Source organism: Candidatus Bathyarchaeota archaeon (genome assembly GCA_025059045.1).
Taxonomy (GTDB): Archaea; Thermoproteota; Bathyarchaeia; order Bathyarchaeales; family DTEX01; genus JANXEA01.
Genome location: JANXEA010000009.1, coordinates 1 through 53,857, shown reverse-complemented (window position 1 = coordinate 53,857; position 53,857 = coordinate 1). Strand labels below are relative to the sequence as shown.

The 53,857-nt window shown below is 44.0% G+C and carries 49 protein-coding genes, 1 tRNA gene, 1 other RNA gene and 2 pseudogenes; 34 read left to right on the top strand and 19 right to left on the bottom strand.

Translation table 11 applies throughout. The features are described 5' to 3' along the window. The 3 genes from NZ952_03350 to ftsZ (NZ952_03340) form a co-directional block, all read right to left on the bottom strand. On the bottom strand, window positions 1-539 hold a 539-nt coding region (locus tag NZ952_03350), incomplete at its 3' end, for a magnesium transporter (GenBank protein ID MCS7120220.1). A 323-nt stretch (window positions 540-862) separates the two neighbouring features. Then, complete coding sequence (locus NZ952_03345; protein MCS7120219.1) at window positions 863-1,120, bottom strand: hypothetical protein; 258 nt, start codon at window positions 1,118-1,120, stop codon at window positions 863-865. 49 nt (window positions 1,121-1,169) lie between these two features. Then, window positions 1,170-2,297: a cell division protein FtsZ gene (ftsZ, locus tag NZ952_03340; protein ID MCS7120218.1), complete on the bottom strand. Its 1,128-nt coding sequence runs from the start codon at window positions 2,295-2,297 to the stop codon at window positions 1,170-1,172. A gap of 263 nt (window positions 2,298-2,560) precedes the next feature. On the opposite strand from ftsZ (NZ952_03340), the gene NZ952_03335 reads away from it, so the two are divergent. The 3 genes from NZ952_03335 to NZ952_03325 all read left to right on the top strand — a co-directional run bounded on the left by NZ952_03335 (window position 2,561) and on the right by NZ952_03325 (window position 4,249). Then, window positions 2,561-2,758 (top strand): hypothetical protein, encoded by a 198-nt coding sequence (locus NZ952_03335; protein ID MCS7120217.1) that lies wholly within the window; start codon window positions 2,561-2,563, stop codon window positions 2,756-2,758. 322 nt (window positions 2,759-3,080) lie between these two features. Next, window positions 3,081-3,392 carry a chorismate mutase gene (locus NZ952_03330; GenBank protein ID MCS7120216.1) on the top strand — a complete coding sequence of 104 codons (312 nt, stop codon included), beginning with the start codon at window positions 3,081-3,083 and terminating at the stop codon, window positions 3,390-3,392. Next, a complete protein-coding gene (locus NZ952_03325) occupies window positions 3,389-4,249 on the top strand; it encodes a prephenate dehydrogenase/arogenate dehydrogenase family protein (GenBank protein MCS7120215.1) in 861 nt (286 codons plus the stop codon). The genes NZ952_03330 and NZ952_03325 overlap by 4 nt, the downstream gene beginning before the upstream one ends. A gap of 4 nt (window positions 4,250-4,253) precedes the next feature. Here the strand turns inward: NZ952_03325 and NZ952_03320 are convergent, their stop codons facing one another. Then, window positions 4,254-4,646 carry an Lrp/AsnC family transcriptional regulator gene (locus tag NZ952_03320; protein ID MCS7120214.1) on the bottom strand — a complete coding sequence of 131 codons (393 nt, stop codon included), beginning with the start codon at window positions 4,644-4,646 and terminating at the stop codon, window positions 4,254-4,256. 145 nt (window positions 4,647-4,791) lie between these two features. Between NZ952_03320 and NZ952_03315 the strand changes: the two genes are divergently transcribed. After that, window positions 4,792-5,439: a hypothetical protein gene (locus NZ952_03315; protein ID MCS7120213.1), complete on the top strand. Its 648-nt coding sequence runs from the start codon at window positions 4,792-4,794 to the stop codon at window positions 5,437-5,439. Between the two features lie 102 nt (window positions 5,440-5,541). Here the strand turns inward: NZ952_03315 and NZ952_03310 are convergent, their stop codons facing one another. Then, window positions 5,542-6,729 (bottom strand): alpha-L-fucosidase, encoded by a 1,188-nt coding sequence (locus tag NZ952_03310; protein ID MCS7120212.1) that lies wholly within the window; start codon window positions 6,727-6,729, stop codon window positions 5,542-5,544. A 168-nt stretch (window positions 6,730-6,897) separates the two neighbouring features. On the opposite strand from NZ952_03310, the gene dapA reads away from it, so the two are divergent. Genes dapA through lysA form a run of 5 tightly spaced genes read left to right on the top strand, consistent with a single transcriptional unit; the run spans window position 6,898 to window position 12,320 of the window. Beyond that, complete coding sequence (gene dapA / locus NZ952_03305) at window positions 6,898-7,938, top strand: 4-hydroxy-tetrahydrodipicolinate synthase (protein ID MCS7120211.1); 1,041 nt, start codon at window positions 6,898-6,900, stop codon at window positions 7,936-7,938. Then, window positions 7,931-8,725, top strand: a complete 795-nt coding sequence (dapB, locus tag NZ952_03300) for a 4-hydroxy-tetrahydrodipicolinate reductase (GenBank protein ID MCS7120210.1) — start codon at window positions 7,931-7,933, stop codon at window positions 8,723-8,725. Before dapA ends, dapB begins: the two co-directional genes overlap by 8 nt. Before the next feature lie 36 nt (window positions 8,726-8,761). Then, window positions 8,762-9,946 carry an aspartate kinase gene (locus NZ952_03295; GenBank protein ID MCS7120209.1) on the top strand — a complete coding sequence of 395 codons (1,185 nt, stop codon included), beginning with the start codon at window positions 8,762-8,764 and terminating at the stop codon, window positions 9,944-9,946. Further along, window positions 9,930-10,988 (top strand): aspartate-semialdehyde dehydrogenase, encoded by a 1,059-nt coding sequence (asd, locus tag NZ952_03290; GenBank protein MCS7120208.1) that lies wholly within the window; start codon window positions 9,930-9,932, stop codon window positions 10,986-10,988. Before NZ952_03295 ends, asd begins: the two co-directional genes overlap by 17 nt. Before the next feature lie 42 nt (window positions 10,989-11,030). Continuing rightward, the gene (gene lysA, locus NZ952_03285; GenBank protein MCS7120207.1) at window positions 11,031-12,320 is read left to right on the top strand and encodes a diaminopimelate decarboxylase; all 1,290 of its coding nucleotides are present in this window, start codon (window positions 11,031-11,033) and stop codon (window positions 12,318-12,320) included. Between the two features lie 42 nt (window positions 12,321-12,362). Here lysA and NZ952_03280 read toward each other — a convergent pair whose 3' ends face one another. Beyond that, complete coding sequence (locus NZ952_03280; GenBank protein ID MCS7120206.1) at window positions 12,363-13,067, bottom strand: fibrillarin-like rRNA/tRNA 2'-O-methyltransferase; 705 nt, start codon at window positions 13,065-13,067, stop codon at window positions 12,363-12,365. 4 nt (window positions 13,068-13,071) lie between these two features. Further along, on the bottom strand, window positions 13,072-14,307 hold the full coding sequence (locus NZ952_03275) for a C/D box methylation guide ribonucleoprotein complex aNOP56 subunit (GenBank protein MCS7120205.1): 1,236 nt from the start codon (window positions 14,305-14,307) through the stop codon (window positions 13,072-13,074). Between the two features lie 142 nt (window positions 14,308-14,449). On the opposite strand from NZ952_03275, the gene NZ952_03270 reads away from it, so the two are divergent. Beyond that, complete coding sequence (locus NZ952_03270) at window positions 14,450-15,367, top strand: dihydroorotate dehydrogenase (protein ID MCS7120204.1); 918 nt, start codon at window positions 14,450-14,452, stop codon at window positions 15,365-15,367. Next, entirely contained in the window at window positions 15,345-16,166 is an 822-nt protein-coding gene (locus NZ952_03265) for a dihydroorotate dehydrogenase electron transfer subunit (GenBank protein MCS7120203.1), read from the top strand. Before NZ952_03270 ends, NZ952_03265 begins: the two co-directional genes overlap by 23 nt. A 66-nt stretch (window positions 16,167-16,232) precedes the next feature. On the opposite strand, the gene NZ952_03260 is transcribed toward NZ952_03265, so the two are convergent. Both NZ952_03260 and NZ952_03255 read right to left on the bottom strand, forming a co-directional pair. Beyond that, complete coding sequence (locus NZ952_03260) at window positions 16,233-19,580, bottom strand: class I tRNA ligase family protein (protein MCS7120202.1); 3,348 nt, start codon at window positions 19,578-19,580, stop codon at window positions 16,233-16,235. Window positions 19,581-19,582: 2 nt separating this feature from the next. Beyond that, the gene (locus NZ952_03255) at window positions 19,583-19,726 is read right to left on the bottom strand and encodes a hypothetical protein (GenBank protein MCS7120201.1); all 144 of its coding nucleotides are present in this window, start codon (window positions 19,724-19,726) and stop codon (window positions 19,583-19,585) included. A gap of 115 nt (window positions 19,727-19,841) precedes the next feature. On the opposite strand from NZ952_03255, the gene NZ952_03250 reads away from it, so the two are divergent. Both NZ952_03250 and fhcD read left to right on the top strand, forming a co-directional pair. Continuing rightward, window positions 19,842-20,246 carry a putative metallopeptidase gene (locus NZ952_03250; protein MCS7120200.1) on the top strand — a complete coding sequence of 135 codons (405 nt, stop codon included), beginning with the start codon at window positions 19,842-19,844 and terminating at the stop codon, window positions 20,244-20,246. Window positions 20,247-20,358: 112 nt separating this feature from the next. Next, window positions 20,359-21,264 carry a formylmethanofuran--tetrahydromethanopterin N-formyltransferase gene (gene fhcD / locus NZ952_03245; GenBank protein ID MCS7120199.1) on the top strand — a complete coding sequence of 302 codons (906 nt, stop codon included), beginning with the start codon at window positions 20,359-20,361 and terminating at the stop codon, window positions 21,262-21,264. 11 nt (window positions 21,265-21,275) lie between these two features. On the opposite strand, the gene NZ952_03240 is transcribed toward fhcD, so the two are convergent. After that, window positions 21,276-21,983 (bottom strand): nucleotidyltransferase domain-containing protein, encoded by a 708-nt coding sequence (locus tag NZ952_03240; GenBank protein ID MCS7120198.1) that lies wholly within the window; start codon window positions 21,981-21,983, stop codon window positions 21,276-21,278. 310 nt (window positions 21,984-22,293) lie between these two features. Here NZ952_03240 and NZ952_03235 point away from each other — a divergent pair, with 310 nt between their 5' ends. Next, window positions 22,294-23,109, top strand: a complete 816-nt coding sequence (locus NZ952_03235) for a TIGR00269 family protein (protein MCS7120197.1) — start codon at window positions 22,294-22,296, stop codon at window positions 23,107-23,109. Between the two features lie 41 nt (window positions 23,110-23,150). On the opposite strand, the gene ffs is transcribed toward NZ952_03235, so the two are convergent. Both ffs and NZ952_03225 read right to left on the bottom strand, forming a co-directional pair. Next, window positions 23,151-23,479, bottom strand: an RNA gene (ffs, locus tag NZ952_03230) — signal recognition particle sRNA. Window positions 23,480-23,571: 92 nt separating this feature from the next. Next, a complete protein-coding gene (locus tag NZ952_03225; GenBank protein ID MCS7120196.1) occupies window positions 23,572-24,849 on the bottom strand; it encodes an alkaline phosphatase family protein in 1,278 nt (425 codons plus the stop codon). A 132-nt stretch (window positions 24,850-24,981) separates the two neighbouring features. Between NZ952_03225 and NZ952_03220 the strand changes: the two genes are divergently transcribed. The 7 genes and pseudogenes from NZ952_03220 (at window position 24,982) to NZ952_03190 (ending at window position 32,763) form a co-directional block, all read left to right on the top strand. After that, entirely contained in the window at window positions 24,982-26,016 is a 1,035-nt protein-coding gene (locus NZ952_03220; GenBank protein ID MCS7120195.1) for an Ldh family oxidoreductase, read from the top strand. Window positions 26,017-26,209: 193 nt separating this feature from the next. After that, window positions 26,210-26,950 carry a hypothetical protein gene (locus NZ952_03215; GenBank protein MCS7120194.1) on the top strand — a complete coding sequence of 247 codons (741 nt, stop codon included), beginning with the start codon at window positions 26,210-26,212 and terminating at the stop codon, window positions 26,948-26,950. Continuing rightward, entirely contained in the window at window positions 26,935-27,432 is a 498-nt protein-coding gene (locus NZ952_03210) for a hypothetical protein (GenBank protein ID MCS7120193.1), read from the top strand. Before NZ952_03215 ends, NZ952_03210 begins: the two co-directional genes overlap by 16 nt. A 10-nt stretch (window positions 27,433-27,442) precedes the next feature. Continuing rightward, window positions 27,443-28,879, top strand: coding sequence for a molybdopterin-dependent oxidoreductase (locus NZ952_03205; GenBank protein MCS7120192.1), 1,437 nt, complete (start codon window positions 27,443-27,445; stop codon window positions 28,877-28,879). A 66-nt stretch (window positions 28,880-28,945) separates the two neighbouring features. Next, on the top strand, window positions 28,946-30,019 hold the full coding sequence (locus NZ952_03200; protein MCS7120191.1) for a nucleotidyltransferase domain-containing protein: 1,074 nt from the start codon (window positions 28,946-28,948) through the stop codon (window positions 30,017-30,019). A gap of 45 nt (window positions 30,020-30,064) precedes the next feature. Further along, window positions 30,065-32,059, top strand: a pseudogene (metG, locus tag NZ952_03195) (methionine--tRNA ligase). Between the two features lie 32 nt (window positions 32,060-32,091). Further along, the gene (locus NZ952_03190) at window positions 32,092-32,763 is read left to right on the top strand and encodes a CehA/McbA family metallohydrolase (GenBank protein ID MCS7120190.1); all 672 of its coding nucleotides are present in this window, start codon (window positions 32,092-32,094) and stop codon (window positions 32,761-32,763) included. A gap of 6 nt (window positions 32,764-32,769) precedes the next feature. Here the strand turns inward: NZ952_03190 and ftsZ (NZ952_03185) are convergent, their stop codons facing one another. Together ftsZ (NZ952_03185) and NZ952_03180 are read right to left on the bottom strand one after the other, a co-directional pair. Further along, a complete protein-coding gene (gene ftsZ / locus NZ952_03185) occupies window positions 32,770-33,870 on the bottom strand; it encodes a cell division protein FtsZ (protein MCS7120189.1) in 1,101 nt (366 codons plus the stop codon). Next, complete coding sequence (locus NZ952_03180; GenBank protein MCS7120188.1) at window positions 33,854-34,018, bottom strand: ribbon-helix-helix domain-containing protein; 165 nt, start codon at window positions 34,016-34,018, stop codon at window positions 33,854-33,856. The genes ftsZ (NZ952_03185) and NZ952_03180 overlap by 17 nt, the downstream gene beginning before the upstream one ends. Before the next feature lie 260 nt (window positions 34,019-34,278). On the opposite strand from NZ952_03180, the gene NZ952_03175 reads away from it, so the two are divergent. From NZ952_03175 to NZ952_03160, 4 genes are read left to right on the top strand one after another with little or no spacing between them, the layout of a single operon-like run. Then, window positions 34,279-35,613: a tRNA (N(6)-L-threonylcarbamoyladenosine(37)-C(2))-methylthiotransferase gene (locus tag NZ952_03175; protein MCS7120187.1), complete on the top strand. Its 1,335-nt coding sequence runs from the start codon at window positions 34,279-34,281 to the stop codon at window positions 35,611-35,613. Between the two features lie 32 nt (window positions 35,614-35,645). Next, entirely contained in the window at window positions 35,646-36,092 is a 447-nt protein-coding gene (locus NZ952_03170) for a hypothetical protein (GenBank protein ID MCS7120186.1), read from the top strand. Window positions 36,093-36,120: 28 nt separating this feature from the next. Next, the gene (locus NZ952_03165) at window positions 36,121-36,996 is read left to right on the top strand and encodes a RimK family alpha-L-glutamate ligase (protein MCS7120185.1); all 876 of its coding nucleotides are present in this window, start codon (window positions 36,121-36,123) and stop codon (window positions 36,994-36,996) included. A 28-nt stretch (window positions 36,997-37,024) separates the two neighbouring features. Next, the gene (locus NZ952_03160) at window positions 37,025-37,651 is read left to right on the top strand and encodes a molybdenum cofactor guanylyltransferase (GenBank protein MCS7120184.1); all 627 of its coding nucleotides are present in this window, start codon (window positions 37,025-37,027) and stop codon (window positions 37,649-37,651) included. 7 nt (window positions 37,652-37,658) lie between these two features. On the opposite strand, the gene cofE is transcribed toward NZ952_03160, so the two are convergent. From cofE to NZ952_03145, 3 genes are all read right to left on the bottom strand, one after another. Next, on the bottom strand, window positions 37,659-38,417 hold the full coding sequence (cofE, locus tag NZ952_03155) for a coenzyme F420-0:L-glutamate ligase (GenBank protein MCS7120183.1): 759 nt from the start codon (window positions 38,415-38,417) through the stop codon (window positions 37,659-37,661). Between the two features lie 97 nt (window positions 38,418-38,514). Further along, complete coding sequence (locus NZ952_03150; protein ID MCS7120182.1) at window positions 38,515-40,599, bottom strand: hypothetical protein; 2,085 nt, start codon at window positions 40,597-40,599, stop codon at window positions 38,515-38,517. Window positions 40,600-40,734: 135 nt separating this feature from the next. Then, window positions 40,735-40,813: transfer RNA gene (locus tag NZ952_03145), tRNA-Met, on the bottom strand. 149 nt (window positions 40,814-40,962) lie between these two features. Here NZ952_03145 and NZ952_03140 point away from each other — a divergent pair. The 9 genes and pseudogenes from NZ952_03140 (at window position 40,963) to rpiA (ending at window position 50,500) form a co-directional block, all read left to right on the top strand. Next, the gene (locus NZ952_03140) at window positions 40,963-42,117 is read left to right on the top strand and encodes an alcohol dehydrogenase catalytic domain-containing protein (GenBank protein ID MCS7120181.1); all 1,155 of its coding nucleotides are present in this window, start codon (window positions 40,963-40,965) and stop codon (window positions 42,115-42,117) included. A 37-nt stretch (window positions 42,118-42,154) separates the two neighbouring features. Further along, the gene (locus NZ952_03135) at window positions 42,155-43,501 is read left to right on the top strand and encodes an alcohol dehydrogenase catalytic domain-containing protein (protein ID MCS7120180.1); all 1,347 of its coding nucleotides are present in this window, start codon (window positions 42,155-42,157) and stop codon (window positions 43,499-43,501) included. Window positions 43,502-43,522: 21 nt separating this feature from the next. Beyond that, window positions 43,523-45,046 (top strand): xylulokinase, encoded by a 1,524-nt coding sequence (gene xylB / locus NZ952_03130; protein ID MCS7120179.1) that lies wholly within the window; start codon window positions 43,523-43,525, stop codon window positions 45,044-45,046. Between the two features lie 19 nt (window positions 45,047-45,065). Further along, window positions 45,066-45,344, top strand: a complete 279-nt coding sequence (locus tag NZ952_03125; GenBank protein MCS7120178.1) for a hypothetical protein — start codon at window positions 45,066-45,068, stop codon at window positions 45,342-45,344. A gap of 145 nt (window positions 45,345-45,489) precedes the next feature. After that, the gene (locus NZ952_03120; GenBank protein ID MCS7120177.1) at window positions 45,490-46,152 is read left to right on the top strand and encodes a DUF4867 family protein; all 663 of its coding nucleotides are present in this window, start codon (window positions 45,490-45,492) and stop codon (window positions 46,150-46,152) included. 196 nt (window positions 46,153-46,348) lie between these two features. Beyond that, on the top strand, window positions 46,349-48,172 hold the full coding sequence (gene glmS / locus NZ952_03115; protein ID MCS7120176.1) for a glutamine--fructose-6-phosphate transaminase (isomerizing): 1,824 nt from the start codon (window positions 46,349-46,351) through the stop codon (window positions 48,170-48,172). A 132-nt stretch (window positions 48,173-48,304) separates the two neighbouring features. Continuing rightward, a pseudogene (locus NZ952_03110) lies at window positions 48,305-49,015 on the top strand (protein-L-isoaspartate(D-aspartate) O-methyltransferase). Next, window positions 48,990-49,802, top strand: coding sequence for a hypothetical protein (locus NZ952_03105; protein MCS7120175.1), 813 nt, complete (start codon window positions 48,990-48,992; stop codon window positions 49,800-49,802). Before NZ952_03110 ends, NZ952_03105 begins: the two are co-directional and overlap by 26 nt. Before the next feature lie 2 nt (window positions 49,803-49,804). Next, on the top strand, window positions 49,805-50,500 hold the full coding sequence (rpiA, locus tag NZ952_03100; GenBank protein MCS7120174.1) for a ribose-5-phosphate isomerase RpiA: 696 nt from the start codon (window positions 49,805-49,807) through the stop codon (window positions 50,498-50,500). Between the two features lie 54 nt (window positions 50,501-50,554). On the opposite strand, the gene NZ952_03095 is transcribed toward rpiA, so the two are convergent. Together NZ952_03095 and NZ952_03090 are read right to left on the bottom strand one after the other, a co-directional pair. Beyond that, window positions 50,555-51,976 (bottom strand): alpha-L-fucosidase, encoded by a 1,422-nt coding sequence (locus tag NZ952_03095; GenBank protein MCS7120173.1) that lies wholly within the window; start codon window positions 51,974-51,976, stop codon window positions 50,555-50,557. 126 nt (window positions 51,977-52,102) lie between these two features. Continuing rightward, window positions 52,103-53,857 (bottom strand): alpha-glucuronidase (locus NZ952_03090; GenBank protein MCS7120172.1); only part of this gene is annotated, 1,755 nt, incomplete at its 5' end.

Sequence of the window (53,857 nt, the reverse complement as noted above, 5' to 3'; positions counted from 1 at the left end):
AGATAACACAAGGTGATTAGGCAATCAGCTACAGTAGACTCGATGGGATAGAGAACTACATCAGGATCTAGACCATACCTGAAAGAAAGAAATGAAACAGAAACAGTTAGTGGTGAAACGATTGCTAGGGCAAGGGTCATGGTAGCCAAAACTACGCCCAGAATTGGAAAAACATCATAAATACCTGCGCCGCTCAAAATTTCTGCGAACACTATAGATAAGAGGCTCATCGCTATACTTGCTTCTACTGTTAAGACGGTCATGGCCTTGAGGAGAAAATAGAAGCTTTTAGTGTTTTTTCTCAATCTAGGATAAATTGTTCCCAGATGAAGAGCCGTGCCTAAGCGTCCAGATAGTATGCCGCCGATAACACCTCGGGCGCTAAGAATCTGTGGGTAAATAATCATCCCCCAAGGAACCATTGTCAATATCCAAAAATTGTATGCAACCATTATCCCGGCTAGAAGACCAAATATGTTGAAAAGGTAAGCTGCCAACGATTGCTTGAAAACACTGATGGTCTTGTATATTCCTAGCATGCAACTCACACCGACAAATCCGACTTTATTGGGGGAAGATTTGAAGAAAAACCTAGTTCGCATCGATCAGTATGGAGTTTTGGCACTAATCTCAATAGTATAAACGGTAGTGCAGATCCCCGTAACCAGGTAATAGACATTTTGGACATCGCTTCGTATGCATATGCGCCAACTTTGATTCAAATGTCAATAAAAGAGCTAGAAAGACCGATTTAAAATTAACTATAAAAATTCCTACATCTTAAACAAGAACATCCAATATTACACTCTCTAATAGTGATTAGTTTAATAAAAAATTTTTTGTAAAATATAGAGGGAAATAATTAGGCTTCTCTAGCCTTCACTACTCCAACGCTAAAGGTGAAGCCGCAACTTTCACATTCAATTGTGTAGGGGCCGCTTGCCTTCAAACTTCTAGATCGACACCTTGGGCAGCTAAGCCTAGAGATTAATTCATCTGACTTCTCTCCAGAAGCATAAAATATCGTCGGTGACCTGAAAGCCTTGAAAGTCGCTACTATCAAGATTACGAGAGCTATAACGGCGAACACCAAAATCGCGGAGATTATTATATCTGTCATTTTTTCACCTCAAAAATCTGGGCTGCGGCTAAAAGCCGCAGCTCCAAATCTAACCAAACATTCTTCCAAATAGGCCTTTCTTCTTTTCCGCTTCCGCTGGAGGCTGCTTAGCCACTTCTACTTCCAGTTTTTCTCCTGCCGGCTTAAGTCCACCGAAGGGGGCAAGTCCCTCGACTAGGAACGGACTTTCGACACCTGCCAGAACCACTGTTGCTCTCATTGATCCCTGCATCTTGCTGTTCACACGTGCGCCCCAAGAAACCCTTGCAGTTGGCGAGATTCTGTTCACAACAATCTCTCCTGCTCTCGTAACATCTTCTAATGTCATATCGTCGCCGCCCTCGATGTGTACCAATGCTCCTTCACATTTCTTTATGTCACCGATGTCGAGTAGCTGTGTATTAAGCGCCTTCTCGATTGAGTCTTCAACCTTTGTGTCTCCCATTCCCTCTCCAACCCCCATTGCGCAGACTCCGCTTCCAGTCATGATCGCTTTGAGATCCGCAAAGTCCAAGTTAACTAAGCTTGGAATCGCGATTGTTTCGGAGATATTCTTTATGAACGTCGCTATAAGCTCGTTAGCAACTCCAAAGGCCTCAGATAATGGAAGGTTACCAGCGACCTTTCTCAGTCTATTGTTGTCTATCACAATCACTGCGTCACAAGCCTCTACGAGCCTTGAGAGACCTTCCTTTGCTTTAATAAGTCTTGCACGTTCTACTTGGAATGGAATTGTGACAACAGCCAGCGTCAGTGCACCCATGTCCTTAGCAATCTTGGCTACAACTGGTGAAGCGCCTGTTCCTGTTCCTCCTCCAAGACCAGCTGTAATGAATACTAAGCCTGACCCTGCGATGAGCCTCTCAATCTCCTCAGCGCTTTCCTCAGCTGCCTTCGAACCCATCTCAGGGAACCCTCCGCATCCAAGCCCGCCTGTAACATTGTAGCCCAGAAGAACTCTTTTGTCAGCCTTTGTTATGCTTAAGTGCTTTGCATCGCTATTCAATGCATAGATCTTAGCCCCAGCGACTTCCTTCTCCTTCATCCATGAAACAATGTTGCAACCTGCCCCACCAACGCCCAGCACAGAAATTGCTGGAATAGCTTCTCTGGCAATATCCTCAATAGTCTTTTCTGAAACGGCTCTTTTTACAATCTCTTCAACACTTTTCTCCATATGCATACCCTTTTCCCAATTTTTGTTATATCGCCATATACTGTGACATCATGTGTATTTAAGGTTTTCTAAAGGTAAACACCTGGTTTATCGTAAGGTGAACTCTATATTAAAAGATAGTGCTAAAAGGTATATTAAATTGATTTATTCACTAATAACTTTAGTGAACCAAAAAGTTATTAGAAAGGTTCCTTTTCAACAACCCTTATATAGACAAAAGATAAAAATAAATTAGTAGAATTAGCTCCGATGAGGTAATACCGTTGGGAGAAAAAGAAAGCGAGACAAAGGATTATGAGGAGATCGTGGTTAAGCTAGGCATCTCAAATGAGTATCTAAGAAAACTTGAGCAGCTTATTGAAGTGAAAAGGATATTTTCGAGTAGAGCTGAAGCATTCAGAAGGGCGCTTGAATTATTATTTGAGAAATATGAGGGTGCATTAAAGGAAAGCTCGGAATGACAGAAGCATAAAAATGAAATAGGTATGTTAAATCCTGTCTCGCACTTATGTAAAAAAATTACTACCTTCCGGCAGTTACGGTCCATCAAATAATAAAAATATTTGTCTTCTCTTATTTTATTAGATAATTATTTAGAGTCCTCTGACCAATAAAGAGTGAAGATATTAAGACTTACAATATCATATTTGATCTTACTTATGCATCAGATCCTCTTGTTAAGGGGCTATTAAAATAATTTACGTTGAAAGATATGCAATAAACGCTGCCTTAATTCTAAATTTTATAAATTTTGAGAACCTATTATTTGTAGGTAAATGTTTAATGGAAGAATCAGGTTTGCGTCAAGAAGGAACATTGGATGAGTTAAGGGGAAGAATGAAGGAGATTACTTGCGAGATCTTTAAGTTGTGTGGAGAGAGACTGAGGGTTGCGAAAAAGATAGGCGAAATAAAAGCTAAGGAGAAGATTCCTCTAGAAGATTCGAGGATAGAAGAGGATCTTAGAAAAGAAGTTCTAAAAAGATGCCGTGAATATTGTTTAGAAGAAGAGTTTTGTGAGAGGCTTTTTAATCTACTCATTGCTGAGTCAAAAAAGGTCCAAAAGGAGGTAATGAGAAAGGGGGGTCAGAGTTGAAAATAGCCGTGATTGGCGGAGCTGGGAGAATGGGAAAACTGCTCAGCAAGTACTTCATAGACCGTGGATTTGAAGTCCTCATATCCGACATTAGACAGGCCGAGGCCGAGTTGTTTGCTGATTCTATTGGGGCGATGTTTGCTGAAAATAACGTAGCGGCTGTTGAGTCAGCTGAGACTATAGTTCTTTCGACACCGATTAATGTTATGCCTTACGTGCTGGATGAAATTTCTCAAAGGATAAAACCTTCAACTACACTGGTGGAGATATCTTCAGTCAAATCTGGAATTATGCCGAAGTTGCGAAGAATTGCGGGAAAGGGGGTCTGCGTGATATCTCTTCATCCATTATTCGGGCCTGGCGCCCAAAGCTTCAAAGGTGGAAGAGCGGCGCTAATACCCGTAGAGGAATCATCGCGTGAATTGGTAAGGGCCAAGAATCTTTTTCCAGATTTGGAATTAATAATTGTTGATTCCGAGGAACATGACAAAGTGATGGCGTTAACCCTCTCCCTAACTCACTTTGTGAACATCATTTTTGCATCTACCATTATAGAGGAGGATATAAACCTCCTGAAAAGACTTGGAGGAACCACATTCACTCTTCAACTGGTGATAAGCGAGGGCGTGATGAGCGAGGATCCAGCGTTTTATGCCCATTTACAGGCAGATAACCCATATACAATTAGGTTTCTTGAGAAATTCTTTGATAGGGCTAGAATGATGAAGGACTTAATTGATAAGAAAGATCTGGACAGCTTTAAGAGAATATGCATTGACATACGTGAGAATCTAGCAAAGGATGAAAAGTTCTCAAGCGCATATGAGCGGATGTACAAAGCCCTAAATGCGCTTTGAGTTTCTAATCCTTCAATTTTATAAGGGTGTTGGTATTTAGGACTGCGGGAATCCTCCTTATATCATCTATCTTTCTATTAAGATCTTCCATCGTATCTGCCTGTATGAATACCGCTATATCATGGCTTCCAGAAACCTCAAAAACCTTATCGGCAATTTTCCTTAATTTTGCCACGACATCCTTGGTCCTAGTAGGCTCTGTCCTAATTAGTACTATCCCCTCAAACCCAAGTGGGGTCTCGATTGTAAATCTTCTGATAACTCTCTCCTGCAACATTTTCTTTATTCTTCTCCTAACAGCTCCTTCACTAAGACCAACAATCTTTGCGATTGTAACATATTTTATTCTGGCATCCTTCTTGAGAATCTTTAAAATCTCATAATCAATAGAATCCACAAGTTATGATAACCATTTTTCGCAATAAAAATCTTTGCGAAAATCGTACCGGTCAAAATGAAATTAGATTAAGATTCGTGAATCGAAAGGAGAAACTTATAACTTTGAATCAAAATATAGTTTTTCAAGCGAATAGGGAAAAAAAATGTTCGACAGTGAAGTCTCAGATGCCAAAGATAAACCAAAAGAAAGTTTCTCATTTAATAGAAAGAGTATTCTTTTTATCTTATTGTTCTTCTTAGCATTTATGTTCTATGTAGTTTCGACGCAATTGACCTTATTTAGGGCTGAGAGTTTGAATGAAGGACCATTTGATGGTTACTGGCGTTCTCCATACCTTATAAAGTATTATTCGATTGATCCGGTGAGCGGAGAGAGATGGACTGAGTATGAAGCTTACTTCTGCCTAATAATAGAGCATGTTGGCAGCGAAGTTTATGTTGAGCAAGGGTGGGTTGAGATTAAAAGCTTTCGGTTGGCCCCAAATTGCACCTTAGGTCCGAATTATCCGCCCCAACTGCCGCTCCCCCACCCCCGTGTTGCTGGCGCTTATTATGGTCCAACTCCTTTTTATGGTACATATTTGACTGCCGAATTTCCTGGAGGCACCTATAATGTTACCGTAAATGGGACTGTTCTTATCTTCGAAGATACAGCTGGAACCTCGCGTTATAAGGCTATATTTAACCTCACTAAAGATGACCCTCAGTTCGGATTTAAGGATGTAATTCGAGTTACTTATCCTAACAAAGAAAAAGAACTGCCCAATGTTATTGTGCTTGTTAAACAATAGAGATAATAAGTTCAACTATGGCTCATCATTTTTTATATCGTGAACTCTATTTTCTCATCTTTAATGAATTTGCATTTTTTGAATCCTTTGTCTGGCAGATTTTCATGGAATGTAACGAAAGTGGGGTAGAGCTTCTGGTTTGCCATCAAATTCAATAGATATCACACTATCCAATGGGTCTGGTGCTTTTTTGGGCAGGTTCCTAAATGTAACTCGGTCTTCCATCTGCTCGAACTTGACTTTTTCTCCGTTTGCTAGTAGTTTCGCTGATAAGACTTTATTCTTCACGCAGGAAATTGTTATTTTACTTCCTGGCCAACGAAAAACATGGAGATAGGCAATATTGCCCTTCGCCGTCATTAAACCGACTGTGTTTGAGAATTGGCAGCATCTTTCTGTTCCATAAACTGACTCGCCATTTGCCCTCATCCATTTACCAATCTTCTTTAATCTTGTAATGGATTCTGTAGGAATCGTTCCATCGGCCTTTGGACCGACGTTGAGAAGATAATTTCCTCCATCCTTGGCACACTGAACAAGGTTCATAATGAGCCTTCTCACACTTTTATAATTCCGATCCGCCGCCGAATATCCCCAGTTATCATTCATCGTCATGCATGTTTCCCACATACGGTCTGGTTCAGGCGGAGGAGATATCCTCTGCTCGGGTGTGCTAAAGTCTCCAGGAATTTTCGATCGGTCATTTATTAGGATATCTGGCTGTAGTCTCCTCACCATCTCGTTTAACTCGGCTGAACGCCAGTCTTCAGCACTCCATGGCCAGGCTCCATCATACCATAATATGTCAATCTTTCCATAGTTAGTGCAGAGCTCTTTAACTTGTGTATGAACATATTCGAGAAATTTTGACCAGCCCTCAGGATCTTTTTGAGGCCCTTCGAAGTATGCTTTAAATCGCCAATCGAGGAGAGAATAATAGAAACCTATTCTCATCCCGTTTTTTCTGCATGCCTCGACATATTCCGCCACTAGGTCGCGTTTGGCTGCTGTTTTCGGTGCGGTGAAGTCTGAGACTTTGCTGTCGAACAAAGAAAAGCCATCGTGATGTCTCGCGGTCAGAACCATGTATCTCATTCCTGCCTCTTGTGCAAGGTTGACCCACTCTTCTGGTCGATATCTTCTTGGATTGAACTTTGATGCTAGTCGCCTATACTCGGAAAACGGTATTCTCTCATGGTAGCGAACCCATTCACCCCGAGCCAATAGTGAGTAAAGGCCCCAATGAATAAACATCCCGAAACGTGCCTGATTAAACCACTCCGTCCGCAAGCCGTATCCCCGCAATTTAGGGTTTTGAAATACATCTGTTTTTGTTTTAGATCGATAAAAGGATTATTGTATATTTAATCAATGTCTAGGAAGTTACGATTATCGTAAAATAAGAACGAAAAAAATAAATATGTATTGGCAAACCTTTCACCTAAGAGGTGCAAATGGTTGGAGAGCAGATTCAAAGGGTGTTATACGGCGATAATAACGCCTATGACGAAGAATGGCAGAGTTGATTATGATGGGCTGAAGAGACTTGTAGAATTCCAGATAGAGCAGGGTGTCAGTGGGATACTTGCCGTAGGAACGACTGGCGAGAGTCCCACATTAACATGGAAAGAACATTTAAAAGTCATAGAAATGGTCTATGATCTCTGCGGAGAAAAATGTCTTGCTATCGGTGGCACAGGAAGCAATAATACACAGGAGTCAATTGAGGGGACAAGGATAGTTTCTGAATATGGCGTGAAATGCATACTTCTTGTCGACCCATATTATAATGGTCCAAGTTCCTTAGAGATAAGAAGGGAATACATAGAACCAATAGCAACCGAGTTCCCTGATGTTCAAATCATTCCATACGTGATTCCCGGAAGAACTGGGACTCAACTTCTTCCTCAGGACTTAGCGATTCTTCACAAACAATTCGACAATATAAACGCGGTGAAGGAGGCTACTGGAAATCTTGACAATATGAGACTTACACGAAAGCTATGTGGAGAAGATTTTGATATTCTCTCCGGGGACGATGACAAAACATTCGAGATGATGAAGGATCAATCAATTCGGGCAAGCGGGGTCATCTCAGTCGCTTCCAATGTGGCCCCTGGTCCAGTACAAAAGTTTACCCGAACGGCATTAGAAGGTAATATGACAGAGTTTGAAAGACAGAATTCAATACTTAAGCCACTATTCTCAATTGTCACGGTTAGGACAGAAGAAGAGACGCCATATGGGCCCGTACAATGCAGAGCTAGGAACCCCCTGCCCTACAAGACTCTAATGAATCTTCTAGGTATGCCTGCAGGGCCATGTAGGCGGCCTCTGGGAAAAATGACGAGAAAAGGATTCGAAGTGGTGCTTAATACCGCGAGAACGGTTTATGAAAAGACGCCTGAAATATTAGCTCCGATAGAAGAATTCTTTGACGTAGATTTAAGCAAAAGACTATATAGAGAGAGGTACTGGAGAGGTCTTTTCTATGATTAAGATTTGTGTTGCTGGCGCAGATGGAAGAATGGGAAGAGCGGTCATTGAGGAGGCTGTAACAAGAGGATTTGCTGTTGTAGGCGCGGTGGAGGCGCCGAATAGCCCGAAGATTGGAAAGACTTTGCGTGAGGCTGGAATATGCGGACTTGACACAATCATAGTGGATCCCACAAAAATCGATGTAGCAACTAAAGAGGCAGATGTTTATGTTTCCTTCACCACCCCTGATGCGGAGATGTCGAATATTCCGGCCGTAGCAAATCTTGGAAAACGCATCGTTATGGGTACAACCGGATTTACGGAACAACAGTATCAGAAGCTGAAGGATGAAGTCTCAAAAAAGGTACCAGCAGTATTCTCACCTAATTACGCTATAGGTGTTAATGTCGTACTAAGAATGATGAAGGTATTGACAATGCTCCCTGCCGACTACGACTTTAGTATAACTGAAGTGCACCATATAGGGAAGAAGGATGCTCCAAGCGGAACCGCTAAGGCCCTTGGAAATGCCATAACGCCGGCTAGAGGCTATCGTTCTGTTGTGTATGGGAGGGAAGGTATAGCGCCGAGGAAACGTGAAGAACTTGAAATTCTGTCAGTGAGAGCTGGAGGCGTCCCCGGCATTCACGATGTCATAGCTGCTGGACCACATGAGATGATCCGCGTCGAACATGTCGCATTCTCCCGCAGGGTTTTTGCTCAAGGGGCTCTTTACGCAGTAGAGTGGATTAGTAAACAGACGAAACCTGGAGTCTACAGTATGGATGATATACTTGGGTTCTGTTAATACTACCATTATCCGGAAAAATTTGGGGATTGCAGAATGACCTTTGATCAACGTGTTGTGATAAAATTTGGAGGCGCAGACCTAGCGACAGGCGAGAAAGTAAAAAGGGCAGCGGAGATGGTGCTTAACTCAGGCTATAAAGAAATTGTGGTAGTCGTCTCAGCGATGGGAACCGCAACGGATAACCTTATCAACATTATGTCGCAGATAGGCGGGATCAATGATAAAGATTACGCGGACATTGTCTCAATGGGTGAAAGGACAAGTGTACGGATCTTTTCGTCTGCACTAAGGTCAATGGGGGCAGAAACCGTATACTTCGATCCCGATTGCGAAGGTTGGCCCATTATAACCGACTCCAACTTTAAGGATGCAGAGCCGGATCTCAATGAGACATGCAAGCGTGTTAAACGGTATATTGAACCGCTATTGGGAAACAAGATTGTAGTCGTTTGCGGTTTTCTTGGGAAAGATAGAAACGGAAACGTGACAACCCTTGGTAGAGGAGGTAGTGACACAACCGCCATGATTATCGCGCATTGTCTTCGAGCAGGTGAAATAATCCTTGTAAAGGAAACCGAAGGGGTTATGTCCGCAGATCCAAAGGTTGTATCTACGGCAAAACCCCTGGAAAAACTTGACATATACGAGATGTTTGCACTGTCGCATGGAGGCGCGAAGGTATTGAAGGCTGACGCTCTAAAATATAAACTACCGGAACAGAAGCTGAGAATCGTCAGCTTCCATAATGGGCTGGCAAAAGGTGGGACAGAGATACTTGGCGTCTTTGATGGAAAAAACCCTGAGATTAAAGAGAAAAAAGGGCTTATGGCAGTAAGCCTGGTTTGCGATATAATCCCTGAAAGGATTGGAAGGATATTTCAAGCGCTAGGTAACCGATCGATTTACGGTATTAGCACTGGCAGAGGAACGATTACAATATTCACTTCATCCGAGGATTCGAAGGAATTGTTAAATCGCCTTCATGAATTGGGGGTAAGTAAAGCATTGAGTAGTAGAGAAAAGGTTGCACTATTAGAACTAACAAGCCCGGTCTTCATAGATTCGCCAGGCTGGATTGCTAAGATATCCGCTAGCCTAGCAGCCAAAGATATTAACATCATTGAAATGACAACGAGTAAGGCCACCATAAACGTATTTATTGATGAATCGAGGATTTCAGAAGCGGCTGAAGTGGTGAGGGATGCGCTTGCGTCGTAAAGTTGCAATATTGGGAGCTACGGGCACGGTAGGCCAAAGATTTATCGAACTTCTCCAGGGGCACCCTTGGTTTGAAATCTCAGTCCTAGCGGCATCTGAGCGCTCCGCTGGAAAGAAATACCGGGACGCTTGCCCATGGAAAATGGAGACTCCTATGCCTGAATCCATAGCTGATATGACTGTGGTTAATACGAGTATAAAAGCGGTGAAAGAGGCGGGCGAAGTTGACTTAATCTTTTCTGCTCTTCCAGGAGATCTTGCTGGACCAGTTGAAGAAGAGTTCGCCGCGAAGTATCCAGTATTAAGTAAGGCTGCAGCACATAGATTGGAGGAGGATGTTCCTCTACTTATACCAGAAGTTAACCCGGACCAATTAGATCTCATCCCGATCCAAAGACGGAGAAGGCGGTGGAATGGCTTCATTTCCACCGATCCTAACTGCTCAACAATTCAGCTTGCTATAACTCTGAAGCCACTTATGCCCTTCGGTCTAAAGAAGGTAGTCGTTTCGACAATGCAGGCTTTGAGCGGTGCTGGATATCCTGGAGTCGCATCTCTAGATATAATCGATAACATCATTCCATACATATCGAAGGAGGAGGAAAAAATTGAGATTGAAACCAAGAAGATCCTCGGAAAATTTAATGGCGAGCGAGTGGAGTGGCTGAATATACCGATAAGCGCTAGTTGTAACAGAGTGAACGTGAAGGATGGGCATCTCGAAACAGTTTTCGTGGAGCTAGAATCAAAACCGACGAGGGAAGAGATAATAGAAGCGTTTAGGAACTTTACCGGGGAACCGCAAAAGCTAAAACTCCCAACAGCGCCTGGAAGGCCAATAGTGGTCAGAGATGAGGTTGATAGACCGCAGCCGAGGTTGGATAGAGATGAAGGTAGGGGTATGAGCGTTGTTGTCGGTCGCATTAGAAATGATCCGGTAATGACATTCAAATACCTCTGCCTAGGACATAACACTATTAGGGGAGCGGCTGGAGCTGGGATCCTAAGCGCGGAACTAATGGTTGCAAAGGGTATAATCTAAAGCGTAGACAGCAAAACCAAAACCGTGTAGGATAGAATAATAATGGTCACGTTTCCACATGAATTTTTCGAGAACAAGAATGGAATACTCCACATAGATGGGGTTTCATCTGAGACGCTTGTTCAAGAATTCGGAAGCCCACTATATGTATTGACTGAGCGAAGAATCAGAAATAATTTTCGAAAGATTTATTCTGTTCTTTCTGTTCGCCATGATAAGATTCGGGTCTATTATTCGGCGAAGGCCAACTCTAGTCTCTCGGTACTGAAAATCTTGGAGAGCGAAGATGCATATTTGGACGCGGTCAGCATAGGGGAGGTATTTCTTGCTACACAGGCTGGTTTCCAGCCGGAAAGGATACTTTTTACAGGAACGAGCGTTAGGAATGATGAACTGGAATATCTTCTAGACTGGGATGTATGCATCAATATAGACTCTACATCTCAACTTAAGAGGCTTCTAAAGATAAGGGTTCCGCGGTCACTTTCAGTTAGGGTGAACCCTGAGATTGGAGCTGGACACCACGCCCATGTCATCACGGCTGGTAGAGACTCAAAATTTGGAATATGGGAGGAAGATGTTCTAGAAGCCTATAAAATTGCGAAAGAATCCGGGGTTGAAACTTTCGGTATACATATGCATATAGGCTCAGGAATTTTGACGGTTGAGCCTTTCCTCCTTGCTGAAAAGAAACTTCTTGACATTGCAGGCAAAGTTAGAAGGGAGATGGGGATTGATTTTGAGTTTATTGATATTGGCGGAGGCCTCGGGGTGCCATACAAACCAGAGGAGAGCCCATTGAATGTCGATCTATTTGCCGAGAAGACTCTCCAGATTTTCAAGGAGAAAGTCAAGGAGTATGATCTCGGAGATCCATTCTTCTGCGTAGAGCCAGGGCGATATATTGTCTGCGATGCAGGGATCTTACTAACAATGGTCAACACTCTCAAAAAGACTCCCTTCAGAAATTTTATCGGCGTAGATGCAGGTTTCAACATTCTGATCAGGCCGGCCATGTATGGCTCCTACCACCCAATAGTTGTTGCAAACAAACTTAACGACCCTGAAGAAGAGAAGTATGATATTGCTGGACCTTTATGCGAATCGGGGGATATCTTAGCTAGAGATAGAATGCTCCCAAAGGTTGAAGAGGGCGACATTCTTGCGATACTGAACGCTGGCGCATATGGATTTGTAATGAGCTCAAACTATAATTCGAGACCAAGATGTCCAGAGGTTCTGGTAAAGAGCGGAAGATACGCTCTAATAAGAGAGAAGGAGACCTTTAAGGATCTTTTGGAAGGGCAAAAGATAGCGCCCTGGTTAAAGTAATGTGAATCTATTTTTACATAGAACAAATTGTTTCTTGCTTATTTAATTCAACGGATAATAAGATGATATCATGGAGTGGGCCTTATCATATGGTTCCAGATTGATCATCTCAAGTATACGAAGCCCCCCTTCCTCAAGGATCTTAGCTTCACGTTCATATATCTCCACAGGTTCCTTTGTTACATCGATGCTTCTGGCCTTAACCGCAATTAGCGCCCAACCGCCTTTTTTTAGGAAGAGTCTAACATTGTCAAGTAGGATGCGCGCCTGTTCCGGTTGCGCAATATCACAGTATATGCCGTCAATCTTTCCTAGAACGATGGATGCGTAGCTCCGGGGTGATCTAGCATCCGCCAAAATTGGTATCATATTTGATCTATATTTGCAAACATTATCAATAAGATCGCGAATTGATCGGGGTGAAAACTCTACGCAATAGACGCATCCATCTTTACCAACTATGTCGGAAACATGACTTGCCGTCGTTCCGGAAGCTGCGCCGAGATACAATACTCTTTGGCCAGGACCTAAAGGCATCTTCCTAATTCCCTTAAGAATAGCTGCTGCAAGTTTGCTCCTGAATGGGTCCCAAATTCTGTATTCAATGCCATTGTAAGTGACAAGTCTTTCTCCGTAAACAGTTCTCCCTGGAGAGAAGTTTTTTGTTGTAATCCTCTTTACGCCATCATCTAATTTGGTAAAATATATTCCGGCAAATTCTGGATGGGGCTCAACCTCTATGCTCATGTTTTTATCCCTTAACTTTGGATGCAGTCTTCCCTATTCTGCCCTTTGACTTATCACTTTTCCTTTTAATGCGTCCTTCTTTTACTCTCGGTTGCGGATACTTCTTCTTTATCTCTTCGATTCTCTCAGTAAGTTCCAATTTTAATTTGTCCCCAATGTAATTTCCGCCGAAGGCATCAGTTCTAGCAGCTATCGCGATCTTGCCAGCAAAGGTCCTTGCAATCTTTCCTCTCAACCATCGGCTTGCGCCATGAATTAGGTTATGCTGGAATATTATGCCATGTTTGGGCGGTCGAGTGCCACTTGTCAAGGCTCTGAACAAGGCCTTCTCAGCCCCTAAAACTTGTATTGTGCTTGCGGGCATTTTCGCCAGATTCTCTAATCCTCCTGCTAATGCGATAAGTCTAGCACCAAGTGTAGGTCCTGTTAACGTGGAGAGATTAGGAGCGGCTTCATTCATAATTCTCTCTAAATAGTCCTCAAGGTTGGATCTAACATCTAGAAGTTGCAATATTTGGCCTGATAAAGACCGGATCTGCAAGATATCTGCATCCAAGAGGTCAGAGCCCATGGATTCCATTGAGGCCTTAACGATCTCTTGGGCATTTCTTTTCTGGATTCCTAGTTTCTCCAATCTTTCAATGTTTATGCCCTCTCTTTTACCTATTTCCTGTATGATCTTCAAATAGGTAACATGGTTTTCCACTATGCGGCTAAGTTCGGGAAAATGCAGCCCATACCACTCGCGTATGCGGCTCAAAAAGAGGTTTATGGTTCTATCCAACTCGTCTATTGTCTCTATTGCTTGAACAATTATTTGGTCTCTTTTCTCTGCTGCCAATCGAACTTTACTTCTTGAAATTTCAGTTGAAACGCTATGTATCCATTCCCTTAATTCTTGAGGGTCTCTGGCAAACCCGAGCTCGATAGCGAGACTTTCAAGTCCATCCCGAATTTTTTCTCCAATTTCTGAGGGGCTTTCTATTGAAATTTCGGCATTCATTATCTCTTTGAGCGCTTGAGCCACCGCAGGATGCTCAAGAACTATTGGAGTAAATCCTCTGGTTTTCAGATGGCCAACTACCTCGACTAGTTCGTCTATTACCCTTCCGGACTCGATTTTTATCAGTTTTTCAGCTGCTTTACAAGCATCTTTTGGAAAGAGCGCCTTCTCGATTAGGTTCCCATCCTCATTGAAACCTAAAACGCCGAAGACGGACACGACGATTACTGATTTCAAAAGTCTCTCACCACAGGTCAACAAACTATTACGTTAACCTATGAATAACCTTTTCCATTCAATACGGCTGATGAAGATAACTTCAACTATACAATATTAAAGGCTAATATACCAAAATGTCAGTTCTTCTCTGATGATAAACATGCATAATTCACACAGTATGCAAGTAAGTCTTGCAGGTCTAAGCCTGAAAAACCCGACAATATTAGCTTCCGGAATACTGGGTATATCGGCGGAAAGTCTTATGCGTGTAGCCTCTGCGGGCGCAGGAGCCGTGACGACAAAGTCTATTGGTATAGAGCCTAGAGAGGGATATGCAAACCCAACAGTTGTCGAAGTTGAATGCGGATTCCTCAATGCTCTAGGACTGCCTAATCCTGGCATAAGAGAATTTGCTGAAGAGATCAGAAAATATAGATCAGATGCCCCATTGATAGTCAGCGTGTATGGTTTCTCTCCAACTGAGTACGCGGAAGTTGCAGCGATGGCTGAGAGTTCCGGAGCGAATGCAATCGAGCTCAACCTTTCATGTCCTCATATTAAGGGTTCTGGCTCTGAGATAGGGCAGGATCCAGAGATGATTTATGATGTTGTAAAGAATGTGAAAGGCGCCGTTGAAAAACCTGTATTCGCAAAACTGTCTCCGAACACGTCTAATATTGCGAGGCTGGCTGAAGCCGCTGAGGATGCGGGGGCAGACGCCATCACCGCAATAAATACGGTTAAGGCGATGGCGATTGACATTGATACCATGAAACCTATTCTTTCAAATAAGATCGGGGGGCTTTCAGGCGTCGCAATAAAGCCAGTTGCAGTTAGATGTGTTTATGAGATTTATGAGGCCGTGAGGATACCTATAATCGGTTGCGGAGGTATTCGGTCATGGCGAGATGCGGTCGAGTTTATTCTTGCAGGCGCCTCGGCAGTGGAGATAGGCTCGGCAATAGCGCATGGAGATCTAACAATCTTCCAATCTATCGCTCAGGGAATAAACTCTTACATTGAAAGCAAAGGTTATAGGAAAGTAGAAGAGATTGTTGGAATGGCACATGAATCCTAACCGCATAAGAATAGCGACGATAAAAGAGGTCAGAGAGGAATCTGCGAAGATTAGGACATTGTACTTTGAGGATGATCTATGTTTAAACGCTCAGCCCGGACAATTCGTGATGGTATGGATACCCCGAATAGATGAAATCCCACTAAGCATATCACTTCAAAAGAATGGTTTGTCCTCAGTCACGGTGAAGAAGGTGGGCGAGGCGACAAATATACTTTGCAGCATGGAAAAAGGCGACAGCATTGGCATTAGGGGACCATTCGGAAAAGGCTTCGAACATATTGGAAGTAAAGCGCTTATTGTAGGAGGGGGAATAGGAGCAGCGCCCCTCATGTTCCTTGCAGAGAAACTTGTTAAATTAGGAGTTAAGACAGCATTTATCCAGGGTGCAAAGACGAAGAGCGAGATTATATTCAATAAAGAGTTGGAGGAGATGTCCAAAACGAATCTCTTAGATGTTGTGCTTGCGACAGAGGATGGTAGCCTTGGCGTAAGAGGCACTGCGGCAGACCTGGCTGAGATAGCTCTCTCAAAAGAGCGCTACGACGTTATATATGTTTGTGGAAAAGAATTAATGATCAAGAAGATTTTTCTTTTGGCAAAAGAAAAAGGTATCCAAATTCAAGCAAGCCTTGAACGTTTAATGCGCTGTGCAGTTGGAATATGCGGCAGTTGCGTAATAGGAAAGTATCGTGTTTGCAGGGATGGACCAGTTTTCGACCTAAAGATGCTGAAAGAAATCAGGGATGAGCTGGGAAAGTTTAAGCGTGGCTTTGATGGAAGGAGAGAAAAGATTTAAAGTGCTATAAAGAACTGTGCAAAAATAGGTTGTATGAGAAAAAGGGATTCAAGCGGTCTTGCCATATTAAGTCTTCACCCTAACTAGACCTATCTTAAGATGTTCGCCGCCCAAATCATATGTTGAAACGTGTGCTTCTTTTGGTGGTTCACCTTTATTTATTCTGACGCTGAGGGTCTCTGCACTTATATAGTCCCCGAAGGTATTGAACACTTCTGTGATTTTAGGCCCAGACTCATAATAAATTTCTATATTGTCTGCGATGTTAAAGTTCGCTTCCTTTCTCTGATTTTGTATTCGTCGGATAATGTCCCGGGCAAGCCCCTCCATTTTAAGATCGTCGGTTATCTTAATATATACGCCAACAATAATTCCATCTTCCTCGGACACCGAATATCCATCTTTATGGTGCGTCTCAATTTTGATTTCATCCCTTTCCAATTGAATAGCTTTTCCACCGATTTCTAATTCTATTATTCCTCTCTCCTCCAGTATACCCTTCAAGACCTTTGCATCCATTTTGGATACTTCCTCTTGAATCTTTGGCAGTAAACTTCCATACTTTTTTCCTAATTTTTCAGGTAAAACTCTCGCTGTAAAATCAAGAAGTTCCTCGCCTTTAGATGAAAATGAAATCTCTTTCACATTTAGTTCATCCATTATCAAGTCTTTCATTCTACTAATTCTATCAAGAATTTTGCAATCCACTACAACTACAGCTCTTAATAGAGGTTGTCTGAGCTTGATTCCAGACCTGGCGCGAGCGGAGCGTCCTAGGTTACATATCTTCATCACTATATCCATGTCCGCCATTAGAGCCTTGTCAATGGCATTCTCGTCGCTGATTGGCCAATCATTATGGTGCACACTTTCGGGAGCACTTAGATCTACGCTTCGAACCAGATTTTGGTAAATTTCCTCACTTATGAATGGTATGAATGGGGCGAGAAGTTTGGCTAGTGTTACTAGGCATGTATAAAGAGTTCTATATGCAGCGCTCTTATCTTCGTCCTTTTCGCTTTTCCAGAAACGCCTTCTTGAGCGCCTAATATACCATGTTGAGAGATCCTCCACAAACTTCTCAATTGAGATGGCAGCGTCGCAGGGGTTATAATTCTCCAGATAATAAGTCACATTCTTTATGAGCAAATTCAGTTTAGAGATGATCCAGCGATCTAGGATGAATGGGGACTCTGAGGCACCGCTGTTGGTAGGTGTCCACTTATCTAGGTTTGCGTATGTCACGAAAAAGCTGTAGACATTCCATAAGGGAATAAGGAAATTCCTCTTAACTTCCTCTGCTCTATGATAGCCAAATAGAAGGTTTGTTTCCGGCCTTTTTGTGCAATACATCCACCTCATCACGTCGGCGCCCATTGTCTCAGCAGCATCGTCAAATTCGATTGCATTTCCCCATGACTTATGCATCTCTCTTCCATCTTCGCCTAGCACTAAGCCGTATCCAAAGCATACCTTAAAAGGAGGCTTGCCTTCCATTATTGTGCTCATGGCCAGCATTGAGTAGAACCAATTTCTGAATTGACCGGGGAGAGATTCGCATACAAGATCCGCGGGGAACCATTGTCTCCAATATTCACGATCAGTTCGATAGCCAAGTGTTGAAAATGAAACTATTCCAGCGTCAAGCCAGGGGTTTCCGACATCCGGAATACGTGTGGCAACACCCCCGCATTTTTCGCATCTTATCTTCACTGCGTCTATCCAAGGCCTATGAGGTGTGTGGCCGTCGAATATCTCCCATCCTTCTATTGCACGAACTTTCAGTTCCTCCTTGCTTCCTATAACATCAAAGCTTCCGCATTTCGAGCATACCCAGATTGGAAGCGCCAAACCCCAATATCTTTTCTTGGATATCATCCAATCCTCCATGTTAAGAAGCCAGTCTATCTCCTGCTGGAGTCCAAACTCTGGAATCCATCGTACCTGCTTAGCAACGTCTATAATTTGGTATCGAAGGTTCTCCCTTTTCTCTTCTTCAGTGACTTCTTCAATGGGCTTATTCAGCTTCTTACCCATGCTGATGAACCATTCATCGACTAAGCGAAAAACTAGCTCGCTTCCACATCGCCAACATACTGGATAACGATGAGTATAGTCCTCAAGTTTGAATAGAAGGTTCTTTCTCTTCAAATCCTCAATTACGAGTTTAGCTGAGTCATAGGCATGGACGCCCGTGTACGGGCCGAAACCATTCATGAAAACTCCGAACTCATCAAGCGGGGCGATTATGGGGAGGTTATTTTTTTCTCCGAGTTCGAGGTCCTCTTTTCCGCATCCCGGAGCTATATGTACGATGCCTGTGCCCTCTTCCTCAGTTACGTCCTCCCACATGATAACCTTATGGGCTTTGATTGACCCTGTCTCTATCTGAGCCTGCAATTCATCAAATGGTCCATCATAAGTCCATCCTTCCATGTCGCAGCCTTTGAGCTCGCATATGACATTATATTTTAAGTTGCCGAGAGTCCTTTGTATCGCAAACTTTCCAAGATATAAGTATTCATCATTAAGTTTCACTTTGACGTAGGTGAGGTCTGGGTGAACTGCAGCGGCAACATTTGATGTCAGGGTCCATGGAGTGGTTGTCCAGATGAGGAGTGATTCATGCGGTCTATTCTTTAGTGGAAATCTGACTGTTAATCCCGGATGTGTTATCTCACGATACCCCTCCGTCACGATTTCATGTTGTGAGAGCGCTGTCGAGCATCTTGGGCACCATGGCATCACATCTCTTCCTTTATATATCCAACCTCGTTCATGACATTTCTTCAAAAGTGACCATATTGTATAATTATTTTCGTCGGAAAACGTGAAATAGGAACCGCCGATTTTAGGAGAACCAAGTTCTCCAACTAATCTTTCAGAGGTATCTGTTATTGGGCCAGCGACACCTTGAATGGTGATTATTTGGTCTGGCCTCTCTAAGCTATCCGCTAGGTAACGGAGTTTTTTGGGGTCATCCCAATCCATCCAGTAGCCTAAGCGGATTGACTGTTCAACTTGTACCGCCGCATAACGTAGCGCCCTTTGCTTACATCGCTTAACGAACTCCGCAATACCGTAGGATTCAATGTCACGTTTTGAACGGAACCCCAGTTCTTTTTCAACTTCAACCTCGATCCATAAACCTTGACAGTCAAAGCCATTTTGGTATCTAAGGTCATACCCTTCCATAGCCTTAAAGCGCTGAAAAAGGTCTTTATAGGTTCGGCCCCAAGCATGGTGGACGCCCATGGGATTGTTGGCTGTTATAGGGCCATCCATAAATGACCATTTCTTCTTCCCTCTGTTGAGCGCTACCCTCTTCTTGAAGGCGTCTGTTTCGGCCCAAAACTTTAAGATCTTATGTTCAAGCTCGGGAAAGTTGACCTTCGGCGAAACATCCTTGAACAATTCTATCGCCTCTCAAAACTTGTTAACTTGACATTTAAAACTTTTGAGAGCTTTAATGCTCTAGGATGTGATCTTTGTAGTAGGTACAGCGTGAATTTTATCTCCGCCTCGCATCCACGTAACCCCGCTAGGCGAGAATAACTCAATTCTTTTCCGCCAAATATAAAGATAATGGAATTACATTTTTCACTAATATAACATAGACTAGTGTACAAGATTTAAAATGAGATATGCCTGAAATTAGTTGGGGAATGCTGAAAATTGACGATCAGATATCGCGATGCTCCAGATGTAAAGATGCTCGTGAATGAGATAATTGAGAGCTTGGGCTTTTTTCATATAGTGCCCCAATTTGTTCATTGCGTTAGAAGTACTGGATCAAACTCAACAAGAACTATTGCACGAATTCATGGGTTAGGAAGACTTTGGCAGGAGGTGCTTAATTGTCCACCAGCATATGTTATTGAGGTAATATCTGAAAGATTTGACAATCTCAGTCAAGACGAGAAGGAGAAGACCCTAATACATGAGCTTCTCCATATACCGAAAAACTTCACTGGCGGTTTCCGGCCACATAAAGGATACATTAGCCGAAAAACAATAGAAGTACTTCATAAGAGATTAGAGAATAAAAGGGCTGATAAAATCTTGGATCATAACGAATAAAGATTCTGGTGGCGTTGCTTTAAAATGATGCCCAAAGCCAAAGAGGTGTGGATTGAATAAATTATAATAAGAGGAGATTCTAGTTAGGTCTATCTGGTCTGGATGGATCTTGATGTTTAGGCTTAACGGAGTAGAGATAGACGATACATTCGCAGAGCTTTTCGAGATGTGGGCTGCAAGGGTACTCATCACAGCAAAAGATGAGAAATGGGCTTTAACCGCAGCAAACGCTGCAACTGGCTTTGCATCATCCATAATTGGATGTCCAGCAGAAGCAGGTGTGGAGAGAATAGTTGGAAGAGAGATGACACCGGACAAGAGGGTTGGAGCCATTATACAAATATATCATGGGATCAGGAGCGAGCTGAAAAAGCAGATGATTAAGCGGATAGGGCAATGTATAATGACTTGCCCCACAACTTCGATTTTTGATTTTCTTCCAAATGCCATTCGAAGATTAAAAGTTGGAAGGAGCTTAAGGCTTTTTGGCGATGGATTTCAGAGAAGAGACGAAATCTATGGAAGACGAGTTTGGCGGATACCCGTAATGGAAGGCGAGTTCATTATAGAAGAAAGTTTCGGAGTGAAGAAAGCGATTGCAGGGGGCAATTTTATAATTCTCGCCGAAACCCAGGATTCGGCTTTATTGGGTGCCGAGGAAGCCGTTAAGGCTATCCGAAGCGAAGTTGAGGGTGTAATACTGCCTTTCCCAGGTGGCATTTGCAGATCTGGCTCAAAGGTGGGCTCTCTCAAGTATAAGCTTCCAGCATCAACAAATCACCTCTTCTGCCCAATCCTCAGAGATGTCTTATCAGGATCTAATGTAACTGAGGATGCTAATTGCGTCTATGAGATTGTAGTGAACGGATTAAATTTAGATTGCGTTAAGAAAGCAATGGCTGAGGGGATTAAAGCAGCGGCGAAGGTTAAAGGCGTAGTAAAAATATCCGCGGGAAATTATGGAGGAAAGATAGGACCCATCAAAGTTTACCTTCATGACATTCTGAGAGATGTTTGAAAGGCGTCATCCTATGAACATCTAAGTCTTCTCCTTACCGCTGGATTCTCATCCGCAAGTCTCTTTAGAACCGACTCAAACGTTTCGTTGGGGGACAATTCTCTCTCAATAAAAAGTCCTGTCCGACCAATTTCATCACGGCGTAATAGCGTTCTAACTCTATTTAGTACAGTGTCCACAGATATGCCGAGCAGTTTTGCGACATACTCCTCCCTTCCAACAACCCTGCTTTCTATGTGACCACTCTCTGTAGGTTCAATTAGCATTAACCTCTTATCGACGCCTGGGGTTCTGACACCATTCCTGAGCATTTCAACCGTCGCCTCGCCACCAAACCGGTAAAACTCTCTTCCAAGCCTCTTTAATTTCGACATGGGAAATGAGACATGCCTCTGCTCATCTATCTCTATGAATCCCTTAATAGTGTGAGTTGGAGTTGCCTGTATGAGGATGCGTTTTGAGATTTGAAAACCGTTTCTCAGGAGAGATGTTTCTATGAGGAAGGAGGAAACGGTCTGCGGAACAAAAATGTCTATGTCGCTTTTTGGCGTGGCATCACCTCTAGCGATACTTCCATGGACCACGGAGAATATGTGAGCCTTTTCCAGGGCCTCCATTATCTCAATAGCCTGTTTCCTTAATGCTTTTAGTAACTCCCAACGCTCTTTACTATATATGACTTCGACTCTTTCGTCGCGGGCTACTGGTTTTTTGGCCAATTTTGACCAGCCCAGTACTAACATAGTATATTGAAAATGAAATCTCAAGATATCGATTTTAACATTTTGTAAGCCAGTTGAGAAATGCTGCTCTAAGCATGTATGACGGAAAACATATTTCACCGTTCCAGCAAAATTGTATTGTTTGCAGGCAAGGATGACTTTATAGATAAGTAAAGCTATCACTTCAGGAAAGATGATATAAATGGTTATGTGCACAATATGCAAGCGGAGGGAGGCATTCTATTCTCGGACTTATTCTGGCGAAAGGTTATGTGTTAAATGCTTTGTGACCTCAATAGAGAGAAAGGTGCGTAAAACTATTGCAAAATATAAATTGTTTGAGATTGATGACAGAATTGCCGTGGCGGTTTCAGGGGGAAAGGACAGCCTAAGTCTTCTTCACATACTATTCAAGATAGAACAAGATTTTCCTAAGTCATCTATTTGTGCAATTACTGTCGACGAAGGAATAAGCGGGTACAGGGATGAGGCGATTGAAATTGCTAAAAAGAATTGTGCAGAACTTGGAATTGCGCATATAATAGTATCTTTTAAAGAGTTATATGGATACACGCTAGATGAGATTGTGGAGAAGGTTCGTGGCGAAAAGCTAACTCCATGCGCTTACTGCGGAATCCTACGTAGAAAGGCAATCAATATTGGCGGTCAACTTGCTGGCGCAACGAAGATTGCCACGGCCCATACTCTCGATGATGAGATTCAAACTTTCTTTCTAAACATCATCCATGGCGAGCCTCTACGTATAAAGAGAACATTGCAAACCGAGAACTTTAAGGTCGGCTTTATACCTAGGGTCAAACCCCTATGCGAGGTTCTAGAAAAGGAAACGGCTCTATACGCATATGTTACAAACATTACATTCCAAGATGAACCATGCCCATATGCTGGTGAGGCGTTGAGGAATGATGTGCGCCGGATTCTTAATTATATGGAAGAAAAGCATCCAGGTATGAAGTATACAATCTATCGCTCCTACGAGAAGCTTCGGGATTCAATAATGCTGAAAGAAATCCCATTTAAGATCTGTTCAGACTGTGGTGAACCCTCGTCAACGGACTTGTGCCAAACATGTCAGATCTTAAGAGAGATAAGCAGGGTATAAGGTGCCTCTAAATGATTCGGCAATGGTTGAATCGACGTGGACGGCGGGTCACTGAAGCTCGACGCATAGTTTTCACACAGCCCACTCAGAATCTACGCTCGTATCCGAACCCCTCTGAGCGCTTGACGTCCAGGCTTAGGTTGCTCCCTCCCGGGCCTGGCCAGGTTCGCCTGGTAAATGTGGTTACAGTCCTCCTACGAGGACTGCTCCACACCGTAAGCCCCAGAGGACAGATACTCATCGTGAGATTCTGAGGAGCATGTGTGATCTTTTGCGCCTCACTTCAGCTTTCGACCCGTCATATAGAGGGTTTACGGTCGAGGCGCTTAGCCTCTCAGGGGACCCCTAGCCCCCCGTCTAAGACCCGCCGTCCAATACAAAATTAATTTTTCAAGCTTAATAAAAGCTTCTTGAACACATAATCATGCGGCAGCATGCTGCGCATAGAATGAAAAGTTGTCCTCATTCTTTAAGTAGTTTCATAAGTAGAGGCATAAGCAAGTTCCCTGACTCAATAATCCCTAGACTTCCGTTTTTACATTCCTTTTCAGAGAATTTTTTAGCACTGTCAGGATGAATCTTTCCGCCAGCAATGAGGACGGGGACAGGATCATCGGTATGGGACATTTGCTCGCATGGGGTGGAATGGTCCGCTGTCACACAGAACAGAGTCTCTTGCAACCTCACATTCTCAAGTACTCTTCCAAAAAAGTACCTATCTATATCCGCTATGACTTGGATTTTCCTTTTATAGTCGCCGTCATGTCCAGGCTCATCCGGTCCTTTAAGATGAATGTAGAAGCAGTCATAATTCGAGATGGCGGAGAGAAGCTTACCTGCCCGTAAAATGCAGTCATCCTTGATATTGCCTGAAGGCGGGGGTATTTCGATAAGATGCATGCCGGCAAGCTTCGCAATTCCCCTCTCCACTGGCATATCCGCTAAACACGCGAATCTAACTTTATAATGCGCATTAATATCAAAGAACTTGGGTAATTCAGCACCCGCATCTCTTGATAATATCACATTTGCCTTGAGCATCCCATTTGAGGATCTTCTCATATTTACCGGATGATTCTCCAAGACTTCATGGCTCTTCCAGGTAAATTCATTAACTAACTGTGCAGATACCTTAGATGATTCGCTCTCATCAAGCGGTCGACAGTCTTCTAGGAAGGGTTCAACGTCCTTTTTAGCTATGCCTATCCCACCAACCTTTAGGTATGCTGGATCTGTATTAGTTATGTTCCCGGATAGAGGCATTGTTTTGCTTCGAATAACTAGGACGCCTCTATGCCCTAATGTATTTTTGAACTCGAACTCCGCAGAATGGGATGTTAGACTGACATTTTTATTTACGGCTTCCGATAGATGAGAAGCCTCCTCCGTCGTCAGATTTCTTCCAACCCTTCGATCGATTATCCTTCGATCATTGCCTAATGTTGCAAAATTGCATCTTAAGGCAAGGTCACCATCCATCATTTTCAAACCTGCCCCAACAGCTTCCAATGGTCCCCTTCCAACATGATACCTATATGGGTCATATCCGAGAATTGAGATTACGGCAACATCGCTTTCGGGAGCAATTCCTTTTCTGACACTATACATTAGGCCTACTTTACCGATGCTTGCTAAGAAGTCTAGGTTCGGAGTTTCAGCGTACTCTAATGGTGTTTGGTTGTCCAATACTTTGAGGGGAAGATCGCCTAAACCATCTATCACAACATAGATTAGCTTCAAATTCACCATCCCAGTATTTCTGATACTGAAAAGATAGCAACGACTATGAGATATAAAGCTTTACAGTCTCATCATAACAGACAAGATTTATATGATAAATGACGAATTTGCCCAATGAGAGGAGGATCTGAATTGCCTATTTTCCCAGCAAAATACTTAATCGATGTAGGCATCAGGGTTTTCGAGGCTGCAGGTGTCCCCGAGGATGAATCAAAGCTGATTGCTGATCTACTAGTTAGAGCAAACATGGTTGGACAGGATTCGCACGGTGTGATACGCATAATCCAATATGTAGATGCCATCCAGAAAGGTAAGGTGAAACCAGGCGCGCAGATCGAGGTTGTGAGAGAAACACCATCAACTGCGCTTATAAATGGAAACTGGGGTTTCGGGCAAGTTGTCGCAAAGAAATCTATGGAGATAGCCATCCAGAAGGCAAAAGAGAATGGTATAAGCACAGTTTGTGCCTTCAATCTTTATCACATAGGGAGACTGGCAGATTACACGGAGATGGCCTCAAAGTATAACATGATTGGCGTTGCGATGGTAAATTCGACTCGGATGGTGGCTCCTCATGGTGGAAGAGAGAGGGTGCTTAGTACCGCACCGTTAAGCTATGCTTTTCCAACCGGAAGTGGTATGCCCCTAATCCTCGATATGTCAACCAGCGCATGCGCTGAAGGAAAGATTAGAATTGCCTTACATAAAGGGGAAAAGTTGCCTCTGGGATATATTATAGATGGTGAAGGAAATTTATCAACTAATCCTGAAGACCTTTATAGGGGCGGAGCGATTCTTCCAATGGGAGGCGATATTGCTGGGCATAAAGGATTTGGTTTAGCGATTGTTGTAGAGATCCTCGCTGGCATCCTTTCGGGAGCTGGATGCGCCTACGAGGATGAGAAATTTGGCAATGGAGTCTTCTTTCAAGCAATAAATATCAGCAATTTCATGCAACCAGAAGAATTTAAAAGAAGAGTTGATGGTTTAATAAAAGCCGTAAAATCCTCTAAGCTTAGACCGGGATACAGTGAGATACTGATCCCCGGTGAATTAGAATACAGGATGCTGGAGAAAAGATCGAAAGAAGGGATATACGTGCCTGAGAGGACGTGGAAAGAGATTCAGGCGATTGCGGAAAGAGTAGGTGTAAATCTGCTTGACTGATGATTACAAGAGATTGTTGGGCAGGGTTTGCAACCTTCCATTATATATTGAATATTTGATGCTACGTTTTTTGTATTTTCGATGTCATGAAGAAGGGAATTTGTTCTCGAAATATCTAATATAACAGCATATACGGTTATGATGAAAAGATGTTTAACCTTTATTTGTCCAACATAAAGATGGTTTGGCTGCTATGGATTTCTCAGACATGATAGCTAACATTAATTCCATCATTAATTCATTCGAGAGGCAGGAGATCACCATAAAGAATCTTTTCATTGATGGGAAGATCTCTTATGGTACCTTCGAATTGCTTGAAAAAAGAATTAATGAGTTGCAGTCAATTTTATCCGATCTGAGGGATGCTTTGGAGAAAGAGGATCGTGAGATTAGATTGGTATCTTCTGAATGTGAAAAGGTTCTTGAATCATTGCTTGTTGATCTCCAATTAGATAAGTTTCTAGGCAAAATCGAAGATGCTGAATACACTCGTCTCAGCCAAATACTAGATGAAGGTCTCAATATTATGAGAAGTTCACAGTATCCGTTTCTTTTAGCCAGGTCTAAAGTGGTAAAGTATGATGATATAATTCAGGGCTCTATAAACTCTGTTGAAAGCGCTGAATTGCAGAAGAGTCTGTCTGATGAGATGTATAGAGAAGGGCCTGACAGTAAGAACGGTGTGGTGATCGATAAGATGAAATGTGAAGAAAATAAGAAATCCGTTCCAAAATCAAGGAGACAATTCTCTAATACCTCATCGAGGAGGATGGATCATTTACAATCAGTTATACACTGCATGAACCCATGGAATCCATACTGTAAGAACACAGATATCGAGTTGAGCATATTCTATGATGGACGCGAGACTCCAATATGTCATAGGTGCTGGGAGGAGATCTCAAAGAAGAACATAGAATGGTCAAATCTGTAGGGTTGACTCTCTACGAGCAGAATTTAACTGAACGTTATTCATATATTGGCAAATTATTTTTTTATGTGGTTGAAGCGCGGATGAATAGGCTAAAAATTACAATAAATACTGGGAGGACTATCGAACAGGGTTGCGCCAAGGAGCACGGAAAATTTTCCAACGAGTACTTATATAGCGTAGCGTTCTGTGAGATGAATCCTAAGGATATGGAGAAATTAGGTCTAAATGAAGATGATAATGTAAAGGTCACCACAGATCGGGGGTCGGTTGTATTAAGAGTAAAGAGATCTCAATTAGCATGCCCGGAAGGAACAGTCTTCATTCCTTATAGTCCATGGGCGAACATCATCTTAGGCTCTGACACGGATGCTACTGGGATGCCTATGTTAAAGGGGGCGGAAGCCGTGGTTGAGCCCACCAGGGAAAAGGTTCGCAGTCTCCTAGACCTACTTTCTCATATAGGCGAGTCTTGTATTAGGTGAGGTAAAAAATTTGGATATTATTCGGAGTGTCGTATGCCCTGTATGTGGATGTCTATGCGATGATATAGAAGCTAAAGTCGAAAATGACCGGATATGCGGTGTCATAAATGCATGTGCTTTGGGAGCCGCTAAATTTGAAAATCATTTGAGAAACAGGAATTTTGTTCCTCTGGTAAGGGTTGGTGACCAGCTCGTAAAGACTTCAATAGATAAAGCAATTAAAAGGAGCGCTGAAATACTGGCCAGTTCTTCATATCCAGTTCTTTATGGTTGGAGTTGCACTAGCTGCGAGGCGATACAAGCAGGTCTAGAGTTAGCTGAAGAGATAGGAGGGTTAGTTGACAACACAACTTCCGTATGTCATGGCCCATCAATTCTTGCAATGCAGGAAGTTGGGCTTCCAAGCTGCACTTTGGGACAGATCCGCCATAGAGCCGACCTGATAATTTACTGGGCGTGTAATCCTTGGAGTTCCCATCCACGCCATATTGAGCGGTACACTGCGTTTTCAGAGGGCAGATTTAGAAGGAGCGTCTGGAGACGCTTTTATCTAAAACTGCAATCCAGTTCATTTAAAAAGAAGATTTCCAGAGTATCCGAGCTATTCTTTAAGCCGAGATCAGAGTTAGTGCCCGAGAAGAAAGTGTCAAATTTCCCCTCTCCATCAGCCGTAGAGAGGAGAGTGGTGGTGGTAGATGTTAGAAGAACCATGTCTGCAGAGATGGCTGACTATTTTCTACAGGTAAGACCTGGTGGGGACTACGAGGTTCTTCAGGCTTTACGTGCCTTAGTTAGAGATGAAGATCTAGATGTCGAAGAGGTCTCTGGAATTCCCTTGGAGGTTCTTGAAGAGGTGGCTGATATGATGATTAGTTGCAACTTTGGGGTCATATTTTTCGGCTTAGGCCTTACTATGAGCAGAGGAAGGTCTATGAATGTAGAGGCGGCGATAAAGTTGACAAGGGAGCTTAATAAAAGAACAAAATTTGTGATCATGCCGATGAGAGGTCACTTCAATGTCTCTGGCGCAAACACCGTTTTCACTTGGCAGACCGGCTTCCCCTACGCTGTGGATTTTTCTCATGGTTTCCCGCGATATAACCCAGGTGAAACTTCAGTCATAGACGTACTGCGAAGAGGAGACTCGGACGCAGCCCTTATTGTGGCAGCAGACCCTGTCTCAAGTTTTCCACAAGAGGCTGTTTCCCATCTGCTCAAAACCCCCCTCATTGTGATCGATCCATGTTTTTCCCCAACGGCAGCCATGGCGGATGTGGTTATACCGTCTGCCATTGCCGGAATAGAGGCTGAAGGAACAGCCTATAGAATGGATCACGTGCCCCTCCCACTCAGAAGGATTGTAAATCCTCCTCCAGGATGCTTGCCTGACGAGCAAATTATCAGGATGATCCTGAAAGAGGTTAGAAGGTTGAAAGGAAAACGCTGAGAACATCAAAAATCGCAAATCTGCCCAAAAGTTTATTTTTTCCTCGGAAATGTGAACACAGCTAGTATGCATGGACCATTCAAAAAGATTTATGATCAAATCTATAAATTCGTCCAGAAAGAATCGAGCAATAATAGAACTATCGGAATCGTCCTGTTTGGCAGCTATGCGAGGGGCAATATTAATTCTAACAGTGACATCGATCTACTTATCATTGAAGAATCTCCGAGTATAACATCTCAAAAAATATTGGTGGAAGATAAAATATTACATGTTCATCGTTGGCCCGTCAACGTCTTTAACCGCCTGTTTGTCGCCGATTTCCATAACCCATATTCAGGCGCCTTCTGCCTTGATGTTGTGAGAAGTTGCAGAATTTTGTATGACCCGAAAGGGGTAGTGAAATCTTATAAAAAGCATGTAGATGCCATTTCTTTCCCCTCCCTGTACACTTTATTCTTTCTGAGAAAGGCTGAAAAAAGGCTTTATCATGCTCAAGCTTTTATGAGTAAAGGGTGTCTGGAACGCGCAGAGCTTCTCGCTAGGAAAGCTTCGGAGGATTTAGGGAGAGCGTACCTCCTAAAAAATGGTTCTCCACAAATTTTCCCAGCAAAGTTTTTTGCCCCCAAACTAAGACAGATTTCACCTGATTTCTGGGAGATATTTGCTGAAGTTAACAATATTGAGGATGTGGGTATGAGCGATGTAGAGGATCCCTTTTATAAGGTCCTGGAAGAAAATTACGAGTTGCTGCTCAAATCCAAAGGAAATAAATGTCCTGAACTTTTCAGATGCATTGATGTGGCTAACAATGAAATTCTCAACGCTCGAGATTGTCTTGAAAACAGGGACTTCGCGGCAGCAATGTTACAGATCAGGTATGCCGCTACGGTTCTAATTCGCTTAATTATGGGATGCGACAATCTTAAGAATGAATGCTGTGAAGACCCTCTTGGCGCATTACCAAACTCAGGAAGAGTTGAGCATAAAGTCAGAGAGATGTTAGAATTGGCTGTTCAGATTCGTGGGGAAAAGTCATCTCTAAGAGATGAAATAGAGATCTTAAGAGATTTCGCAAAAAATCTTGAGAATGAGTTAGGTTGTTACTATAAGAGTGTGCACGGTCTCCGTTGCGCTTAAGTATTGGAGCAGGCACATTTAATCTGATTCCGGAGGTGTGTCAAACTCGGAAAAGTACTTGTTACCGCGGCTTGGCCTTACATCAATCACATTCCTCACCTAGGTAATCTGCTGCCAATTCTCTCTGCAGACGTCATCGCACGTTATCATAGGCTTAAAGGAGACGAAGTTCTATTCGTCAGCGGATCTGACGAGCATGGAACACCTATAGAGGTGGAGGCTTTAAGGCAGAACATTTCACCTAGAGAGCTAACGGATCGAAATCACAATCTCGTAGTCTCCCTATTCGAGAAATGGAGAATATCATTCGACAATTACACGAGAACGGAGAGCGAGATTCACAAAGAATTTGTTAAAGAATTGTTTTTGAAGATTGAAAAGAATGGTTACATCTTTAAGAAAGAGACCGAGCTTCCATATTGCTTGAAGTGTGAAAGATTCTTACCCGATAGGTTTGTTGAGGGAAAATGCCCACATTGCGGATATGAAAGAGCTCGTGGAGATCAGTGTGAGCAATGTGGAAGACTGTTAGAACCGACAAAGCTAGTTGAATCTAGATGCACAATTTGCGGGGCAAAGCCTGAAGTTAGAGAGGTAATTCATTGGTATTTTGACATGCCACAATTCAGTCAGCAGTTAATGAGTTATATAGAGAACAACAGGCAGCTTCCGGACAATGCGCGAAATTTCAGTCTAAACATTATACGGGAGGGTTTGAAGCCAAGACCCGTAACAAGGGACAATAAATGGGGAATACCGGCGCCATTCAAGGGTTCTGAGGACAAAACCATTTATGTTTGGTTCGACGCTGTCTTGGGATATATATCTGCGACAATCGAGTACTACAAGAAGCGTGGGGAAGAGGAAAAATGGAGAGAATACTGGTTTAACAGGGAGACAAAAACTCTCTTCTTTATAGGGAAAGATAACATACCGTTTCATACGCTTATATTTCCAGCGCTTTTGCTTGCTACTCATGAGGGATATAATCTGCCCTGGAATGTGAGTACAAACGAGTGGCTTATATTTGAAGGGCAAAAATCGTCGAAGAGCAGGAGGATTGGAATATGGATCGACGAGGCTCTCAAATTGTTTCCAGTTGACTATTGGAGATATACTCTTATAGCCATTCGACCGGAAACCAGAGACTCAAACTTTACATGGGAAATTTTCCTTGAGAAGGTTAATGGCGACCTAAATGATACTCTAGGAAACTTCATTCATAGAACCCTAACTTTTATTAATTCTTTTTATGGCGGTGTTATTCCACAGCCTCGTAATCTGGATGAACATGATAACTCCATTCTTCGAAAAATCGCTGCGACTTGGAGTAATGTTGGGGCAGCACTTGACGGATTTAAGCTTCAATCAGCTCTTCATGAGATAATTGAGCTAAGCAGGGAAGGCAATAAGTATCTGAATGAGAAACAGCCTTGGAAGGCTATGAAGACGGACCCCCAAACTGCTGCCAACGTCCTATATGTTTCAGCACAAATTGTTAAAGCCATGTCTATTCTTCTAGAACCATTTATTCCCTCAACAGCTGAAAGGCTGCGTTATCTTCTTAACATTCCTAAAGAAGGGTCGTGGGAAGATGCGATCGAACCTCTTCAAGTGGGTCACAAGATTAAAGAGAGTGAACCGTTATTCCATAAGATTGAAGCGTCTCAAAAGGAGCTAGACTCAATGCTTGAAAAGATCAGATCTCTAGAAAAGAAAGTGCCTTTTGAGCAGTTTATGAGTATTGATATGCGAATTGGGAAGATATTGAGAGTTGAGAAGGTTCCGAAATCAGATAACCTGCTCAAGATAACGGTTGATGTTGGGGAAGGCGAGCCGAAGATAGCTGTTGCAGGAATAGCGAGATATTATAGTCCTGAAGAACTTATTGGACGGCAGATAGCCGTTGTAACAAACCTGGAACCTAAGAAGGTGTTCGGAATTCAGTCGGAAGTTATGATTCTTGCTGCTGAAGATGGAGAAAAAGTAGCGATACTTAAGCCTGAAAAAGATGTCAAGCCTGGTAGCAGAGTAAGATGACGCTGGGTTGACAAAACTTAGTGGTATCCATTTTGCTACTTAAGATCGATCTTCATGTCCACACGTGCTACTCACATGATTGCGCAACATCTCTCAAAGACGTTCTTCTCTTCGCAAAGAGAAACGGTCTAAATGGAGTGGCAATTACGGATCATGATACAATAGAAGGAGCGATCAGACTGGTCGAAATGAAAGATACCGACGGCATCATAGTCTTGCCTGGGATAGAGGTGTCTACACTTCAAGGGCATATTTTAGGCATAAATTTAAGGACAAATATACCCTCGCACCAAGATATAACAGAAACTGTGAAAATGATTCATGAGGCTGGGGGCATAGCCATAGCTGCGCACCCATCAGCAATATATAAGAATGGTGTGGGATTAAGAAAGAACCTTATTTCCTTTGGCATCGACGCAATCGAGGTTATAAACTCACAAGCATTCCCATTCTCTCTCCTTACTTATCTCAATAGAAGGCTCGCTAGTAAGTATTCTCTTCCACAGACAGGTGGAAGCGACTCTCACATTCCAGAAACAATAGGGCTCAGCTATACGTTACTAGGCGTCGATGCTAAGTGCGCTGATTCAGACATGATAACGGATGCCATTAAGAATAAATTGGCAATACCGTTTGGGAGGGCGGCGCCTCTAACTCTTAATATAAAAAAGAGGTTAAAACGTATAAAAAAGAGTGGCTGCTGATGTTTGCTAGATGTGACACAAGCTTATGTTAGGCTTTAAGGTTTGAGGCATATCTTCTTCAGAGTTTAGGTCGTATACTTCACGCGCGGCGGAACCATAACCACTAAGTAAATATTTCGATTGAACCCCAGTCATCACTAATGTAACTTTTAGTGTGCCGGCGAGGTTGGGATTAACTCTTGCTCCCCATATGACCAGAGCATCCTCACTCATCATTTGTGTGACTATTTCGCCTACCCTATTTGCTTCATCAATTGTCATATCTTCGTCTCCAGACACGTGTATGAGTGCGCCCTTTGCACCCGTGAAATCCACATCTAAGAGAGGCATCCTTAAAGCCTTTTGAACAGCCTCTTCAGCCCTATTTGGTGCATCGGATTGACCGATCCCTGCGACTGCTACCCCGCCCTTCTTGATTATTGTTCTGAAATCTGCAAAGTCTAGATTTATTAGACTGGGCGCGGTTATGGTTTCACTTATACCTGCAATCATATTAGCTAATACATTATCTCCTACTTTGAAAGCTTCGTTGATAGGAAGTTGTGGTACAAGGCGCATTAACTTATTATTATCAATAACTATAACTGTGTCACATTCCTTTCTCAGTTCGCTGAGACCTTTAATGGCATAGGCGATTCTTCCCCGCTCAATCTTGAAGGGCATTGTCACAACTCCAATAACAATTGCCCCCTTTTCTCGAGCCATTTTAGCCACTATTGGTGAAGCACCTGTCCCTGTTCCACCACCCATCCCTGCAGTTATGAAGGCGATGTCTACGCCTTCAAGGATCTTCGATACTTGCTCTGCAGATTCTTCAATTGCAGCCCTTCCTATTTCAGGGTCGCCTCCTGAGCCTAGGCCGCGCGTCAGCTTCTCGCCGATAAGAATCTTCTGTTTGGCGTGAATAGCCCTCAAATGCTGCATGTCTGTATTAATTGCAACGCACTCCGCGCATGTTACTCCGGATTCCATCAATCGACTTACGGTGTTATTGCCCGCTCCGCCTACTCCGATGACCATAATTCGGCATTGTCCCGGTTCTCTGACACCCTCCGGAATACTATCATCCCAGGCTAGCTGAAAGACTTTATCAGCTATCTTTGGCATTTTTTTCTCTTCCCCAGAGTTCCATGGCGATCAAGTCCCGTATCGCAACTCTGATTGCTTCCGCTCTATGTGGATAATATCGTTTTGTCACAAGCTCATCGAGTGCCTCAAGGTATGGCTCGGGAAGGTATATTGTTATTAACTTCATGTTCATCACCGGAGAATACTCACGAGATTCTTTTCATAAATGTGTACATAATATGATTTAATTATGTTTTAATCATGAACGTTACATTAATATATATAATTTTCTATAACGTTCTTTTGGTACCATATCACGATTATATGCAAATATTTTGATTTCACATAGTATTTTGTCAAGATTTATGCAACTTTGAGTTGCGCGCTATATTTAAGAGAATGTGCCCTTTTAAGATCTTGAGGAATTTGAGGGGTCTGCAGAACCGGTTGAATCAAGATATTATGCCGACTTATACTGGCAAATGTTGTTGGAAGGATAGAAGCGTTTATGTGGAAAGCTATGGCTGCGCAGCAAATAGGTTTGATCTTGAAATTATGCTATACCACCTTTTCAGAGAAGGATACCATCTTGTGCAAGATCCTACTTCTGCGAGCTTGATTCTAATGAATACGTGTGGAGTTAAGAAGCCTACTGAGGATAAAATTCTTCAGAGATTATCCCTTCTTAGTAAATTGGGAAGACCGATTGTTATTTCGGGATGTCTGCCTAAAATAGACTATGAAGGACTTGTCAAAGTTGCACCAGATTTTTCAGCAATGCTGGATCCTTGGAGCGTTGATAGGATAATTGAAGTTGTCAGATCGGCTGAAAGTGGTGAGAAAAATCGAATCTTCTTTTCAGATGAGCCTACAACTAAGATTTATCAGCCTAAGATAAGAATTAATCCATGCGTCGAGATCATTTCTGTCTCCGAAGGATGTACGGGGGCCTGTGCTTTCTGTTGTGTAAGGTTTGCTAGAGGTAAGCTTTTTTCATATCCAAAGGAGGCGATCGTGGAAAGAGTTAGGGAGGCTGTTTCTGAAGGGGTTAAAGAGATTTGGTTAACCTCCCAGGACATGGGCGCCTATGGATTAGATAATGGAGCATACATGCCCACATTATTGGATGAGATATGCCAGATTAATGGAAAGTTTTTCTGCAGGGTTGGGATGATGAATCCGGATAACGTCATGAGGATGCTGGATGATTTAATCAGCTCGTTCAAGCATGAAAAGATTCTTAAATTTTTGCATATTCCAGTCCAGAGCGGAGATGATGAGATATTAAGAAGGATGAACAGAAAATACAGGGTTGAGGACTTCAAAAAGATAGTTTGGTCTTTCAGAAAGGAAATTCCTGATATAACAATCTCCACAGATGTTATCTGCGGTTTCCCGGGAGAAAGTAGAGAAGCATTCCAGAATACAGTTAAGCTTATTTTGGAGGTTCAACCTGATGTAGTGAACATCTCGAAATTCTATCCAAGACCAAAAACGCCAGCGGCTGAAATGGAGCAGATAGATCGGGCTGAGGTTAATTATAGGAGCCGAAGTCTCGTTGCCATCGTCAAGGAGGTATCCTTGAGAAATAATCTCCGGTGGATAGGCTGGGAGGGGGAGATTCTAGTTGATGAAAAAGGCAAAGGTTTATCATGGGTTGGTAGAAACTATGCATACAAGCCTATAGTTGTGAAATGTGATGGTAACCTGCTTGGAAGATTTGTAAGGGTGAGAGTTATAGAAGCCCGCCCTACTTACCTTGAGGCTGAGATTATCAACTAATCTAATTGAGGCGTTCAGCAGATGAGTTTTGGATGAACCGCGAATCGCTAACAAGATTCATAAGAGCCGTTGATGTAAAAGATCAAGATGCGGTGAACCATCTAATGAGCAAGGAAGATGTAAACGTTCAAATAAAATTTGAACCTTACCGGGAGATTGTTATTCTTCAGATGAATAGATTTGATTCGCCGGAAGAATTGGCTAGATTCGTATCTATCGCCGCTGGTGGGAAGGCATCTGGACTATACTGGGCTGAGGGGGTGGCATTCCTCTATTTTGTAATCCCCCCGACAACTAATGTTGCGGCAAAAGCATTAATCGAGGAGGGACGTGTCTACTGGTCTCTTGTTAGCTACGCTCATATGCCAAAATTTCAGCCGATAATAGAGACTAAAGAGAAGATAATGGTTCCCTTGATAGATGTTTCCTCGGATCCTATTATGAATAGGGCGGCAAGGTGGCTCAAAGAAGAGGGATGAAAATGGCAATCTTCATTTGGGGATCAGGTTGAAGATAGGGGTTCTTACGCGCAACGAGGATTCTTGGTGCACTACCCAGCTTATAGCTTCGCTTAAGAAGCGAGGCATTACGCCATTATGCTTCAGTTTTCATGATCTTCAGGCTCGTATTCAACTTAAACCTGAGGTTAAAATGAGAGATATTGATCTACTTAGGGACTTGAAAGCGATTATTGTCAGGCCTATCGGTCGAGGGTCATTAGAAGAAATAATATTTAGGCTGGATGTTCTTCATAGGCTTTCTAGGCTTGGGCTGTACATTCTAAACTCACCTGCAGCTATTGAGAGGTGTGTTGACAAATATTATGCGCTGACACTTTTGGAGGAGGCTGGTATTCCTGTTCCAAGAACAGTGGTAACAGAGGATGCGGGAAGCGCGTTAACAGCCTTCAAAGAGCTTGGATGCGACGTTGTGGTTAAACCGATATTCGGCTCTAGAGGAATAGGCTCGGCTAGAGTCTCAGACGTTGATATTGCTGAGAGGATTTTTAGAAGTCTGGAGTTTCATCATCAAGTTATTTATATTCAAGAGTATCTTCCGCATGGCAACTATGACTATCGGCTTTTTGTGGTGGGAAATAAAATTGCGGCCTCTATGCGTAGGGTTTCGGACTGCTGGAAAACGAATATAAGCCGGGGCGCTAAGCCGGTTCCATGCGAACCATCCAGCCAAATTAAGTCCTTGGCGTTGAAATCTGCGGAAATAGTCAACTGCGAGGTTTCGGGCATAGATATTCTGGAAACTGAACAAGGGCCATTTGTAATTGAAATTAACAGTCAACCCGGCTGGAGAGGGTTGCAGTCAGTAACTAACATTAATATTGCAGATCAGATAGTTAATTACCTCCTTACAAAGGTGTCGTGAAAAATTAAAGGATAAGAAGGATAAGTTATTGAGAAAGACTGCAATAATCCTTGCTGGAGGCTCCTCTGAACGGTTCGGCCAAGAGAAGGGGCTCGTAGAATTTTCTGGCAAACCTCTAATCCTTAGAGTAATAGAGAGAATAGAGGGCGTGGCTGAAGAGATAATTGTTGTAGTTAGATCTGAGGATCAAAAGCGTCTTTACTCGCCGATTCTTGGTTCGAGAATAGAAATCTTTCTGGACATGGGTGCCCCAGGAGGTCCGCTAACTGGAGCGTTGACAGGTTTTTCGAATGCTGCCGGAGAGTACTCTCTCCTACTCCCCTGCGATACCCCATTCATATCGAAAGATGTGATAGACTTGATGTTCGAGATATCATCAAACGTGGATGCTGTGATTCCGAGGTGGCCGAACGGCTATATTGAGCCACTTCAGGCTGTGTATAAGACGAATTCGGCGCTGGTGGCTGGCATGAACGCTGTAAGGAGGGGAGATGTCAGACTCCAGGCAATGGTCTCATTACTTCGCAGGGTCAGGTATCTCTCTACGCTCGTTATAAAAGGTATTGATCCAAGCCTACTCACATTTTTCAACATTAACACGAAAGCGGATCTTAGGAGAGCTGAGAGCATCATGAAGAATTCGATGAGTAGATAATTTGCGGTTAATAGAAAAGGGCTTTTTCCCTTGGCCAAACAAGCTCTCTTGCCGAAGATTCCTCGCTTCTCACGTATCTATATCCACGAATTATCGCTGCCGGTATACCCTCATTTGCTTGACCTATAACAAGCTCGGCAGCGGAGGCAAGCTCATCGGCAACCGCGGTCTGCTTAATTCTCAACATGTAACCAAATAAATCAAACTCTCCCCTTCTATCTCTTATAGGTTTCATACCCGATATCCCCACCGCGACATTTATTTCTCCTCGTCTCAAAGCCCGTCCATGAGTGTCGGATATTATGACCGCCACGTCTTTTCCAGTAATCTCTCTTATCCTTCTGCGGATATTCCTAGCTGACCTGTCAGGATCCTCTGGCAGTGGCGTAACATTCCTTTCTCCGGGAACGTTTGATTTGTCAACACCAGCATTAGCGCATATAAAGCCATGTTTGGTCTCGGCTATTATGTGTCCATCCCTCATGCGGATAATTGATTTAGCTTCACGGAGAACAACCTCCACATGCGCTGGATCTCTGCCATATTCGGCCGCAATCCTCTTAGCAAAATCTGAGGGCACAATCTCATCTAGGTTTATTATGTTATTTTCCGCTCTCGAGACGACCACGTGAGTTACGACAATGATATCCCCATCTTCTATTGGCGTGCTCTGCTTTTCAGCAGCCTTGCAGATTAGTTCCCCAAGATCGTCGCCTGGCTGAATGATTGGTAGCCCCAGTATCGGAATTATCTTAATCTCCTGGATATTGCATCTCCCCTATTCATTCATATCGAAGATCCAATAATGTTTAGTCAGAGCTCTTAAAATTTTTGAGCTTTGCCATTCTAATTATTCGCTTTTGTTATGCAGCTTTTTGAAAGATGAAAAGTGTTATTGAGTGTGCGGGCAAAATATAATCAAAATTATTCCCCTGCATTTCTACTTCTGCACTTCTTATTTTAATTTCTTCTCTATTATTCCAGCTATTTTTGGAAAGGTAGTGTGCGCCATTTAGAGTTCTAACGCTAACCGATCTTTCGGCGGTAAAACTATGCAGTCTAATAGAAGTTCTTATATCCTGGCTTGGGTGGAAGTTCGTTATTATTAATGAGAGTGAGTTCCTATTTTCGTTTATTAATCCAACCGCGTCGATAAAAGGTACGTTCATTACTGCAGGTATCTCCGGAGGTGCACTGGAGACATTGAATGTTGGAGTCAACACTTTGATCCTGACTGGCCATCTGCCCGGCTGCATCGAATAGATCTGCTGAGCAAGTGAGGCCGGCGTTTGATATGTGATCTCACGTTCTTTTCTTAGGCCGCCTCCAAACCACATTAAGGAACTGTGAGTGACTATCTCAATGAATCCATGCATGTTAATCGCGGAGTTCATTAAACCACTGTAGAAGAGGGCCTCCAACAAGGTCTCAGAGATATCTAAGTCTCTTCCGCCCTGAATCTCTGTTATCGCAATCTTTGGGTCACTAAGCCTCTTTTTCAATTCTGTCCGAATATCATCCAGATGATTCCTAAGCCAAAATGTATACGCGACCGCCCTCAGATAGTCGGTCTCCGTATTTCCAACCCATATCAGATAGTGTCTTGAGAGTGAGCGTACCTTCTCCCCGTTTCTATTTATGAGCGCGGTATCCCATGGATACCATTCCCTCCAAACCATTGCACGATCCCATCCTCCATTCGCAATGAATTTGATGTTTGGGTCCTTCGCGGACATAGCCCTATGAAACCTCTCGTACCTCTCTGCATACTGCTCAGCAGTACAGTAGCCTCTCTGCCAAGATCCATAAAGCTCGTTACCTATCTCCCAATACTTCACATTATAAGGCTCCGGATGCCCATTCTCTGCTCTTAACCTGCCATATGTCGTATTTAGATCACCGTTGCAATATTCAACCCAATCCGCCGCCTCCTCTGGTGTACCGTCTCCGGCATTCACGCAGATCAATGGTTCTGCCCCAACCAATTTACAAAATCTTATGAACTCGTCTGTGCCTACGTGATTGTATTCTGGAATGTTCCATGCCTCATTCAATCGTATTGACCGTTTCTCTATAGGGCCGACGCCGTCTTTCCAGTGGTACTGTGAGGCGAAATTTCCTCCAGGCCAACGGATCATCTTTATTCCTGACTCCCTAAGCATCCTGATAACATCTGGGTCGAATCCATCGATGTTGTCATCTGGGAACAGGAAACAATTATCAATGTTAACGTAGCCTGGGCTGTCTAATGTTAAAGAGAATAGCAGGAGCTCACCAAAATGTTCCGAATCTGATATTGTCAAGTTCAGTTCGTACTTAGTCCATTCTGCGCTTATGTCCTCAACAAGGGCTTCAGCCAAAACGGTTTGCTGCGTTGTCTCAACGGTAATAAGTAACCTGTCAGCCTTACCCCTCAACCATAAGCTCAGATTGTAGCCTTTGGTTCTGTGAAGAGGCATGTAGATCGATTGCCGAATTCCAACTTTTTGCGTTAAAAGAGAATTGACCCTTATAAGTTGTGACGTACCTGGACCTATAGATTCGCTACTGAGACCGTATATTACCTGTCCATCGCCGAAACGCTCCCACCTATATGCTACGGTTTCGTTAATGCCGGTCAATCCGAAAAATTCTCTCTTCTCGAATCCAGGGTTATCGAGAATTTGCGCCCATATACCATGATAGATGCAACCTGCGAAGCTGCTACTACCATGGTGTTCAAGAAACTTTCCGAAGAGATACTCTGATATAGGCTCTGCTGCAACATCCGTAACGTTCACGTCAATCGAAGCGAGAAGCTCTGCAGTATAGGAGTATTCAACAAATCCTACACTATAAAACATATGGCCTTCAACCTTTGTCTGCGGAAGATAAACGAGGTATATTATGATCCCGCCTAAAAGGATAACCATACACAATATAGCCCAAACTTTCACACTCGCCCTCAAACTTCATCTCTCGCGATTAACGGTTCGAAATGGATACTACAGCTTTCATTTTTTGAAACATCAATAAAAATTGTGTTATTGTTAGATTGAGAATAGCGGAGGTCCAAGAAACTAGCGGTTCTATCTATACCATTTTGGTAGCGGGGGGTCGATTTGAACGACCGATCTCTGGGTTATGAGCCCAGCGGGTTAAACCTGGCTACCCCACCCCGCTACATCAAGTTGAAGAGATGTAATGACTGAAATAAAAGGGTTACGCGAATTGTATGGCTTTAATCTCTTCTGATAGGAAGATGAATTTTTGGAGGCTTAATAAATGATAAATCTTATTCTCGCTTCTTTGTACAGGTGAGGTGCATTGTCTTGGTTGATGAGATAGATCTTATAAAGTTGGCGTCTGGAAGGAAGACTCTGCGAAAACCTGTGAAATCTCGAATATTTGAAGTTGTGGGACCATATACTTTGAGGGAGCGCTCTCAGGAGATTAGAGATGTTCCTGATAAATGCCTGCTCCTTGAGACCTTAATAACCGGCATCTGCCACGCTGACCTCCGATATGTTAGCTGTTCTAGGCCGCCTGAAATTCTACAAAAGAGGTTGCCCCTATGCGTCTTTCATGAGGGTGTGGCCAGGGTCACGGAAACAGGATATGGCGCTGAGAACCTCTCAGCAGGAGATCTAGTAATTGTAATTCCGAATATTCCTTGCTACATTCATAATCCGATAAAGTATCCCGACATCTATCATGCATGTAGGTCCTGTCGACCTGAGGGTGTTGGGGAAAATCTATGCGAAGACGTTAGGTTCATTTCCAGCAATGCTCATGGGTTGTCTAGGTCATTTCTTATACACCCTGCCAGCTGCATCCTGCGCTTGCCAGAGAAGATGCCTGAAAAGGTCGGTGTACTTGCTGAGCCCTTATCAGTTATAAATCGTGCATTGAAGGTTTCAGGTATAAAACTGAGAGATCGCGTCGCAGTTCTGGGAGGAGGATTCATGGGATATCTAACCGCAGCTGTTATTTCACAGATTTATGGCGTACCAAAAAGCGACCTTCTCGTAACAGACATTTTTGATTTCAAATTGGAAAAGTTTAAGGACTTTGCGACTACGCTGAATACAAAGACAACTTCACTCGAAGCATTCGCTGATACATTTGATATGGCCTTTGAATGCGCGGGTGGGAAGGCAGCTGAAGTAACTATTGATCAGGCGCTTTCCCTGCTTGCGCCTGGGGGTAGATGTGTTCTTGTAGGTGTGAGCGAAGACAAGGTTCCCGTCAGGACTAGAACTATGCTAGAGAAGGGGCTGTCTCTAAAAGGCACGACTAGAAGCGCCGCTATCGATTACCCCGACGTTTTGCGATGGTTGGAGCGTGAAGATTTCAGGAGGCTTCTTGAACGAATAATTTATCCTCAGATGTTCTATGCGAAGGACTCTGAATCAATACTGGCAGCATGTAAGGTGGCAGAAGACCCGATGACTCACGGCAAAGTTTTAATTGATTGGCGAATATGAAGATAAAAGAGTCTTAAAATGAAAATGGGGTTAACCTATGAGGTGCGCCGTTCTAGAAAGACCCGGTAGGCTAATTGTTGGGGAAAGGGCTGTTCCACGTGTAGGCGATGGAGATGTCCTGATAAGGGTTGCTGCATGCGCAATATGCGGGACAGACATTAAAAAATACTTTCGCGGTCACAAACTTATAAAATCCTATCCAATAGTTCCCGGTCATGAGCTAGTCGGCGAGATAGTTGAGGTTGGGAGGAATGTGCGTGAATTTGATGTTGATGTTGACGGGGAGAAGGAGAAAAGGGTTCTTGTAGAAGGGGAAAAAGTTGTAATCGCCCCGGTGATAGCTTGCGAGAGGTGCATAAACTGCCGGGAAGGCCGTCCTGAGTCATGTAACTTTAGAGAGGACTTCGGCTTCAATTATGATGGGGGGTTTGAGGAGTACGCTCTAATCCCTGAGAAACTGCTGAGGAAGAAGATTAACCCTGTGATTCCGGTTCCAGAAAATGTTCCGCTTTATATGGCGGCGATCTCAGAACCCTTTGCATGCGCCCTTCACTCTCATAAGAAACTTGTTAGACCAGGAAGATGGAAAAGGTCAGAGTGCAATTATGATTTGATACAGGGGATAAGGGAGGGGGATGTTGTTGTTATTATTGGCGGAGGCCCGCTTGGGTGCATGCATGCTGAGCTTGCGAAGAGCTCAGGCGCTAGTATCGTGATAATCGCTCAGCATTCTGAGTGGAGACTGAACATGATTAAGAAACTTGGAGTGGCTGACTACTATGTCCTCAATAAGGATACGAGCGACCTTATTGATTCAATAAACCAGATCACCGATGGGCGTGGAGCTGATGTAGTGATAACGGCGGCAAGCAGTTCTGAAGCTCAGGTTCAAGCCTTAAAGATTGTGAGGCAGGGCGGGGTTGTGAGCTTCTTCGGCGGTGTTGACCAAGAAGCCGTAGAGATCCCAACGAACAAAATCCATTATAATGGCCCATTCATTACTGGAACAAGCGGCGCGTCTCCATATCACATACCCATAGTTCTGAAGTTAATGGCTGATGGTAAGATAGACGCCACAAAATACGTAACCCATGTACTAGGGCTTGATTATCTTGAAAGGGTTCTTATGCTTCTCGGCACTCCAAACTTCATATCTGTTGACGAGATAATTTCGAGCAGGGGAGAAGATTTTCTTAGTTTCCTGAATAACCCGGAGCTTAGGCTTGAAGAGTTTCCAAGCCTGCCGGAAAAAGTTCAGGTCTTTAAGGGAAGCATCCTGAAGGCGCTAGTTACACCCTCAAACGCTAAGGTGGGAGAGATTAGATCCCTTTTACACATGAGTGTTGAGGAGAGGAGAGAAGCCTTAATCAAACTTATCGGCTAACTATCCATGTGGGAGGTTGATATGATGAGCCAATACCTGGTTGGCGTTGATCTCGGGACTTCCGCATGTAAGACGGTTGTGTTTTCATTGGATGGGCGTAAGATTTCAGAGTCAACGAGAGAGTATCCAATATTGCATCCTCAGCCAGGCTGGGCTGAGCAGAAACCATCTGACTGGTGGAAAGCAGCTGCCGAGACGATTAGAGAGAGCCTTCATAGGGCGAAGTTAAAACCGGAGGAGATCATAGCCCTCTCAGTTGCTTCTCAGAGAGAAGCAGTTGTACCGATAGGTAAGAATGGGAAAGAGCTGTATAATAGTATAATTTGGCTTGACAATCGTACCCGACCACAGGCAGACCGCATTAGAGGGATGATTAGCGAGAAAAAAGTGCTGTCGATTACTGGGGTTATCATAGATCCTATTTTCTCTGCTTCAAAAATTCTATGGCTGAAAGAGAATGTGAGAAGCATCTTTGAAGACACCAAATGCTTCCTCTGTGCTAAGGATTATATTATCTATAAGCTATCCGGAGAATTCGTTACAGACTATTCAATGGCTTCTAGAACGATGCTTTTCGACATTAAAAATAGAAAATGGTCCGAGGAGATTTGCTCCACCATCGGGATACCAGTCGATAAGCTTCCGGATGCAAAGGAATCAACAGAAATTGTAGGCGAAGTCTCGGAAGAAGCGTCTGCCGAGACAACTCTGCGGGGCGGTCTGCCGATAGTGAACGGAGGAGGCGATCGTCCATGCGAATGCCTAGGTGCAGGAGTGACTGAAGAGGGTCAGGTGAACATAGGAACCGGAACAGGATCCGTCTTAGAAGTCCCAATCGACAGCCCCAAAATAGACTTTAAAGGAAGGGTAAATTGCTGCAGCCATGTAATCCCGGACAAGTGGGAGTACGAAATAATAGTAGCCACTACCGGCGCATCTCTACGCTGGTTCCGTGACACTTTCGGACAGAAAGAGAAAGAGGAGGCTAGAATGACGGGCAGAGATCCCTACGATCTCCTAACAGAGCAGGCATCAAAGGTTGCTTTGGGATCTGATGGTCTCTACTTCTATCCATATCTAACTGGTCTATTCTTTCCGAAATTCAATGAGGCTGCTAGGGGAGCCTACCTCAATATTAGCCTATCCCATCAAAAGCCGCATTTCATACGTGCAATTCTGGAAGGAGTCGCTTTCCATTACCTTGAAGCGCTCCTAATTCTCAAGGACCTAAAGATTAAAGTGAATGAAGTAAGCATGGTGGGCGGAGAGGCTAGAAGCGAACTATGGAACCAAATAAAGGCGGATATCCTTGGGATAAGGATTAGGATACCGGAGGTTGAGGATGCGGCTGCCCTAGGAGCGGCCATATTGGCGGGTGTAGGGACGGAGCACTACAGGGACGTTAAGGAAGCCACGGAGAAAACTGTTAGGATTAAGAGGATCTATGATCCTAACCCCGAGAAACACGGAGCCTATGAAAGAATCTATCGGGACTATAGAGAGGCATTTAAAAGGGTGTATGAGCCTTTAAGTCCAGATTCATAAGCCATTTGAGGCGGAGAATATGTCAGATATTGATGAGAAGATTGAGGAATGTATCGCTGAAATAGGGAGGTATAGGGAATATTCACCTGAGATTGAGGTTAGGATAGATCAGTTGAGAAAATTGAAAGAAGCCTTAAAAAACATTGATGATTCCAGCCTCAAAGACCTATTGACGAAGGTTAGGGATGGCTACGAAGAGAGCCTGCATTATTCTGGCTTTATCCCCAAAACCGTCAGAAACTTGAGATTCATTCTTGAGTGGCTTGAAAAGAAGAAAGAGTGTTCTCACATGCCTTAATGCATTCGAGAGTTACCACCATCAGTGTACAGTTATCTCTTATACCTCCGCAGATTCGAGCATGTTTCATGGTAATTATGTATCCTGATAGGAAGAGATATGAGGATTGTCTCTATAGTAGAGGGTTCATGGAGGTATATGCATCATGTTGGAGATCTTAAAAGAGAAGAATCCGAAAATACGCATTTTTGATGTAGGCTCAGAAGAGTTCAAGGAGTATGGAAGGGTAATCAAGGATCTCGATTTCACACCTATGATTGAATATGCCTTGAACCATGCCGTGCCAGGCTTAGATGTCACATACGAGAGAAGCATACCCCAACTTGAAGCTATGCCTTTGAAGGTAGAGATTGAGAGACGGATCTTCGGCGAAATGCGTATCCAGATCGGTTGGTGCATTGGACGGAACAAAAGGATGAACGGCATGGAGTATCACAAGGGCAGCGAGGTAATAGTAGCGGCTACTGACCTGCTGCTCTTGCTTGGAAGACTTAGAGATGTCAGAGACTACACCTATGATTCAAGTAAAGCGGTGGCATTTTTTGTTCCTGCCACATCGGCGGTCGAGCTTTACGCGACGACCCTTCATTTCGCGCCTATAAATGTTCACCCATACGGATTCATAGCGATCATCATACTGCCAATTATGACCAACGCACCATTAGACACGGTCCCGGAAAAAACAGGTGAAAATAGACTACTTTTTGCAAAGAATAAGTGGCTGATCGTGCATGAGACATCTCCCGCTGCTAAGAGAGGTGCCTATGTAGGAATTATCGGGGAGAACGTTGAGATAAGAACTGATTGAAGCTGCCTGATTGAATACGTTTTAGCCCGCGTAACCCGGATCCAGTTTGCTACGTCAGCCCATTTAATCTAGAAAATTGAGGGTCGGGGACATGAATTTTAACTCTTCACAAATAGTTAAATAGGAATGATGTGACATTAGATATGTCTTCTTTAATGGATTTGGTTGCAAAATTGAATTGAAAGGTTTGATGTGAATGTGCGGGATCTTCGGTTTGATCTCTAAGGAGGGTAATGTGGCGCCCATAATCCATGCTGCTTTGAAAAGGCTGGAGTATAGGGGCTATGACTCAGTCGGCGAGGCCACAATTTACGATGGAAAGGTGTATGTTAAGAAGGATCAGGGAAAGATTGATGAGGTTCACGCCGCCCTCAACCTTGATGACCTCCCAGGATCTATCGGTGTTGGTCACACAAGGTGGGCGACTCACGGCGCACCATATAAGGTCAACGCTCATCCGCATCTTGACTGCGAAGAGAAGATCGCGGTTGTGCATAACGGCATAATCGAGAACTTTGTTGAGTTAAAGTCTGAACTGGAGAACCTTGGGCATAGGTTCAAATCGAAGACGGACACTGAGGTAATCCCGCATCTGATCGAAGAAAACATTAAGAAGGGCATGTCTCTGACCAACGCTGTCGGCGAGACTGTTAGGAGGCTTAAGGGTTCATATGCCATAGCTGTTATATCAACCCTTGAGCCTGACAGGATAATATGTGCGAGGAATGAGAGCCCCTTGATCATAGGGGTCGGCGAAGATGCCATCTATTGCGCTTCAGACATCCCCGCCTTTCTCCCCTTAACCAACAGGGCTGTGGTCCTTGAGAATGGGGAGATGGCCATACTTCAGCTTGGCAAGTATGAGATTAGAAGGATAGCCGATTGGGAGCCGGTCTACAGGGATCCGGAGGTTATTAAGTGGACTGCTGAAATGGCTGAGAAGCAGGGGTTCCCGCATTTCATGCTTAAAGAGATATATGAGCAGCCCAGATGTCTAAGAGACACGTTGAGGCTTCAAGAGAAGTACCTAGACCTTATGGCAACCTTCTTAGAAAGGGCGACAGAAGTCTTCCTAGTGGCTGCGGGAACATCGTATCACGCATGTTTAGCCGCGTCCTACATGTTTTCAGACCTAGCTTTCCTTGCAACTCATCCTGTTATCGCATCCGAATTCATTGAGCAGGAAGGCATGGCCGTGAATATTAACAGCACAATTCTAGCAGTAAGCCAATCGGGCGAGACGGCTGACACGCTGGCAGCGGTGGAGCATGCTAGGAATAGGGCCGCCACAATCCTGGGATTGACGAACGTAGTCGGCTCGACATTAACCCGTGTATCCAGGGTCTACATACTTCAGCAGTCAGGGCCGGAGATAGGGGTTGCAGCTACAAAGACATTTACCTCTCAGCTTTCTGTTCTTGCTCAGCTTGCGCTTAGAGTTGCGAAGCTCCGCGGTAAGGTTGGGCATCGGCAGATCGAGGAGATCGAAAAAAAGATTAGTGAGGTGCCGGATATTGTTGAAAGGACCCTTAAGAGGAATGATGAGAAGGCGCGTAGCCTTGCCCGAAAGCTAAAGGACAAGCAGGTCTTCTTCTTTCTTGGGCGCGGCATAAGCTCGGCTACCGCGGCTGAAGCGAGGCTAAAACTGATGGAGATTGCTTATATTCCATCCATTGCGTATCCTGCAGGTGAGAGCAAACATGGACCCATAAGTCTGATTGAGCCAGGGTTCCCTGTTGTCTTCATCTGCCCTAAGGATGAGACTCATAGGATGATCATAAGCAACATTATGGAGATGAAGGCTAGAGGAGCACACATAATCTCTGTTATTGAAGAGGGAGATGAGGAAATAAAGAATTTGTCAGACGATTACTTTGAGGTTGCAGGCCATCTTCCCGAGGCGCTCTCGCCGATAGCATTCATTGTTCCCTTGCAGCTTTTCGCCTATTATATGGCTGTTGAGAGGGGGTTAAACCCAGATAAACCCAGAAACCTTGCTAAGTCTGTCACAGTCAAGTAGAGCATCAAAACTTCTTTTCGGATTCATCATTCTGGCTTCCTCAGGGGAGAGCTATCTTTTATAATAATTTGTCGAGTAATAAGAGTAGAGTCTTGACTGTGGGAGAATTTGGTCGTGATTGAAGAGAAGGAAATGGAGAAAAGATGGAAGAGTCTTGTCGACAATTTGATTGCTGAGGGGATACTTAGATCGCCTCCGGTGATAAGGGCGATGAGGCTCGTTCCAAGAGGTCTCTTCCTTCCTAGAAAGGACTGGCATTACGCGGCTGTCGATTCTCCGCTTCCAATAGGCGAGGGGCAGACAGTCTCGGCGCCACAGGGTTGACAGATAAAGTCAGCCCGGCGAGACATGGTATCAATAATGAATGAAGCCCTCGAGCTACAGGTTGGACATAAAGTATTAGAAATAGGGTCTGGCTGCGGCTGGCATGCCTCCACGGTGGCGGAGATCGTCGCGCCGAGCGATGAGCCGAGGCAGAGATGGGGGCACGTTTACACCGTTGAGATTCTTCCCAGCCTGGCTAGGATGGCTGAGGAGAATATTAAACGGGCGGGTTATGCGGATAGGGTGACGGTTATATGTGGAGACGGATCAAGCGGATACGCTGATGCAGCACCATTTGATAGAATATATGTCACAGCTGCCGCTCCCTCAATTCCGCCGCCGCTCTGCGATCAGTTAAAATCAGGCGGCATCCTGCTCATTCCTGTAGGAAGCGTTGGATTTTATCAAACTCTTCTGAGAATAAAGAAGATGAATAGTAGATTGCATGAAGAGGACCTCGGCGGCGTAGCCTTCGTTCCTCTTGTAGGGAAATATGGTCATAAGATCTATAGGGGCTGATGGGTTAACAGAAAGTTATATCTTCTATGCGGCTCATTTAACCATTGATGAGACTGAGGGAGATCGTTTGGGCTCTGATCTACTGCAAGGCATCACGTTCTCGTTGATTACAGTCGTAATTGCGTTGTTGTTGATTCTTCTGATAGAACGTGAGAGGAAGAAACCAGTTCCCAATAAAGATTATCCGTTAGAGAAGGTTGAGGCTCCGGGTTTATCAGTCCCGGTAAGGAGAACAATAACTGATGATATGTACAGGGAGGCGAAGGATAAGCTTCGCATATTAGAGGTGGAACGGGAGATTCTAAGTTATGCTATTAGGAGACTATATGAAGCCGCGGCTGAGGGAAAGATTACTGAAGAAGAAAGAGACCGGCTGGCACTCAGATATAAGGAGGATCTTGAGAGGATAAAGGGTGAGATAGCTAGAGGAGAATATATTATTGCGTTGAATGAGCTGGAAAGGATGCAGGAAGAACTTGTGAAGATCTTCTCCGATCGTCTAGAGGAGCTAAGCAGAAGGATCGAAGAGTTAAGGACTATCTCCGGGTTTGCCCCGCCGCCTGAGCGTCCTGAGCCTACAGAAAAAGTTCAGGAAGCCAAAGAGGAGAAGATCGAGACTAAGAGAGATGAGGCGTTGCCGGCTTCTGCGGATGCGAAGAAGAGAGTGGCGAAGCCGAAAGGTCACATAGAAACTGAAAAGACGGATGCTGAGAAGAGAATTGAACAGATTGTCTCTCAAATTGAGGAGGTTATGAAAAGATTAAGCCAGTCAGAAGTTGAGGAATAGGGATGAGCTGGAGAGAGAAAGCGAAAAGGAGGGCGGCCCTAGAGGCGGTTAAGCTCGTTCAAGACGGCTACATAGTTGGTCTGGGAACAGGCTCGACAGTTGCGTATGCGATAAAGGAGATTGGGAGGAGAATACGAGAGGAGAATCTTCGTGTACTAGGCGTTCCAACATCAAATCGCTCACTATTCCTTGCAGTCGAATGTGGAATCCCTTTAACAACTCTGTATGAGCATCCGACCGTTGACATTGATATTGATGGGGCCGACCAGATTGACTTGAAACTCAACCTTATTAAAGGGGTGGGTGGCGCCTTAACAAGGGAGAAAATTGTGGCGGCATCCTCAAGAAAAGTGGTGATTGTTGCTGATGAGACAAAATTGACTGATAATCTGGGCGAAAGATGTCCTATACCGTTGGAAGTCTTGCCATTTGCCACTCCCCTCGTCTGCTCAAGAATTAAGAGCTTAGGCGGTAAACCCGTTTTAAGGGAAAATAAAGACTCCGCTGGACCTTTCGTTACCGATAATGGAAACTTAATTATCGATGCCGATTTCGGCATAATTAGCAATCCACGTGAGTTGGAGGCAAAGCTTAAGGCTATCCCTGGAGTGGTTGAGACGGGCCTTTTTCTGGGTATCGCCGACGTTGCCTACATCGGCTCTGAGACCTCGGTAAGATTGTTAAGGAGAAAGGAATAGCCGACCATAAAGTATGCAATTATCAATAAATGGGCGCTGGGAATTGTCTGTAAATTAGGTTTCCTTCAGGATGATTTTCACTGTGACGGCGTACTCGCATGGTTTGTTCTTTGGTAATTTCACCCTTAATCCAGATGAGTCTCTTGTCCATTCCACAGGCTTGTCTGAACCTAAGAGATGAACACTTTCAATCTCTCCTCTTAGAAGTCTGAGGTCGGTGCTTAAGGATTTGACAATCAATTCTTCTCCAGGCCAAGCAAGTGCAATTGCGTAGAGGACATCATCCTTTCTTGTGAAGCGTATGTCCCTTCCTGTGAATGGCATTTGTTCTTTTTCTTTGAATTCTCCGGGAATTGTCTTGGTCGGGCCTTCCCCATAAACTCTCCAGGGCCTTGTGCCATATATCGCCTCGCCATTTATCTCAAGCCACTTACCTATCTCAAGTAGGATGCGCTGCTGTTCCTCGGGGATTGTGCCGTCGGGCTTCGGGGCGATGTTTAGAAGCATCGAGCCATTCTTGCTTACCGCGTCGACGAGGTCATCTATGATCTGATCGGCCGATTTGTAGTTATGGTCCCTGATGTAGCCCCATGACCTTCGGCATATGGATGTATCGGTCTGCCAGAACATCTCCCTTATGTCATCCAGTTTTCCCCTTTCGATATCGAGAATTGCAGCTTGCTCCGGGAAGGCGTTATGCTTATAGTTTATGACGACGCCAAGTTTCCATTGGGCTGCCTTATTGTAGTAGTATGCTGCGAAGGCTCTTAGGTAAGGCTCAAATGCCGGCTGCTCAATCCACCAGTCAAACCAGAAGATCTGCGGTCTGTACTTGTCAACTAACTCGCATGCTCTCCTAAGCCAGTCCTCAAGAAAATCTTTGTCCGGCTGCGTCGACTTGGGTTGAGCGGGACCATAGAGCGAATGGTATCTTGGATCTTTAACGTCCGACTCAAACTGCATTCCGCCCTCAAAGAACCACCAATGCTCTGCCCTGTGATAAGAGACTCCGAAAACAAGTCCCTCATTCCTGACTGCTGACGCAAGTTCCCCTATTACATCTCTCATCGGACCCATTCTTGCAGCGTTCCACTCCGTATAGCTCGAGTCATACATTGCGAAGCCGTCATGGTGTTCCGCAACTGGAACAACATACCTCGCGCCTGCCCGGCTGAAAAGTTCGGCCCATTCCTTAGGCTCCCAACGTTCAGCCTTGAAAAGATTGATGAAGTCTTTGTATCCGAAGACCTTCTGGGGTCCATAGGTCTTTATGTGATGCTTGAAAGCTGGCTGATCGATGAGGTACATGTTTCTCGGATACCACTCATTCTGGAATGCGGGGACGGAGTAAACTCCCCAATGAATGAAGATTCCGAATTTTGCATCGAGATACCATTTTGGAACGGTATATTGTTTGAGTGACTCCCAATCAGGTTTAAAAGGGCCCTCAGGTATTTGGATGCCGCATATTTCCATGAAGATCACCTCTCCTCGCAAATCATTTGAAGTTTAATTTATTTTTCTATTCGCGGTCTCAATGTTCTCGTGTCCTATCGAAGGCTGTACGAATCCGTTCGAGGGATTAGTGCTATAAGGATCTTCTTAAGTGTATATTCTTCTTCCTTTCTCATCTGGGATTGCGGACTTTCGATAGAAATATGTGTTTATAACGTCTCTCCACTCCGCCGCATCTTTAACCTGCCTTTCAAGACGTGTAAGAACCTCCTCGAACCTTTGGTCATCGATTTCCCCTTTAAGGCTGAGCCATTTCTCTCTAAGTTTCTCCGCCTGCTCAACACCCTCAAAATGGGTGTCGTATATGTGCTGGATTAATGTCTTTCCAGATTTCAATCGATAGGTGTATGGTATGCGGTGGAAGAATAGCAGAAGATCCTCAGGACAGGTGCAGATTGACTCGAAAATTTCAGCGTTTGGAGGGTTATACTGACCTGTAAACCCTGTTCCAGACTTAACTGTTCGGTCGACGCCTACGCCGAAGTGATCTGCCCTATGATATGTTCCCCATATAGAATATTCATATCCATCTGGGCTTGGGCCATAATGGGTGCCGGGTGTAACCATCCAGCCGAGCCCCATGGGCGTTGTGTAGTTCTCATATGTTCTCCATGATGAGAGTAGCATCTCGGTTATCGTTTCCACAACGGTCTTCTTATTTGAAAATGTCTGTCTAACCCATTCTCTCGCGATTTCTTCTGCAGATAGATCAGGGTTCCAAGCAAGCCGACCAAACCCGTAGAGGTTAGCTTGAGCCAGGTGATGGCCGGTCCAGTTTGGGTCGTCGCCTATGTTCGATACTCCTGCCATACCGCAGTTCCTCATGCCTAATATTGAACCGTCAATTATTCTTTTGACGGTTGAGCCCTTGCCATTCAGGTATGTGTCGAACTCAAGTACCTCTTTCCACATGGTGGGTAAATAGCATAGATGTATCTGCTGTCCAGTATACTCCTGGGTTATTTGAAGTTCAAGGATCTGGTTTGTCGCCATTAACTTGCCGAATAGAGGTGACACTGGCTCCCTAACCTGGAAGTCCATAGGTCCATACTTGATCTGGAGTACAACATTCTCTCTAAATTTCCCATCTAGAGGTGCGAAGATCTCGTAGGCCGCCTTCGCCCTGTCAACCGTCCTGTCACGCCAGTCCTGAAGCTTGTAGACGAAACATCTCCATATGACTATCCCGCCAAAGGGCTCCAGCGCTTCAGCCAGCATGTTTGCGCCGTCGGCTTGGCTGCGACCGTAGGTGGATGGGCCTGGAGTGAACTCCGAGTCAGCCTTGACAAGGAACCCTCCGAAGTCTGGGATCCACTTATATATCTCTATTACCCTGTTTTTCCACCATCTTCTCACATCCTCGTCAAATGGGTCGAAGGTTTTTAGTTCTCCCAAAATCAGTGGGCTTGCGAAATTTATGCTTAGAAAGGTTCTTATGCCATAACATCTGAAAACCGAGGCTAGTTTTTCCAGTTGGGGCAGATATTCGGCAGTGATCAGTTTAACAGCCGCGCCCCTCACATTCACATTGTTTAATACGATACCGTTTATTCCTATCGAGGCTAGAAGTCTCGCGTAGTCCCTAACCCTGCCGATTCTTCCGGTTACCCTGTTATCGTGGTAAAAAATGGATCGGCCAGCATAGCCTCTCTCGATGCTGCCGTCCAAATTGTCCCAATGATTAATTAGTCTCAATGGGCATCTCGGCCGCTCGACTATGTTTAGATTGTTAATTTCTTGCCTTAGCATTATTAGGCGAAGGAAGTGGAAGGTTCCATATAGGACGCCTCTGTCTGAGTTGCCTAGTATGGCGATGTAGCCGCCGCCAGACTTTTCGACTGT

Excerpts from the sequence above, each read along its gene's own strand:
- NZ952_03215 (MCS7120194.1), top strand. The coding sequence starts at position 26,210 with ATGGATTTCTCAGACATGATAGCTAACATTAATTCCATCATTAATTCA.
- dapB (MCS7120210.1), top strand. The coding sequence starts at position 7,931 with ATGATTAAGATTTGTGTTGCTGGCGCAGATGGAAGAATGGGAAGAGCG.
- glmS (MCS7120176.1), top strand. The coding sequence starts at position 46,349 with ATGTGCGGGATCTTCGGTTTGATCTCTAAGGAGGGTAATGTGGCGCCC.
- NZ952_03120 (MCS7120177.1), top strand. The coding sequence starts at position 45,490 with ATGTTGGAGATCTTAAAAGAGAAGAATCCGAAAATACGCATTTTTGAT.
- NZ952_03200 (MCS7120191.1), top strand. The coding sequence starts at position 28,946 with ATGCATGGACCATTCAAAAAGATTTATGATCAAATCTATAAATTCGTC.
- NZ952_03180 (MCS7120188.1), bottom strand. The coding sequence starts at position 34,018 with ATGAAGTTAATAACAATATACCTTCCCGAGCCATACCTTGAGGCACTC.
- NZ952_03135 (MCS7120180.1), top strand. The coding sequence starts at position 42,155 with ATGAGGTGCGCCGTTCTAGAAAGACCCGGTAGGCTAATTGTTGGGGAA.
- NZ952_03330 (MCS7120216.1), top strand. The coding sequence starts at position 3,081 with ATGGAAGAATCAGGTTTGCGTCAAGAAGGAACATTGGATGAGTTAAGG.
- lysA (MCS7120207.1), top strand. The coding sequence starts at position 11,031 with ATGGTCACGTTTCCACATGAATTTTTCGAGAACAAGAATGGAATACTC.
- ftsZ (MCS7120218.1), bottom strand. The coding sequence starts at position 2,297 with ATGGAGAAAAGTGTTGAAGAGATTGTAAAAAGAGCCGTTTCAGAAAAG.
- NZ952_03210 (MCS7120193.1), top strand. The coding sequence starts at position 26,935 with ATGGTCAAATCTGTAGGGTTGACTCTCTACGAGCAGAATTTAACTGAA.
- NZ952_03105 (MCS7120175.1), top strand. The coding sequence starts at position 48,990 with ATGGTCATAAGATCTATAGGGGCTGATGGGTTAACAGAAAGTTATATC.
- xylB (MCS7120179.1), top strand. The coding sequence starts at position 43,523 with ATGATGAGCCAATACCTGGTTGGCGTTGATCTCGGGACTTCCGCATGT.
- NZ952_03280 (MCS7120206.1), bottom strand. The coding sequence starts at position 13,067 with ATGAGCATAGAGGTTGAGCCCCATCCAGAATTTGCCGGAATATATTTT.
- fhcD (MCS7120199.1), top strand. The coding sequence starts at position 20,359 with ATGTTTAGGCTTAACGGAGTAGAGATAGACGATACATTCGCAGAGCTT.
- NZ952_03270 (MCS7120204.1), top strand. The coding sequence starts at position 14,450 with ATGCATAATTCACACAGTATGCAAGTAAGTCTTGCAGGTCTAAGCCTG.
- NZ952_03315 (MCS7120213.1), top strand. The coding sequence starts at position 4,792 with ATGTTCGACAGTGAAGTCTCAGATGCCAAAGATAAACCAAAAGAAAGT.
- NZ952_03170 (MCS7120186.1), top strand. The coding sequence starts at position 35,646 with ATGAACCGCGAATCGCTAACAAGATTCATAAGAGCCGTTGATGTAAAA.
- NZ952_03095 (MCS7120173.1), bottom strand. The coding sequence starts at position 51,976 with ATGGAAATATGCGGCATCCAAATACCTGAGGGCCCTTTTAAACCTGAT.
- NZ952_03345 (MCS7120219.1), bottom strand. The coding sequence starts at position 1,120 with ATGACAGATATAATAATCTCCGCGATTTTGGTGTTCGCCGTTATAGCT.
- NZ952_03295 (MCS7120209.1), top strand. The coding sequence starts at position 8,762 with ATGACCTTTGATCAACGTGTTGTGATAAAATTTGGAGGCGCAGACCTA.
- rpiA (MCS7120174.1), top strand. The coding sequence starts at position 49,805 with ATGAGCTGGAGAGAGAAAGCGAAAAGGAGGGCGGCCCTAGAGGCGGTT.
- ftsZ (MCS7120189.1), bottom strand. The coding sequence starts at position 33,870 with ATGCCAAAGATAGCTGATAAAGTCTTTCAGCTAGCCTGGGATGATAGT.
- asd (MCS7120208.1), top strand. The coding sequence starts at position 9,930 with ATGCGCTTGCGTCGTAAAGTTGCAATATTGGGAGCTACGGGCACGGTA.
- NZ952_03125 (MCS7120178.1), top strand. The coding sequence starts at position 45,066 with ATGTCAGATATTGATGAGAAGATTGAGGAATGTATCGCTGAAATAGGG.